Below are 57671 nucleotides of genomic sequence, written 5' to 3' on the forward strand. Positions count from 1 at the left end.
GAAGTATGAGCCATTGATTTGACTGATTTGTGTAGTTACTTACTAGCCTAAATCAAGCTCTGCTTCCCTCCTGATTTACGTTTCACCCCTAAGCAGTTTTGTCAGTCAACCAAGGAACATGGGTGATAGCATCAGGGAAGTTTAGATCGACTCTTAAACGCGGATAAACTCACGCGGACTGTATCCTAGTTCTAGGCAACGCTTGATTCAGAGCAATTCAATACTCAGCCAGCATCCGGGTTAATTGTCCAGTAGGCTGCAACTTACGCTAACTCTATTGCTACTTATGCTAAAAACTGTCGAAGGCATTTATCAGAATGGACAAATTAAACTGGTCGAACTGCCGCAGGATGTAAGCGATCGCACCCAAGTTCTGATCACCTTTCTCGATCCTGGCAAAATCGATCCCACCAAAGTGCGTCAATTAATCGAGCAGTTGGAAACGATTGCAGGCATTCAGCAAGGCTTTGAGGAACTAGAGCGCGGTCAAAATCGCCCTATTGGCGATTTCATGACTTGCCTTCAGTAGAGAGTAAACGTGACTCAGCAAACCTTTACAAATGTTGGGTTTCGTTGAATAGCATACGGTTTTTGGGTTAATTGTTTTCACTGAATTAGTTTCAGAATCGTTTGGGAAAAGATAGCGATCGCGCTCATATTCACGCATCAGCATTCTGAAGTCCAGGGACTTTTCGATAGATGGAAGCAATATCGCAGCGAATACCTATACTTGCGAAGTAAACTTCATCTCCTTGGCGGTAAACTTGAGAAACCCAATCGCCTGAATCGGAAAGGCGAAAACACTCGACGCTCATCTGAGATTGATTAATTAACACATATTCTCGTAAAGATGGCGACGTTTGATAGTCAGCAAATTTTTCCCCTCTGTCAAAAGCTGCTGTTGAGGGAGATAGCACTTCAACGACCAAAATGGGATAGAGGATGAAGTCATCTGTAGAGTTTGTATCCCGCTCATCGCAAGTTACTGCGACATCGGGATAGTAATAGCAGTCTGCTGACTCAAGCCGGACTTTGATATCTGAAGAAAGAACAATGCAGGGGCTATCTTCAAGGTGATTGTTGAACAAAGTGACTAAGTTGCCAGCAATAATGATATGAGGCTTCTTTGCCCCTACCATTGCATAAACTTGTCCTCGCCTATATTCATGTTTGATAGGGCTGACTCGCTCTCCTTCTAGGTAATCTTCTCTTGAGATGTAGAAGTTTTTGCTAATAGTCATTGGGTAGCTTTTCAGAATGAGTTGCTATTTTAATAAGCTGTAAATCTGATTGTGTATCGCATTGCGAAATTTGGTTTCGGATTCAGGCGAGATGAGAAAAGAGCGATCGCTCCAGCCATACATCGCAACAGATGGCATTTATCAGAACAGACCAATTGAACTGGTTGAACTGCCGCAGGATGCGATCGCTTGCATGGTTGCAGTGCGGGGATAGTGAATTTTATCGCTGAGAGCAACTTTCTCGGCATTCGTCAAAGGCTGTTTGCTCGTCTCGATAGTATGGCATCCTACACTCTCCCCAACTTGATAGCCTATGGTTATCAAAAAAAGTGGCAAGCGATCGCACTTTACAGTCTAATAAAGAGCAACCTAGCTGGAATGGAACAAACGCCGTCGCATTGCCTGCAAATAAGCAAAAACGGGGAATTGATAATACTCAACAACCACACTGACGACAAAAGCCAGATGAGACAAAAAGGTTAACCCCATCCAGAAAAGGGGAACCCAAGACAAGGAACTTCCTGGTATTGGCGGGAAAATATACGCAGACAGAGCAATCAACGATGTCGGCAATATTACTAATGCGATCGCTGCTAACCCAACACCCCAACCCAACTCAGCATCATTGCGCGTAGCGTTTTGCCAACGCCGACCATTCCAGCGCCAACTCAGAGGTTGGGAACTATCTGCCATTTTCAACGATTGTTGACGCGAGTCAACTGTGAAAATGTGGCGGCAAAAATTACAAGCCACCGCCTCCATCAACGGCATCTCTGAAATTTGACCCTGCCGACATACTGGACAGCTATAAACGCCGCCAGACTTGAAATCGTTCGCTAAATCTTTTGAATTCGACATAAACTTAACAACTAGCGGACGTATTCGGCACTGGTAGACGTGCCTTTCAAGCGCTCTGTCAAACAGTATAACTATCTCAGAAGACAGACAACCAAAATTGAGATATTGCCAGAGATAGATCAAAAGTCGGCTGCGCGTTATTCCTCCGGTTTGAGGAAGTTTCCGCCCTTAGAACGAGAGCTAAAAATTTAATTAAAGTTATTCTAATAAAAGAAGAAACACAGCACTGGATGGACGTTATACCGCAGTGGTCTAGAATCAAACATCGAAGGAGAGCGACCGTCAGATGTAAGAACAGTGCTAATAACTAACAGGTAGAGATGTTGTGGAGTTTTTGTCGCTTCCTCCACTTTGTTACTATCGATGAGAGGCGCAATCCTCTATCAGAGCGGTCTTAGATAGTAACCGTCAGATGCCATATAATAAACTACATTTAAAAGTACAGGTGGGAATCGGTTAATGATTCCCACCTGTACTTTAGAATTTGTACGCTTAAAAATTGATTTTGTAGGTAGGCATTGCTCACAAAACACAGTCTAAGTTTTACCTAAAATAAGGCAACACTATAGCGTTTTTTAGTTAGGTGGAGTATATCGCAATTCTGGCCTTCGGACGACCTGGGTAGAGACATGGCAATGCCATGTCTCTAAAGATGTATCGCACCCAACCCTTAAATTGCTATAGATAATCAACAGCCTACTAAAGTAGATTTAAACTTGCTTAGTCCATACCAAGTTTTTTCGCCTACGATTCCATCCGCTAGTAGTCCGCTGCGTCTTTGAAAAGATTTTACACCTGCTTCGGTAACTGGCCCGAATATACCGTTAGCTTCTTGCTGAAAGTTTCCTGTTAGCGCCAGGGCATTTTGTAGCGTGACAACTGCTTTCCCCTGCATTCCTCTTTTCAAAACTGGCATATTAACTGGTGCGCCAGTGTAAAGAGATTGCCAGGTTAATTGACCGACGATACCATCTTCTTTGAGAAAAACCCAATTTTGAAAAACAATTACAGCATACTCTACTTCTTCATTAAAAATACCATCAATGGCTCCATAGTAAGCATTGCGAGCTGTTAGAAGTTTTTGCAATTCTGTGACTGCTGTCCCTTTGCTACCTAATCTGAGTATGGGCTTATTGAGTTGAGCGGTGGCGGTTGATTGATTAGATTGTGTAGCTGGCATAGTTGGTTGTCCTTGAAATTTGTTTTCTACAATTCCAAAGTAATCTTTGCGATCGCTCTCCCACCTCGCACAACCAGGTCATATGATGGAGTATTTCAATATACCTCTAGCAGCTCACCCATTAGCAGGAAGTATAAAAATGGGGTGGGTTATAAAGCCACACCCCACAAAAAATACATTTGTCAACTCTTGACAAATGTCCACTCCAACAACTCAATCGGTGCAGTCTGAAGCGCTTCTGTGAGTTCCTCGCTTTTGTCAAATTTCACTTGGCTGAGGTAGGAAGCTTCCACATTGACAGTAAATTCTTCTTTCTCAAAAGGCCAAGGTTTCACGGTGACATTGCCATCGCTAAGCTTTATCACGTCGTAGCGCTTGCCATCTGGCCCCTTGCTGATTTCCAAGGCACGCACACCATCTGGTAACTTGCGGGTGCAGAGGATCAGCGAGAGGCGATCGCACCATTGAAAAAACGCATAAGCTTTTTCGGCTTCCTCTTTTTTAATCTTCAACTCCTGTCGCCATTTCTTTTGGTTTTCTAGTTGTTCGTCCAGAAAACTGTCCAATTCCGGTGATTCTCCCCGTTTGCCTTCATTCAAAAAGCTGACGTGCATAGAAATCAGCATTGCCACCCACCGTCCCCGGTATCGGGAATTATTCGTCAGTTCTCTCAGCTTTGGAAGAGAAGTTTTCTTATCAACGGTAAAGTCTAAGGGTGCGCCCGCTTCGGTGATGTTGTCGCCTTCCCATTCGCGTTCTAGATCGTCGTGATGGGAAATCGCCGCCACTGTCTCTATCAAGCGTTCTGGGCGATATTTTCTATGCCAGTTTCCCGCTATTTCAGCAGCCAGCAAAGCATGGGCGCGATGGTAAATTACTTCCCAACCTGTCTCTGTAAGGTTAGCAATCACGAAAATCTATCTCCGGTTAATAATTCCAGATATATATTTTCGTGGAACGGGCATTTTGCCTGCCACTACCAAAGGATACAGTAAACTGAGGTTGGGTTGATGCGAACCTTACGCAACCATCTGACGCATTTGTTGACTATAACAATCCTATTTAAGTTGTGAACGAGTATTCCCCCTGGTGTAGGGACACGTCACTGCCGTGTCCCTACAGGGTTTCAAGAATCATTTAGGATTGGTATATTCTTAAATTTATCTCGCCGCTAGCTGTCTTCTACCTCAAGTAGACCCACCGTGACAGCCCAAAAAGCAAAAGCCAAAACTATTGGCATTGGCGACTTCAAGAAATAACTTAAAATAACAGCTATTATTGTTGCGATCGCTGCCCCGATCGACCACCATTTTTCCTCCCCACTCAATCCTTTTTTAGCTTTGATCGAGCGCATGACTTTCGGAGGAATTGGCTCAGGCATCACGGCTCCCGGAGGGAAAGCCCAGTAGTTATAAGCCTCAAACACTACATCTGTCCAGCCGTTCTCTTCACACCATTCGTAAATCCATTCATCGCAATAATGCTTCATCTGATGACTTCCTCCCCCGTAAGATATATAAATTGTTTAAAAAGTGTATCTTAACCCAAAAAGACTTTTTACCTGGCCAGCCAATTGTTAAAACATATTAAAAGTTTTTGTCGGCGTTGACCGTCACTCAAACAAGGTATCTTTACTTGAAGAGGCTAACAAAACCCAGCTTCTTACAACAAAAAAAGATACTAAATTTTACTTGTGAGCTTTCCAATGTACCACACCCAACCACCTGAAGCAGCGTCAGTCCAGCCAAAGCCAGCTTACGCGATCGCTTTTCGCGCTAACACCAGAATTGGTAGCAGGTGACAAGATGCAAATTATTAACAAACTCATTGAAGTAGAAACCGACAAGGGCATTGGCATTTATAATATTACGCCTCAAATCGAGAAACTTCTTCATCTAACCTCAGTTAGAAATGGTCAAGTTCTAGTTTTTTCTCGCCACACGACGACAGCTCTAGCTATCAACGAAAATGAAGAAAGATTGCTGGAAGATGTCAAAATCCACTTGGAAAAGTTAGCGCCTCCTTCCGGAAGCTACCTACATAACGATCTACACTTACGAGATGTGCCTGATGATGAACCCATCAACGCTCACTCTCACCTGATGGCAATGATGCTCAGTACCAGTGAGGTGATTCCTATCGTAGATGGTAAATTGGCTCTAGGAACTTGGCAATCCATCTTATTTTTTGAGTTGGATGGTTCCCGGAAAAGGAGTGTATCTGTGCAAATCTCCGGGGAATAAACCGTTGTTGAAAACCAATAATGTAGGTTGGGCCCTTGGAACCTCACCCAACATTAACATAGGTTTGATGGGTAACGCTTAGTCAGTCTACCTATCCTACAAATAATTAGATCCATCTACTTATCTAAAATCCTTGCATCCAAAATTAAAAATGGTATTAGGGTGGCGAATCTTTATCGGAGTTGGCTTGTGCATTTACCTAATCTTAGGTAATTCAGCACCAGCTTTTGCTTCTATCCACACATATCCAGAATCTCCCACACAAGTAATGTACCGCTCCAAACAAAGTTTGCGGGATGTTAAAGATCAAGCATGGCAAGTTGTACTGTTTAAGCGACTCAAGATGGGTGAGGTGGACTGTGTGCATCTACGTTTAGTAGGATTTCCTGGGATTGCTGAACTGGCGCACCCCAAGCCGTTAACAATTACAGCTGGGACTGGGGAAGTTTGGACGGCTGCTGATGTGTTAAATGAATCATTGTTGCCTCCCAATGTAGGAGAATATGACCTATTAAAAGTGATGACTGATTTGGACTCTAACACCCCTCTGCGGTTGAATTTACCCCTCAAAGGTGGGCTTTCGGTAGACTTGCTCGTTCCTCCTTTTGGCGTGCGCGAGTGGCGGTTATTAATGGATACACAAATGGATACACAAGTAGAGTAGCTGTAGGGTGGAATAGTGTTGATTTAAGCCCTGAACTAAACTTCAGGCTAAAAGCTAAAACCCGTAAAACGGGTTTAAAGGCTTACTCAGTAAGCTTTAGCTTACTTTAGCTTCTCGCTGTGAAATTTATTTCCAGGCTCCTTGCGTCAGTTCCATTGAGCTGTAGGGTGCGCTACGCCGCAAGCGAAGCGAAATATACGCCCACAGGCTCAAGCCTCGATGCTCCGCAAACTAAGCGTTGACTTTAGTTGTCAGGCGTTTTTACTAAAAGTTGGAGCAAAAAAGCTCATAATGTATTATATGTAACCAAAACCCTACAACATTGGCTTCTCTGCTGAATGACAATAAGTAATAGTAGGCTAAGCCTGTTTTTGTCAAAAACAGCGGAGATGAGTTTATGTACATTTATCGCACCTATCTGTTCACCCAGAAGGCGCTGCGCTATGGTATTCAGGCTCAAGTAGATAGTTTATCTGTCGAACTTGAACCCCTGCGGAGTGATGAAGCGCAGGCACGTTTTGAGCGTGTGTACCCTTACTTGAAGCGGAGAGGGGAAAACAATTTACGCATAGTTGCCAGAATCCGACAGGTACAAGACTACCAAGTGCTATGCTTACTAGACATTTTTCTACGCGGCTCTAAGGAATACAAAAAATTCCTGCGAAACCCAGAGGAATACGGCGCTAAGCATCTGGATTCTCGATTGGATGAGGAAGAACTAACTAACTGGCTTTCCCAGAGGGAACTCAGTGCGATCGCTACCTCTGGATCGCGTTCATTGCTTCCAGAGAATTTGCTTCCCTGGTTGGAACCTCCAAGCTGGGAGATGGAAAACGACAGGAACTTTTGGACAATTATCTACGAAAGCGAGGAATGGATCGCCCGTTTCAAAAATCCTGAGATTAGAGAATACGAGGAAAATTTTTATCATCTTATCTCGGAGATTGAGGGAAATATCATTAATGCCGAAGGATTTTCTCAATGGCAAGGCGTATATTTGTACGGAAAAAATGATTTTTATGTGCTATTCAGCAAAATAGAAACTGCTGATACCCCACCTCGACAAGTATTATTTCTCTTGGCTATTTTCAGCCGCAGGCCATCTATAGAAGAAATAGCGCAAATAGGGAAATCCACAAACTTATTTTCTGGTTCTAAGAATGTTTTATCTAGTCAGTTAACGCTGGATGAACTAACTCCTTTTGCGCGGCGCTCTTACCCAAGCTACTTACTTACAGATAAACAAAGTTGGCTTACCATTCAGCAAGGAGCAGAGGTAAATTTAGCTCTTTCAGCAGAAGAGGAGGCAATCCTAAACTCTGTTTCAACTTCAGCAGCACAGAAGAATTGGTTGCCGCTTTTTCTAAATGGACGTGCAGGTAGCGGAAAATCTACCATGTTGCTGTACTTGTTTGCTGATTATTGTTATCGAAAATATTACCACGAACGGGGAATAGAATTGCCAGGAAATCCCCTGTTTCTTACTTACAATAAGCGCTTACTAGAAGTTGCCAAAGAATTTGTGCGCTGTCTGCACGCATTCCATCACCGATTTTTGTCACACAGAATGGCAGGCGGTGATTTGCCTGATGTGAGTGCTTTCTTTCAACAGTTTGGGACATTTCTTTTAAATTTACTGCCAAAAGAGGAGCGGGAACAGCCTTTTGGGAATACGCTGCGCGATCGCTTCGATTCTCAAAAGTACATTTCCTTCCATCGCTTTCGACAGCTTTACAGAGATTTAAAGCTACCACAAGCACAGATTTATTCCCCAGAACTTTGCTGGCACGCCATTAGAACCTTCATCAAAGGTCATAGCCTCAGATTTATGACACCTGAAGACTATCAGGAAGAAGTACCTGTTCAAGAACGCACCATTCCAGTTACTCAGTTTCAAGAAATTTACAAAACTATCTGGTTGCGTTGGTATAAGAGATTAACTACCGAGGAAGGCTACTGGGACGATCAAGATTTGATCAGAAAAGTTTTGGAACTCAAGTGTTACCGTCCTGAATATACTGCCATTTTCTGCGACGAAGCTCAAGATTTCACTAAGCTAGAGCTTCAGTTAATTATGCGCCTGTCTGTCTTCTCTCAATATGATTTGGGATACCAAACTCCCTGTTTACCTTTTGCCTTTGCTGGAGATCCTTTTCAAACTTTAAACCCGACAGGATTTCGTTGGGAAAGCGTCCAAGCAGCTTTTTACAACGAGGTAATTACAGCACTCGATCCGGCACATAGATTAAATCTGCGAATGAACTTTCCGGAGTTGAAATCTAATTATCGCTCTTGCGCTCGTGTGGTACAAGTTATTAACCTGATTCAGTTGTGTCGTCAGGTTCTATTTAAAATTCCGCAACTTCAACCGCAAACGGCATGGAAAAAAGACCATTTTCCAGAACCACAAAAATTTATTATTGGTCGAAATATTACAACAAAAGAACTCAAACGTTACCTAAGGGACACAATTATTATTGTGCCTTGCGAAGAAGGTGGTGAGCTTTCCTATGCTCAAAATGATGAAGTGCTTTCGCAGATTTTGGCAGAGGGAGTGGAATCAGAACCGCTGAAAAATGTATTGAGTGCCAGCGCCGTTAAAGGGCTGGAATTTAAACGAGTAATTCTCTACAAGTTTGGCGAAGAATGTTACCGAGATGTTTGGAAGTTAGCCAGCAGTCCGGAAGATGCTAAAAAGCTGCCATCGGAACGTTTGTATGAATTTGAATTTTTCTTTAATAAGCTCTACGTGGCGGCTTCTAGAGCAAAAGAGCTGCTGTTTATAGTCGATTCTCAAGTAGGAGATCAGCGACTTTGGAGGTTTATAGAAAACAATTTAGAGGCGCTTTTACAGCATTCGCAAATCCCAGTTTGGCGAGAAAATGTTCAACCTGTACACCTGGGAACTTGTGAAAGCGCACGGAATCTGGAGGAAGATGACTGGCGTTCTATTGCATTGGAGTTTGAGACAAGGGGGATAAATTCCGAAGATCCAGATTTTATGCGACGTGCCAGACAATGTTATAGCGATCGCGGCGAAACTAGGAAAGCAGAAATATGTGAAGCTAGGGCGCTAAAATTTGAACAGAGATTTGCCGAAGCTGGTCAAACTTTTCTCGATCTTGGGATGGCAAATGAGGCTTGGGAGTGCTTTTTAGAGGGGATGTGCTGGAAACAGTTGGTGCAGCAATTTGACAAACCCCCGAAGGGTAAAGAATTGGAGCGTCAACTTGCCATTTTTATGCTAAGACAGCCGAGTCTTGATACCCTAAAAAGCTTCACCCAATTTCTTCAAAACTGCATAAAAAATAAGCTGTTAGACGAGAGTACGCGCAACAGTCGCCAGTGGAGAACAGCGATAGAAGAGTATGCTAAGGCAATTGGAAGTTTAGTCAGCGGAGCTAACTTGCACCGACTCCAATGGCAACGGTTTGGCGAAGTTCTGGAAGCCTTGGGAGAAGACTCGCAAGAAATGCTTTATCGTGCTGGAACCTGCTTTTATCGCGCCAAGAATTATGAAGGTGCAGTGCAATGCTGGGAAGGCTGCTATGCTGTCCGCCAGCGTAAATATTATTTGGCGAAAGCAGAGGTGTTGGGTTTCCCGGCTGGGTTGGAATTTTTAGCAAGAGCCGGAGAACGCGATCGCATACTTAAAGAATGGCACAAAGTTGGCAGGCCTCACACTCATTTCTGGCTCAAATATGTCGCCCAATGATATAAAGCGCGAGGGTATATCCGAGTAAAAATACCTGGCGATTGGAAATCGCGGCTACACAAACGAAGCCTGCCTCCGCAGGCTGAATTGAGTCCGCGCAGGCGGACTTTTTTTGTGGAGCATCGAGACTTCCCGCCTGTGAGCGTGCTACCGCAATTACTAATTAAGATTGGGTAATACTAATGTGTCGAGGTTGCGATTTAACTCTTTCTATCCAACCATTTATAGCCGGAAATTTTGTCAAATCAAATCCGCCTTCATCAGCTACATGGGTATAAGCAAACAACCCAATATCAGCAATAGTGTAACGTTCTCCTACAAAAAAATCGTTGTTCGTTAAATGTTTTTCCATTACATCTAACGCTGCATAACCAGGTTCCCGTTTTTGATTTAGTGCATCTCGATATTCCTCTGCCTTGCCAAGAATAGAAATCCAAAATCTAGAGGTGGCGATAAAAGGCTCGTGGCTATACTGTTCAAAAAATAACCATTGCAACACTTTTGCCTTTTCAAAATTGTCCTTTGGTAAAAAATCAGTACCTTCACTCAGATAAAACAGAATAGCGTTAGATTCCGCAATAAATTGACCTGATTGGGTTTCTAAAACTGGAATCCGCCCATTGGGATTTTTGCTTAAAAATTCTGGAGTCCGAGTTTCACCTTTGAGAATATTCAGTTCTACGCTCTCAAAGGGAATTTCTAGTTGTGTCAATAAAAGACGAATTTTGTAACAATTACCAGAGGAAAAAAATTGATACAATTTGAGCATAATTATACCTATGCTTTGAGGCTAATTTTACGGAGGCGATATCCTGCTGGTTATTTCCAGAGACGAGGCGCGATCGCAGCTAAGAGCAACAAAAATATAATTTCCAGTAAATAACTTATAAAAACGCTGCGATTGAGCAAACCATCCCACAGATAACCGTGACGTTTTGGGGTAGGTGTACGCTTAAAGGCACGCGCCCAGCCGCCAAAAATCGCCGGGCTGCGGAGATGATAATCGTTGCTCAGGATAGTTTCAATCTCGATGACGCGAGGATAAAAGCCGCGTTGAAAGTGTTTCCATTGACTTTCAAGTATCCAAAAAAATAGGGGAATAGAGCAACCAATAATCGCGATCGCGCCTGATTTTTGCTGTAGCATCAAACTTATAACAGCCCCAGTACCAGTAATACCAAGAGCTTTAATCACCCAGATTTGCTTGTTATAGTCTTCGATAGTGTTTTGCAGAAAAAAGTATTCCTGTTTGAGTAGTTCTAGCTCTGATGTATTCGGTGGCTGGGGTTGAGAGTCGGCGGGTGGTGGGTTAGACATTGGGCAGGTCAGAGGATACTGAGATTAAGATAAATCAGGGCATTACGCCACGGGTAGCTGACACTAGGACTTTTCAATTTTGCCCTATGTTTGCCAAGAGTTTAAACCTGGGAATTGATTAAAGACGGATCGGGGCGATCGCATTCTCCTCAACTTAGCTATATTTTCACTCAGCATGATCGACTGGAAGCCATACCTAGAAGCCCTTTGCAATCAATACGCCCAATGGTGGAAAGTCTACACGCTGACGGATGTAGTCGGACGCCAGCGAGTTGAGGTGGAATCACCGCTACTGCTTGATTTTATGGTGGAGACGGTGCAACCTGCCAAGGAACAACCGGGCGAAGCACAGCAGAAAACTGAGCGTTTGGGGGTGCTGGAAGGGTTGCGGAAGTATGCCGCAGATCATGTGTTGTTGGTGGGGCGTCCTGGTTCCGGGAAATCGACGGCATTGGCGCGGTTGTTGTTGGAGGAAGCGCAAGCCAGCCGGGAAATTAATTTCCCGGCTGATAGCGAAAGTCGTCTAAAGACGACTCAATCCGCTGCACTTAGTCCGTTGAAACGGACTTCAGCTATGAGCCAGGGAATTGATTCCCTGGCGGATTCGCGCATCCCTGTGTTGGTAGAATTGCGCTACTACCAAACCTCCGTCCTAGACTTAATTCGGGACTTCTTGAAACAGCATGGATTGTTTCTCAACACTTCCGAGATTGAAAGGCTGCTGTTCGAGAAGCGATTTTTGCTGCTGGTGGATGGCATCAATGAATTGCCCTGGGAAGCTGCTAGGCGGGATTTGAAGGCTTTTCGCCAGACGAATGCTGCCACGCCGATGATTTTCACGACGCGGGATTTGGGGGTGGGGGGCGACTTAGATATTGCCAAGAAGCTGGAAATGCAACCCCTGAGTGAAGCGCAGATGCAGCAGTTTGTCCGCGCCTATCTGCCCCAGCAGGGAGAGCAGATGTTGAGGCAGTTGGGCAGTCGGTTGCGAGAGTTGGGAGAAACACCTCTGCTGTTGTGGATGCTGTGTTCCCTATTTAAGGCGAGAGGGAAGGTGCCGCCGAATCTGGCTTTGGTGTTTCGCCAGTTCGGATTAAGTTATGACCGCAAACTCAAACAGGATATCCTAATTTCTAAGGAGTCTCGCCGTTGGTGGCATCGGCTGTTGGAACAGTTAGCCTGGGTGATGACTTCTGGGAAAGAGAAGACAGAGTTGCAAGTTGCCATTCCCAGGCAGAAAGCCCAAGCGGTACTGACGGAATTTTTGGCAGGTAAGGTGGCTCATCCAGAGGATTGCGCCTTCTGTTGTCTGGAGGATTTACTCAACCATCACTTGATTCAACTGGGGGCAGGCAACCAAATTGAATTTCGGCACCAACTGATTCAGGAATATTACATGGCAGAAAGCTTGCTGAAGTTATTACCGAGTCTCAGCTATAAAAAATCTCAAAAACCGAAGTAACCTATGTATTTATTATTTGTATTGGAAATGCTTTTTATATTATGTTTATATATAAAGTTAGGGCATATAAAAATTGGAAAGTATTCACTTTTTAACTCTATAGTTTTATTTTTAACTATTATTGGGTGGTCAACAATAACTTATGTAGCCTTGTTTACCGATTATAAGGAGGAGACAAAAATACAAACAGTAGAAATCAATATACCAAATCAGGTAGAAATACCCCCATTAGCTTTCCCTGAGCCTGTACGCAAAGAGATCGAAAAGCAAACTTTTCCAGGTAAAGTTCTTTTCAATTTTCCCAAAAAAATGGAAATTGGAAAACCTCAAAGGATTGAAGTACGGATTGCTCCAGAAGCTAGCTCAAATATTAAATCAGAACTGAGAGGCAATGGAATTCCTGAAACAGAAAACATTAAAATAGGTTCATTTATGAATTTACAGCTAAGAAGTGATAAATTTAATATAGAATCAATAAGCAATCCAGAACAGCCAATAGCAGACTTAGACGTCCCCATAACAAATTTAAATTTTACTGAGTGGAATTGGTATGTAACTCCCAAAGAGTTTGGGAAAAATTTCCTTTTACTCAAAATTACAGTAGTAATAAAGGTTCCCGCTTATAAAGATGTAGAGATAAACTACCCTGTACGAGAAATTCCAATAATAGTTACATCTAATCCAATCTACTCAGCTAACAATTTTATAAAACAATACTGGCTATGGATTTTGAGTTTAATCGCTGTTTTAGTTTCATTTGTATGGATTGTAAAAACTATAAATAAGATTATTTTCATATATTCTAAACAAGATAGGCTTGATCCTTCCACTCCCTACTCTGAAACTCTTGAGAAAGCTAACCTTAGAGCTAGCCAACTTACTGAAGAGAAGTTCCAACCGATATACTCCAAGATGCACATTCTTCACCTCTCCGACCTCCACTTCGGCACCTCCGACCAAGCCAACCTTTGGTCTAACCAACTCGCAGCAGATTTATACAACGAACTCAACATCTCTCACCTAGACGCCCTCATCCTCTCCGGCGACATCGCCAACTACTCCACAGAGGAAGAATACAAAGCTGCTAAAGAATTCGTAGACGAGCTTACCAAAGAATTCCAGATAAAACGCCCCCAAATTATCATCGTTCCTGGCAACCATGATCTCAATCGGGAACTCGGTGACAAAGCTTACTCCTCTAACAACGACCAACCTAAACCCGATCTGACCCTACACCAAAGGCGATTTGACAATTTCAGAAACTTCTATCAAGCAATCAAAGGAGAATATTATCCTTTGGAGTACGAGCATCAAGGAATTTTGTACCACTTACCCAAGCAAAAACTGCTAATTTTGGGTCTGAATTCTGCTTGGAAACTTGATCGCTCCCAAAAAATCGATGCCGATATTAATCCCCAAGCTCTCACCAACGCTCTTAATAGAATTCGGGATAATGAAGACTTGTACCAAGACTGCCTGAAAATAGCTGTGTGGCACCATCCTCTCAATAGCGCTGGTGAAGATCGCATCAAAGATCGTGGCTTTATGGAGAGGTTAGCACAAGCAGGCTTCCGCCTCGCTCTTCATGGACATATCCACACAGCAACCAAGGATTTATACCGCTACGATCATGCTTCCAATTCTACTGGGCGTAAACTTGATATTGTTTGTGCTGGCACCTTTGGCGCACATACAAAAGATTTAGTTCCAGGCTATCCTTGGCAATACAATTTATTGCAGCTAGAAGGTAACAAACTAAAAGTTAATACCCGTCGTCGCGAAGAACCTAACGGAACCTGGAAACCTGATACTCGTTGGCTCCAAGGTGCCGGACAAAACTCCTTGCCTTACTACGAAATTGAGCTGTACGAGGAACCAACCGCAAACCCTTAGAGAGCCTACTGTCGTCTTCTGGCACAGCGTCAGTAGGCTCAAATAAAAACACATGGAGTTGCGATCACACCCTTACAGGACATACAGACGCAGTTAGGTCAGTTGCCATTAGTCCGGATAATCAGATTCTCGCCACCGGAAGTTTTGACACGATAATCAAGTTGTGGCGTTTGAATACAGGGAAGCTAATCGATACCCTTACTGGACACTCAGGCACAGTTACTTCTCTTGCCTTCAGCCCCGATGGGCAAACCCTTGCCAGTGCCAGCGCATATCCGGACAGCACTATCAAGCTATGGCATCCCAGCACCGGGAGATTAACTCGCACCCTCCAGCAGGGTTCAGTCATAACTTTGTCGGTTTGGTCTCTAGCCTTCAGCCCCGATGGGCAAACCCTCGCCAGTAGCCACAATGACAGCAGCATTAAGCTGTGGCAACCGCCTACTGGTGAACTATTGCACACTTTCAAAGGGCATTCTTGGGCGGCTTGGTCTGTAGCCTTCAGCCCCGATGGGCGCACCCTTGCCAGTGGTAGCTGGGACGGTACCATTAAGCTGTGGCATCTGCGTACTAGGGAACTGAAAAGCACCCTCAATGGGTCTTCAAATTGGTTAGGTGTGGTTCAATCCTTTTTCAGAGAGGGTCATGAGGTTCTCTGTGTGGCTATAAGTCCCGATGGAAAAATCCTCGCTAGCTGCGGTAGAGACAAGACAGTCAAGCTGTGGCGCATGAATACGGGAGAACTGAGAAGCACTCTCACGGGGCATTCCGATGAAATTTATTCAGTCGCCATCAGTCCCAATGGACAGATTCTCGCCAGCGGCAGCGCTGACAATACCATCAGGATTTGGAATTTACATACTGAAGAACTGTTGTACGTCCTTACGGGGCATTCAGACAAAGTTTATTCTGTTGCTTTTAGCTGTGATGGGCAAACTTTAGTCAGTGCCAGTGCGGATATGACAATCAAGATTTGGCGATGAGGTTGAGTGACTACATCAGCATGGATTTCAGAGAGTGCGATCGCACTCTTCACTTCCAGGCATAAAGAACACCGATCGCCTTATGACATCAACAAAAATGCGATCGCATTCCTTTATCAAAAATGCGATCGCATTCCTTAGTCAAAAATGCGATCGCATTCCTTAGTCAAAAATGCGATCGCACTCCTATCTTCCTAAGACCTATCTCGTAAGATTCTTCCTGGCACGTTCGGCACGCGCTTCGGCTGATTCCATCACCTCAGTCATATTTTCCATCATTTCGCCGGGGTGATTTTCTAACACTCTGGTAGACAAAGAAACGCGACCTTTTCCTTCATCCAGGTCAATAATTATTGCCTTAATTAACTGCCCCACTTGAAACACTTTTTCAAGAGATTCTACAAAAGTTTGGCTTACCTGTTTGATGTGCAGTAAACCTGTTACGCCCTCTAAATCAACAAACACACCAAAAGGCTTGATACCAGTAATTTTGCCTTCAATTAGTTGTCCTACTTCTAATAGGTTAAAGCTGGCAGAACGAGTGGCTTCCCGTTGAGAAAGTACAAGTTTGTTGGTGTCGGGAGAAACTTCTAAAAAGCTGGCAGTCAGTTTTTCACCAATTAGAGCATCTAGATTATCACGGTCAATCAGGTGCGATCGCGGAATAAATCCCCGCAACCCCTGCACATCTACCGTGATACCCCCTTTATTCACGCCACTAACTCGTACTTGCACTGTTTTGCCGCCTTCGAGCATTTCCGCAAGGTTATCCCACGCTTGCTTGATTTCCATCTGCCGCACTGAAAGTGTCATTTGACCATCCGCATCTTGCTCTCGGATAATCAGAAAATCTCTTTCTTCTTGCAACGGCAACACTACAGATAAGTCTGTTACCCGTCTCAATGAAGCCTCTTCCAAGGGGACAAAAGCTAGAGACTTGCCGCCAATATCAACATACGCGCCATTGCTTTCGTGGTTTTCCACCCTGCCGCGCACTACCTGTCCTCTTTGAAACTGGTAGTCGTGTTGTTCGAGGGCTTTGGCAAAATCATCCATTGAAAAAGACGGTTTTGCATCTTGAGAAGGGGTCGATTTGGAATTCATGACCGATAAAGTGTGAAGTGTAAAAGTATCAGCAATCGAGCAAAAGTTTTTTAACTCGATTGTTCCGATTTCAGTTGTTGCTCAAATAGCTGCTGCACCTGCTTCCAGGCATCTGCTGCTGTGGCGTTATTGTAACTGGCGCGATGGTCGCAGAAAAAGCCGTGATCTGCTCCATCGTAACGGAAGACGCGATGAGGAATTTTGTGTTTCTCTAGTTCTGCTTCAATTTGGTCTACCTGTTCGGCTGGGATGCTGGCATCTTCCATGCCAAAAAAGGCATAAATTGTCCCAAAAATGTCTTTTGTCCGCGTGACGGTAGGATCTCCGCCGCCGGGAGTGCGAGTGGTAATGCCAGCACCGTAGAAGGAAGCAGTAGTTTTGATATCGGGTAGGGTGGCGGCGAGGTAGGCAACGTGTCCGCCAAAGCAGAAGCCGATGCAGCCGAAGGCTGGTTTTACGTTGCTCCTGGTTTTGAGGTAATTAATTGTTGCTTGGATGTCGCCTAGTAGCTGCGATGCGGTAGTTTGCATCGCGTACTCTCTGCCGATTTCAATGTCTTGGGGGGTGTAACCTGTTTCAAAATCCGGGGCAAGGCGTTGGAAAAGTGCGATCGCGATCGCTACATACCCCTCTTTCGCTATCCTTTCTGTCACCTCCCGGATGTGGACATTTACCCCAAAGATTTCTTGCAGCACCACGACTCCGGGAAAAGTCCCTTCCACTGGCATCGCCAGGTAAGCCGCAATTTCTACATCTCCATTGTGAATCTTGACCGTATCTGTCCGAATCTCTCTGTCTGCCATCAGAATTTCTTCCTTTATTCTGCCATTTTTCTAGCAGATGGTGCTAATATCTTATCTACCAGTACATTGCCCATTATTTTTAGCTTTTTAAGCACTTTGAAATATTTTTAAACTTTTTTCTAACCTTATAGATATTCTTAGAATAACTTTATTTTATTAATTATTTGATTAAAAATTTAAAATAGATTAAAACTTAATATTCTCTTAATTATTATGAGAGATAGATGAGATTCTCTTGTTGAAGACACGAGCTTTTCACGAATAATTTATAGTTGTAGTTTGTAATAAATAGTTAGGTGAAAGTAAGAAACGTGTGATGGAATGAGTTCGGCATTGGTAGACTCAAAAGACAGATTTTTTCCCAGCTACAACGAGCTATACTGACTCAGACAGCTACCCGGAGGGATAAGAAGGGTAGCAATTGTGCTATTACAGATATGCTCCCTCTAACCTCTTTATCGGAGTCTTTGGAGGCTCTGGAATGGTACAATTTCATATTCAACCAGACAGTGAAATACCAGCATCAAAACAGCTGTTTGACCAAATGCAGTTTGCGATCGCATCCCGGCAGTTTCCTCCCGGTCATCGGTTGCCCAGCACACGACAGCTAGCAATGCAGACGGGGTTGCACCGCAACACCATCAGCAAAGTATACCGACAGCTAGAAGAAACCGGACTGGTGGAATCTCAAGCTGGATCGGGCATTTATGTCCGCGCCCAAGGTCACGAGGGCGGGACAAACTTGCGATCGCCCATCCTTGCACAATACCCTCAAGCCTACAAACTGGTGCAGCAAAGCCTCGACGAGTTGCTTAACCAGGGTTGTTCGCTCAACCAAGCTAGAGAACTGTTCCTCTCAGAAATTGACTGGCGCTTGCGTTCCGGTGCGCGGGTGCTGGTGACAGTTCCTTCACGAGACATGGGTGCTGGCGAGTTGATGGTTCAGGAACTGGAAAAATCTTTAGGGATACCAGTGCAACTGGTGCCGATGGAAGAACTTTCCCAAGCTCTGGATCAAACCCACTCCGGTACAGTAGTCACAAGTCGCTATTTTATCGGAGATGCGGAAGCGATCGCTGCCCCCCGGTCAGTGCGCGTTATCCCCGTTGATATCTACGACTACGCCCAAGAACTCCAGCTGATTCAAAAACTCCCCAAAGACAGCTGTCTTGGTGTAGTTAGCCTCAGCTCCGGTATCCTGGGAGTCGTAGAAATTATTATCCACAGCCTGCGTGGAGATGATTTGCTGGTAATGACAGCTCAGGAAAAAGATGCCTACAAAATTAACGCCATCGTCCGCAGCGCCCAAATAGTTATGGCTGATCAGGCAAGTTTCGCTACAGTGAAAGCGGCAGTTGCAACTGCTAGGGAAGATATTATCCGCCCACCCCAGCTATTTTGCAGCGAAAACTACATCGGCACCAAGTCGATTAACTTGCTTAAACGCGAACTAGGTTTAGGGTAAGCAATTTTGAATTAATCATTCTCAAATCGCCCAATCTAAAATTGACAAAAAACAACAGGAGAAAAAATGACAATTGACATGAAACCCTCCACAGGTTTAAAAGATGCCATTGAGCAGCGTCGTGGAGCCAGAGCTTTCCGACCCGACCCGATTCCAGAAGTGATTCTGGAAGAAATTTTGCGTTTAGGAGTACGCGCCCCATCCGGCTACAATTTGCAGCCTTGGCGGTTTATTGTTGTCCAACAGCAAGAAAATAAAGAAAAGCTGAAAGCGTGCGCCTTTAACCAGCGTCAAGTTGGCGAAGCGCCAGTAGTATTGATTTGTTGTGGCGATCGCCGCGTCGCTAAACTAGAAAACATCGAATCCGTCATCGAACTGGGTAGCAAAGCCGGGGCCATGACTGATGATTACGCAAATTATATGCGATCGCAAATTCCCCCCTTCTTTGAAAATCACCCCTCCTTTGGCAGCATGGAAACTTGGACAAACCGCCACACCATGTTAGCCGTAGCGCATATTCTGATTGTTGCCAAGAGCTTTGGTATTGATAGCTGTCCAATGGAAGGGTTTATGGCAGATCAGGTAAAAGAAGCTTTCAATATCCCCCCAGAGGTAGATGTTTGCTGTATAGTACCCTTGGGCTATGCCTCAGAACCTTTTAAAGGGTATGGTGGGCGCTTTGATATCGAGCAGGTTTACTACGGCGAAAGCTACGGCGAATCCCTGCATCTATCTTGAAAATAGCAATCACAAAGCGCCAGAACCAAAAATTTTCCTCATCTTTAGAAAATCTAAAATAAACTCCTTAGGTGATTGGCACAAGAGCAAATAAGCGCTATCATCTCAGCTCAAGTACAAACAATAACTATCCTTTGCCTCAAAGGTCGCGCCAGAAAAGCTAGCTGCAACCAAGATTTTCTAGAACGGTAGAACAAATTACCTTTACCCTAAGTGTTTGAGCGTTGAATTTCTCTCAAAAACAAGCTGTACCAAAAGGTAGATTTACACTATTTGATGAGGATTGGGGCAAAATTTAAAGCGTTGAAATTGCCGACAGGTAAGGTTTTTACAATCAAAAATCACAAATGAGATTACCCTTTGTTCTTCTTTTCACTGATGGCTAATGACTGATGACTGATGACTAAATAACTATGATATTTAATGCCTGACGCTATGACTGCTGTGCCTCTTCCCCGCCAGCCATCTCCCTCAACCGACAGCACCAGTAGTGGTGCCGCTAACGACACAACACCAGTTTTTGCCCTCAAAGAACTGGTGGCACGTTTGCATAAAGAACAGCGCAAGATTCAAGACTTGCTCTCGTCTTTAGGTTTTGCCCTGCGTAGCTTCAACAACTTAAATCAGTTTTTGGAGCTAATTCCAATGATGGCAACACGGGTGACAGATGCCGATGGCGGCATTCTGATCAGATTTCTGCCTAACGGTCAAGTGCGCCTGGAGCGCCTACACTGCCAGGAGGGGCAAGCGTGTCAGGATATTCGCAAGACCCTACAGCTGGCAACTCGTCAGATCAGTAACTCGCTGGCAAAAGCAGCGATGTCCCAAAGTGAGGACACAGGCAAGTTTGCTGCTGTGCCGATATCTGTAGACGAACAACTGAGCCGTTACCTGGGGCCAGACATTAAACTGTTTGGCACGCCCATTTTGGTAAAGAATGCCGAACGGGGACGTTTGTATGTGTTCAGCCGCGATCCGAAATACATTTGGACAGACACGCGACAGAAGTTAGTCCGGTTAGTAGCCGATCAAACCGGAGTAGCGATCGCTAACGATGAACTCACCGTCGAGTTACGCCAAAAAGAACGCTTAGATCGAGAATTAGAAATTGGTGCCGATATTCAACGACACCTGCTACCGCGTCAATGTCCTAATATCCAAGGTGTCGAATTAGCGGCAAAGTGCCAAACGGCTAGCCGAGTCGGTGGAGATTACTACGACTTCATCCCCGCCAACTACGACCAACTGCGACCGAAAAAGAACACCGACTCCGAGATAGATACCGTCCAAGGGCTTTGTGTGCCGTGGAGCGTCGTAATTGGCGATGTCATGGGCAAAGGAGTCCCAGCGGGCTTGATCATGACCATGACGCGGGGGATGCTGCGAACTGAGGTGCTAAACAGGCACACACCAGCCAAGATTCTGCAACACTTAAATCGGGTCATGTACGCCGATCTGGAAAATTCCCATCGGTTTGTCACCCTATTTTATTCCGAGTATGACCCGCAAACCCGCATCCTGTCTTACAGCAACGCCGCGCATAATCCTCCCCTGTTGTGGCAGGCATCAACCCGTACCATCAAACGCCTAGATACCTGGGGAATGCTGATCGGACTGGATGCCGATTCTCAGTACGAGGATGCCCAAGTACATCTGTGTCCTGGGGACACGATTATTTATTACACAGATGGGTTTACGGATGCGGCGAATCAAAATGGCGATCGCTTCGACGAAGAAAACCTCAGTCGCGCCTTCCAGTGGGCTTGTCAGCATTGCAATAGTCCCCAAGCAATTCTAGACTACCTGTTTGAGCGAGTCCAGCAGTTTATCGGTGCATCCAACCGTAACGGCGATGATATGACTCTGGTAGTGATGCAGATCAAAACTCAGTTGTCAAGTTGAAACCTTAAAACGTTGAAACGTGGGAACGTTCCCACGCCTTCGGACTAGCCAAGTCATCCGCTTTATGTTAATAAAATCCTGAACAGATATTTAACGACACCAGCCAACATTCATTGGTTGTGAGGAAATCAGCGTGATGGAACTCTACGGAATGCAAGAAATAATTAATTGGCTGCCCAACTTGACCAACGGACACGATGCTGTATCATTGTGGCTTTCGCACTCACCACTAAATTCGCCCTTCTTGGCTCAGAACATAAGAGATCCAGATGTTTTGGGTCAAATACAACGTGCCTTTAACTACTTTATTAAGTCAGGGCAAGTGTGGGCGCTGTTGATTGGGCTGTTTTTAGGCTACGTGATTCGAGGAATTACAGCTTAGTCATTCGCGGCGTGAAGGTTTAAAGAGGCAAGAAAGGGCGCTGATACCGCTCTAGATCAGGATGAAAAAGTAATCTTTCATACTTCATCTTTCATGCTTCATCCTTCATACTTTTTGGCAACCTGCTTCTACGGGTTGTTCTAGGGAGTGAGGAGTGAGGAGTTAAGAGTGAGGAGTTATTAATTCAAAACTCAAAAGTCAAGACGCGATACATCGTGTCTAGAACAACTCCTCACTCCTCGCCTCCTAACTTTCTTGTCTACTTTCCAAGGTAAACAACAAGCTCGTGACTCAACAAAAAACCTGGAGCCAGCGTTTTGAATCAGCGTTGCATCCCGCGATCGCTCGCTTTAACGCCAGTATCGGCTTTGACATTGAACTTATCGAATATGACATTACAGGTTCTATCGCTCACGCTAAAATGCTTGCCAAAACTGGCATCATCTCCAAACAAGAAGGAGAGCAACTGGTCGCTGGCTTAGAACAGATCCGCCAAGAGTACAGGCTAGGAGAGTTTAACCCAGGCATTGATGCCGAGGATATCCACTTCGCTGTAGAACACCGCCTGACCCAATTGGTAGGTGATGCTGGCAAAAAGCTGCATACAGCGCGATCGCGTAATGACCAAGTAGGCACCGATACGCGCCTCTACCTGCGCGACCAAATTACCCAAATTCGCAGCCAGTTGCGGGAATTTCAGGGAGTCCTCTTCAACCTGGCCGCAGACAATGTAGAAACTCTGATTCCCGGTTATACGCACCTACAACGCGCCCAACCAGTAAGTTTAGCCCATCACCTCTTAGCTTATTTTCAGATGGTACAGCGGGACTGGGAGCGGCTAGGAGAAATCTATAAGCGAGTCAATATTTCACCCCTGGGGAGTGGCGCTTTAGCGGGTACTACTTTCCCCATTGACAGGCACTATACAGCCGAACTGCTGAATTTTGATGGTGTCTATGCAAATAGCATGGATGGAGTGAGCGATCGCGACTTTGCCATTGAATTTTTGTCTGCCTCCAGCATAATCATGGTTCACCTCAGCCGACTCGCTGAGGAAATCATCCTTTGGTCATCTCAGGAATTTGGCTTTGTCACCCTACTAGACACCTGCGCCACGGGCAGCAGCATCATGCCCCAAAAGAAAAACCCCGACGTACCAGAACTGGTGCGGGGTAAAACAGGTCGTGTTTTTGGGCATCTTCAAGGAATGCTGGTGCTGATGAAGGGGCTACCCTTGGCTTACAACAAAGATTTGCAAGACGACAAAGAAGCCCTTTTTGACAGCGTGAAGACAGTTAAAGGCTGCTTGGAAGCAATGACCATTCTGTTGAGCGAGGGGCTAGAGTTTCGCACCTCGCGCCTTGCCCAAGCTGTCGCTGAGGATTTCTCCAACGCCACAGACGTTGCCGACTACTTAGCGGCGCGGGGTGTCCCGTTCCGGGAAGCTTACAACCTTGTCGGCAAAGTTGTAAAAACTTCCCTCGCCGCTGGGAAATTGCTCAAAGATTTGAGCTTAGAAGAGTGGAAAGAATTGCACCCAGCTTTTGAGTCAGACATCTATGATGCGATCGCACCTTCACAAGTCGTTGCTGCCCGCAATAGTTACGGCGGTACTGGCTTCGACCAAGTGCGACAAGCACTTCAAGCTGCCCAATCTCAGCTCAGTGGTGACTAAACAATACCCCACAGCGCCTTAGCTTCGATGCTAGACAACCAAAGACCGCACAGGCGGTCTTTGTTTTAGTCTAGGTAGGCAGGCTTAATCTGCATAGCCCTTGACTTTAGTCGTCAGGCTCTACGCAGCGAAGCTAGGACATTGCGCCCATTCCGCCGCCCATAGCGCCCATTCCGCTCATAGCGCCCATTTTGTCGCTATCCTCTTCTTCATTGTTTCTCTCTCCAGGCGCTCTTTGACGCCGGAATTTAGAGAAACGACCCGTAGTTTGACGCTTACGAAACTTGCGGGCGTATGCTTGATTACGCTGCGCCTTTTCTTTCTTGGGGTTACGGCGCTTCGCCATGTTCACCTCTTTGATAAACTACTAAAACAGTGCCTTAAACGCCTATTTAAGGCAATTCATTATGTCATGCAGCTTTGGTTGCGTTGCCGCTTGCTAAATAAAAACCTTGCCGCACTTACAACGAACAACCAACGAACAACCTATGATAACCTTACAACCTGCCGCGATCGCGTATGGGTCGAGAATTTTCCTTCGGTTTGGCTTTATTCCCTCGCATCAGACGCCCCATCCCTTCGAGATAGCCGCATCTTCTTGAGGAACTTCCACCATTTCCACGAAAGCAAAGCCCCGTATTTTCCCTGTCTCCCGGTCAGTAGGTACGATCAAACTTTTGACCGCATACGCAAAGACTTGTTTAAGGTCTTCTTGAGTGACCTGGTAAGAGTTCCCGACGCAAATAGTCATCCAACAAAATCCATCCGAACAGTTGACTTACAGGATTCAGCTAGAGATGCTTAAGAAACAAAAGCTTCTAAAAACATCTCATAACGTACAAAGGCAACGCGAATTAAGACAGCTTATTCCCCAACACCATTTTTTTAGTCTTGGAAGTCTCGGCATTCAAACCTGTGGAATAAATACCAAAACAGGCTAGCCAAAAGGCGGCAGGTTGCTGATTGACGTTACCGAACTTACATCCTTATCCTCTATCATAACAGTCTGCACGCAGCCAACTAAACAACCTTAATGACACTCAAACCTGGTGATATTGCTCCTGACTTTCAGTTGTTGGATAGCATGGGCAACCTGATACATCTTTCAGACTTCCGAGGGCGGCGAGTCGTGCTATATTTTTATCCCCGCGATAATACTCCCGGCTGCACTAAAGAAGCTTGCGGCTTTCGAGACGCTTACTCAGACTACCAGGCACGCGATATCGTAGTTCTGGGCATCAGTACAGACGATGCTAAATCTCATACCAAATTTGCCACCAAGCTGAAGCTACCTTTTTTGTTGCTATGCGACCCAGAAGGGAAAGTTGCTACCGTTTACGGGTGCTACAAGCTAAAAAAATTCATGGGCAAAGAATTTATGGGAATTGAGCGCAGCACCTTTGTAATTAGTCCAGATGGTACGATTGAGAAGACTTATCTCAAAGTCAAACCGGAATCTCACGCAGCGGAAATTCTGGCCCAGCTATAGCATCAAAAATTACCACTTAGGGGCAACTCATTTGATTAACCGGATCTATGTACTTTGAAACTTTTCAAGCTTTTTGCTTGTCCCTAACTCAATAAACAAAGCTAAGAACTTAACCAATGCGTCGGTCATGGCGATTTGTTCAAACAGTGCTGGGGATCATCTTCCGCCATCCCATCATCGGCACCACCATCATCCCGATTTTACCGGATGGTCGGATTGTGTTCATTCGGCGGCGAGACACGGGACAATGGGGTTTACCTGGGGGTATTGTCGATTGGGGTGAAGACATTGCCACAGCCGCAGGGCGAGAGTTGACTGAAGAAACGGGACTGGAGTTAGTGAAAATCCGCCGCTTAGTTGGGGTATATTCAGCACCAGACCGCGATCCCAGACTTCATTCGATTTGTGTAGCAGTTGAAGCAGAAGTTCAGGGATCGATGCAGGTTCAGGATACGCTGGAAGTTAGTGAAGTACAAGCTTTCTCTAAGGAGACTCTGCCACAAGGCAAACTCTCTCATGACCACGATAAGCAGTTACAGGACTACTTGAACGGCTTAACAACGCTCGCTTAACAGAATTTTAGATTTGGGATTTGGGATTTCGGATTTTAAATCTATCCCAAATCTAATATCTAAAATCTAAAATCTAAAATTTAGGATGATACCGTTACGCAATTCTCGAATTAAACTGTCTCAAGGACAAATTTTCTGGCATGAAGTCGGTCAAGGGACAGCAATTGTGTTTTTACATGGCTCCGCTGACGATAGCAGTCAATGGCTATCGGTTATCGAGCATTTGAGTGAAGATTACCACTGCTTCGCGCCAGATTTATTGGGTTTTGGTGAGTCAGAACGCCCTAACGTCCACTACTCGATTGATTTAGAGGTTGAATGTCTGGCTGATTTATTGGAGGCGTTGAGACAGCGGGAGGTTTATTTAGTTGGTCACTCGCTGGGCGGATGGATTGCGGCAAGCTTTGCGCTGAAATATTTAGAGCAGGTTCGCGGCTTGGTACTGGTAGCGCCTTTTGGGGTGGAAGCTGAGAAATATAAGATAACTCCGCCGTTGTTAATGAAGGTGTCGAGGGCGGCATCTTGGTGTATGCGATCGCTTTCTCGTCTCACAAGTCGGCTGGGTTGGCACAAGAAAACCGGCAAAAAGACCCAAAGACAGCAACAGCCGTTACAGTCTCCCACTGCTGCTAAGTTGTTGTATCAACGTCGCCGCGCTGAAATTCAAGCAGAATTATTAAAGGAACGATTGGAGTGGCTGAAAATTCCAGTTTTGATTTTGCAAGGCGGACAAGATTCACGCGATCGCATCGCCCAAAGTCAAGCCTACGCTGATTTATCCCCACAAGCTCAACTGGAAATCATCAGCAATGCTGGACATGATTTACCGCAAGCATTGCCAGATGTGGTAGCTCAGTATATTCGAGCTTTTGTTAGTAGTCAGTAGCTACTGACTACTGACCGCATTCCTAAAAAAATTATATTGGAGTCAGTGATTACATGATTCCCTATTTCTGGAAATTGGGTTTGGAGATAGGAGAGGAGAATTGCGCGATCGCCTCCAGTTAAAATAATCTTACTTTCTGGGAAATCCTGCCACCAAGCCTCGATAAAGTCTTTTATCCCAGCCAAAACGGTGTAAATCACACCACTCTGAATCGCCTGGGGTGTATTCCGAGCAAAACGTGGCGGCATCCTATCAGGTAATTCAATTTTTGGCAAGGCAGCAGTTTTTTGAGCCAGAGAATTTAGCTGCAACCTCAAACCTGGCAAAATTGCCCCACCTACCAGCCGACCATTAGCATCCGCACCCGTGAAAGTTAACGCAGTTCCAGCATCAATAACCAACACTGGCAAACCCCAAACCTCACCAGCACCCAACACAGCCAAAGCTCTATCAATTCCCAATGTGGGATAAACTCCCTCTAGGGGCAATTGATCCAACGTAATCACGCGAACATCGGTGTAAGCTTGCAAAAGTGCTGTTTGCTCTGGAACCACCGAAGCCAGATAAATTGATTGGGAATTGGGAATTGGGAATTGAGAATTGGGAATTGTCGATAGATGGTCAGTATCCCAAGCTTTCTCAAGCGTCTCTCCCACAAACTGCGCCCAGTGCAGCCGTGAATTCCCAATCATCAAACCTAGCCAATTCTTATCTTTGCGTCTTTGCGGTTCCACGTATTGATATTTCTTAGCTCACTCATAGGTTTTTTAATAAAACGTTACAACGCGGCTCGTGTCAGAATGAAAGAAGAAAAAATACCTATGGGTTATTTATAAGGAGGTCAGAGAATGGTATTACTCACAGACCGAACCCAAAAGCGGTTAACCATACAGACAGAAGAAATCACAGCCGATACGACAACGATCCGATCGCTTGACTGGGATCGCGATCGCTTCGACATAGAATTTGGACTGCAAAACGGCACCACCTACAATTCATTCATAATTCGGGGCGAGAAAACAGCCTTAGTTGACACCTCCCACGAAAAATTCCGGCAACTGTATCTCGACACCCTGACAGGTATCATCGATCCCAAAGAAATTGATTACCTAATTATCAGCCACACCGAGCCAGATCATAGCGGATTAGTCAAAGATGTGTTGGCATTGGCACCCCAAGCAACCGTCGTCGGTTCAAAAGTCGCAATTCAATTTTTAGAAGATTTCGTCCATCAGCCATTTGAACGGCGCATCGTGAAAAATGGAGACAAGCTAGACTTAGGCAACGGACACGAATTAGAATTCGTCATCGCGCCCAACTTGCACTGGCCTGACACCATATTCACATTCGACCACAAAACCCAAACCCTATATACCTGCGATGCGTTTGGGATGCACTATTGTTCAGATAGCATCTTTGACGAAGACTTAGCAGCCATTGAAGCGGATTATCAGTTTTACTACGAGTGTTTAATGGCTCCTAATGCCCGTTCTGTGGTATCAGCCCTAAAGCGGATGGGAGAACTGCCCCAAATTAGCACCATTGCCACCGGACACGGCCCATTATTACACCATAATGTTGTAGAACTGACCGGACGTTATCGCCAGTGGAGTCAAGCCCAAACCAAAGGCGAAACCACCGTAGCTGTATTTTACGTATCCGATTATGGATATAGCGATCGCCTCTCCCAATCTCTTGCCAAAGGCATCACCAAAACTGGTGTTGCAGTCGAGATGGTAGATTTAAAATCAGCCGATCCGCAGGAAGTGCAAGAACTGGTGGGACGTTCCTCTGGCTTAGTTATTGCTACACCCCCAGCCGCATCCGCCACCGCCCAAACCGCTATCGGTACAGTTTTAGCAGCCGCCAAAGACAAACAAACTGTCGGGATTTTCGAGTCTTACGGCGGAGATGATGAACCAGTCGATCCGTTAGTGAGTAAATTTAGAGAATTGGGCTTAAGGGTAGCCTTTCCCGCGATTCGGATTAAAGACACACCCAACGAACTCACCTACCAACTGTGCGAAGAAGCGGGTACAGACTTAGGACAATTACTGACACGCGATCGCAACATCAAGCAGAAAAAATCCCTCGATAACGACCTCGAAAAAGCACTGGGACGCATTAGCGGTGGATTATACATCATCACCGCCAAAAAAAGTGAAGTCACAGGGGCGATGCTTGCATCCTGGGTATCGCAAGCCAGCTTCCAACCACTCGGCTTTACAATTGCCGTAGCCAAAGATCGTGCTATTGAGTCATTGATGCAAGTAGGCGATCGCTTCGTTCTCAACGTCTTAGAAGAAGGCAACTACCAGGGACTAATGAAACACTTTCTCAAGCGTTTCCCGCCCGGTGCAGATCGCTTTGCGGGGATAAAAACCCAACCAGCCGAGAACGGTTCCCCAATTCTCACGGACGCATTAGCCTACATGGAATGCGAAGTTGCAAGCCGCATGGATTGTAGCGATCACTGGATAGTGTACAGCACCGTGCAATCTGGTCGCGTTTCCAAACCCGACGCACTCACAGCAGTTCACCATCGCAAAGTCGGAAATTATTATTAACGCTCTCGGTACGCAAAGGTTTACGCAGAGGTACGCAAAGAGATCCTCTGCGAACCTTTGCGTTTAAAAAGCTTACCAAGAATGACTGAAAACGAGTAATCAAGGGACATTGGGTAGGCGATGAAAGTGCATACCAAGTTAGGGACAGGACTACTAGAATCAGCTTACCTAGCGTGTCTAAATTACGAATTAAATAAAGCTGGATTAATAGTATAACCCAGAAAACCCTTGGCTTTAGTTTAGGAAGAACTACGTTTAAAATGCGCTTATCAAATAGATTTGTTAGTAGAAAAAAAGTAATCGTAGAACTGCAAGCAGTAGAGTCCATTCATCCAATCCATCAAACCCAACTATTAACTTAGCTTAGATTAGCAAACTGTAAACTAGGTCTTCTAATCAACTTCAACGTACTCCACCTAAAAGACGGAATCAAAAGAGTAGTCAACAATCTTTAACCCTCTGCGTACCTTTGCGTTAACCTTTGCGTTTAAATCATCACCCATGACAACCACCAAACCCCGCGATGTTCAAGTTCTCCCCATTGGTGCAGATACAACCGTGTTGCGATCGCGCACTTGGGAAAGACTCAAGTTTGAAGTAGAATATGCCTTACAACGAGGCACAACAGCTAATTCCTATTTAATTCAAGCGGATAAAACAGCGCTTTTTGACCCGCCGGGAGAATCGTTCACAGAAATTTTTCTCTCGGCTTTGCAACAGCGAATTGATGTTAAAAAGCTGGATTATGTAATTTTGGGACACGTTAATCCCAACCGCTTATTCACCCTCAATGCTTTACTAAAACTAGCTCCTCAGATTACCTTTGTTTGTTCAAATCCAGGGGCGAAACTTTTACGAGAATTGTTCAAAAACACCTTCAATGACACCTTGCAAGAACACGGTTTAAAAATTGCCGTGATGCGAGGGGAAGAAACCCTAGATTTAGGTAATGGTCATCACTTACAATTTATCCCCACGCCTAGTCCCCGTTGGCCTGATGAACTTTGTACCCACGACCCGCAAACGGAAATTCTGTACACAGATAAGCTATTCGGGGCGCACATTTGCGGCGATCAAGTATTTGACGAAGGGTGGACGGTGTTTGGTGAGGATCGACGCTACTATTTCGATTCTCTCATGGCTCCCCACGCTCGTCAGGTGGAGACAGCACTGGATAAACTAAGAGATTTTCCCGCCAGACTCTATGCTACTGGTCATGGCCCTTTGGTACGCTACAGTTTGATACCTCTAACTCAGGCTTATCGACAATGGAGCGAGAAGCAAAGAGCTACTGAAACGAGCGTGGCCCTAATCTATGCTTCAGCTTATGGGAATACGGCGACAGTAGCGCAAGCGATCGCTACTGGTATCACTAAAGCTGGTGTTGCTGTCGAATCTATCAACTGCGAATTTGCCGAACCCGCTGAAATTCAAGAAGCTGTGGAAAAATCCGCCGGGTTTATCATGGGTTCTCCCACCCTCGGCGGTCATGCTCCCACCCCGATTCAAACTGCACTGGGAATTGTCCTATCCACCGCCACCAAAACTCAACTCGCTGGTGTTTTTGGTTCCTTTGGTTGGAGCGGCGAAGCAATTGATTTAATTGAAGGCAAATTAAAAGATGCTGGTTATCAATTTGGCTTTGACCCCATCCGCGTCAAATTTAAGCCCACAGATGTAACGCTCAAATACTGCGAAGAAGTTGGTACAGACTTTGCTCAAGCTTTGAAAAAAGCTAAAAAAGCAAGAGTACCCAAACAGCAAACCAGTGACTCGCAAACGGCTCGAATTGAACAAGCAGTAGGGCGTTTAGTTGGTTCTGTTTGTGTCGTCACCACTAAACAAGGCGAACTCAGTGGAGCAATGTTAGCTTCTTGGGTTTCCCAAGCAACCTTCAACCCACCTGGTTTAACTGTTGCTGTCGCCAAAGACCGAGCTATAGAATCGCTAATGCACTCCGGCGGAAACTTTGTGTTAAATATCTTGCCAGAAGGCAAACATCTGGGTTTAATGAAGCATTTTCTTAAACCTTTTGGCCCCGGTGAAGACAGATTTGCTGGTGTCGCCACGCAAGAATCGGAAAATGGTTGTCCTATTCTCAGCGATGCTCTCGCCTATCTGGAATGTTCCGTCAGAAACCGGATGGAATGTGGCGACCACTGGTTAATCTACTCCGTAGTAGAAAATGGCAAGCTGCTACAGCAAGAAGGTGTTACAGCAGTGCATCACCGCAAATCTGGAAGCCATTATTAAACTCGTTCTCCAGGACTAAGCCTGGAGAACGCCAACCAAATCAAACCCGGTTAATGGTCTTAATCAAAGCAGGTATTTAATGTCACTGTTCTTGTCTATGGTGCATCTGCTGGTGTTGGTTTGTTTTAAACTTAACCAGCGCCACCTGGGTGCAGGGCTTGAAATTAGTCAAAAACCGTATCTTAATTTGGGCTAGGTAATGCCCACCAAATGCTAGTCAAAAGGCTGGAAAGCAAAGAAAGTGGGCGTTTCCGTCAAAAGGTGTAGCGAAAATTCGTACAATTAATACTTACGCCAGATAACTTCATTAATTCATAGTTAGGAGATTGCCAATGCCACAGGCAGTTGGATCGATAGAAACCAAAGGTTTTCCTGCTGTGCTAGCAGCGGCAGATGCAATGGTTAAAGCTGGACGAGTCACCCTAGTTGGCTATATAAGAGTCGGTAGCGCTCGCTTTACAGTCAACATTCGCGGGGATGTTTCTGAGGTTAAAACCTCTATGGAGGCTGGTATTGCGGCAATAGAGAAGGTTTATGGTGGGGCGCTGGAATCCTGGGTGATCATTCCTCGTCCCCATGAAAACGTCGAATGCGTTTTGCCCATCGCCTACACCGAAGAAGTTCAACAGTACCGAGACGCTGTTGAACAGCCGATAATCCGCAGGTAGAAAAATTGTAGGTTAGGTTTTTCCTCGTTTTTCCTCGTTCCCAGTCTCTGGCTGGGAATGCTTGTTTTTGTTAGCGAAGGGGCGCGTCAGCGCAGTGTCTCAATGTGAGAGTTTTCTTATTCATGGAGGCAAAAGAAGCTCCCAATAAGCATCCCAGTCAGAGACTGGGGACGAGAAAGTGAAAGCTACACGACGAAAAAGTGAGAGTGCAGTTTCTTTTTCGTAGTCACCCGCCGACTGAGGAGTGGATTCGTCGTCTGGTAGAATTGGCTCAACAAAGACGGTAAGCGAATGCGATCGCAGCTGTATAACTTTGAATGGATGCCCACTGCATTAACGTTTTGACCCCCCAACCCCAAGGGTAAATTGGGGGACAAGTCTCAGTAAAATTATTCTTTCCGGCTAGGTAATGTCTCGCGTCTCGATTATTATTCCTACTCTGAATGAGGCGAAGTGTCTGGAACGCACTTTGCGCCAGTTGAGTGTACTGGAACCGACTGCAAAGGAAGTGCTGATAGTCGATGGCGGGAGTGAAGATGAGACAGTTGCGATCGCGCATCGCTTCAGTTCATCTACAATACGTGTCATCTCATCCGACACACGCGGGCGTTCGGTGCAGATGAACCAAGGCGCAGCAGCAGCAACGGGGGATATTCTTTGCTTTCTACACGCAGATACCTCTGTACCAGATGATCTGGTAGCAGTAATTGAACAAACTTTAGCAGACAAAACTGTTGCTGGCGGTGGGTTTATTTCCCTGATGACAGGCGAACAAACAACACGTTGGGGAGTTTCCCTGCACAATTACCTTAAAACTTACTACGCGCCGCTAATTTTTCGACCGCATTTGTTTTTTAAAGGGTTGCGATTATTATTTGGCGATCAGGTGATGTTTTGTCGTCACGCTGATTTTTTAGAATCTGGTGGGTTTGATCCTGCCATACCCATTTTAGAAGAAGCTGACTTGTGCCTGAAGCTGGTGCAACGCGGCAAAATTCGTCAAGTAAACCGAGTTGTGCAAAGTAGCGATCGCCGCGTAGCAAAATGGGGATCGCTCAAGGCTACAGCTATATATCTTTATATCGGCTTTCTCTGGGGATTGGGTGTTTCTGGAACATACCTCAAGAAGTTCTATGAGGATATTCGGTAATTTAAGGGGGCTGGGGACTAGAGACTGGGTACTAGGGAGTAGGGACTGGGTAAGAGTCCTCCCAATCCCCAATCCCCAATCCCCAATCCCTAATCCCCAATTCCCAATCCCCAATCCCCAATCCCTTCAATTTGGCGTACAACATTGAACGATGGGTTCTTTAGCGATCGCATTTAAACCAATAGCCTTAAATAGATTTTCCCAATCAGTGGTGAGTTTGGCATCTTGGGGATTAGCACTGCGGAGTTGGGCGAGTGTATCTAGCGCATCATGCCAAATGCCATTAGCAGCATAAAGCGCCGCGCGATCGCGTGGCGTACTTTGCTGTAACTGAGTTGCCAGAGTCTCAGGAGGTGCAATCCTTTGAATAAACCCGTCAACATAGACAGATTCCTCCGCATCACTAGAAATTGCGAAGAACCAATGGTACATTTTGCCAATTTCTAAAGGTGCTGCATTCGCCGGAAGACGGAATTGTACCAAACCGGGTTGGGCTTGGGAGACGCTGAAAGTCGTTTTGTAAATTTCTTTACCCTGATGCTCTTTACCCTGATATTCCTGTAACACAAACGTTATCGGGCGATCGCCACTTAAGGCAAAAGGAACGTAAAACCACAAAGCGGGATACTCAGCAACTGTTAATGCTAAAACAGATTTCTCGTTTGAAAGTCTAGCTTGGTTTCCGGCTATTCGAGCCGCCAAAGTTTCCTCTGTAACAGGCACCAAGGCAGTCAGAGATAGTCTGTCGCCGCCACGAGTTCCCCCACCTCGCGGTCGTCCTTTGGGTGCATCTCGCTGTCCTTCTGGTGGTACTGTGGGCGGGACGAAGCGCACTGCTGAAATTAATGAGCTTACCGGAGGTTGCGCTGGTGAGTGCGTAATGTAGAAGGTATTACTGACGAGAAAAAGAGCAAATGCGCTCGTCAGTATTAATTTTTGGCGGGGTAATTGTAAGCGATTCATGACTAAAATTTAGATGTATTTTGCTGTTGTCGAGTTTTAGATGTTGTGTATGCCACACTTGCACTCGTTGCAACCAAGGCTAAGGCTGGGGGAACGAGTGGCAACCAACAAGTGGTTTCTACCAACAAAGCAAAGCATAATCCGCATAAACACGCGATCGCGATTGCGATCGCGATCGCCAAATTTAGTCCCAACCTTATACGCCAAGCCAGCACTCCACCAATTGCAGACCAACCCCAGATCCACAAAACTTCACCCCACTGGGGCAAAACCCATAATAAACTTCGCTTATCTAGAACAGCGCTGAGGATTTGACTCACCATCTGCGCGTGAACCAGCACTCCCGGCATTTTCCCCTCATACCACTGACCCGTACTATAGGGTGTTGCCCATTCATCAGGAAAACTTTGGGCGGTAGTACCGATTAGCACGATTCGATCTTTGACTGAATTGGGATCTATCTGACCCTTAAGGACATCTGTAAGCGTGACTTGTTTGGCAATATCTTGGGGGGAGCGGTGCGAGCGATAATTAAGTAGCACTTGATGCCCCCAAGCATCTACTTGTTGGTAGCCGCCAGTATGGGGTTCTAAGGGCTTGAAAACAACATCGCCGATCTGTAAGTTTCCTTTTGGGGTGAATTTAGGCGAGATGCCTTCTGCGTCCAGGTAACGGAATGCTAATTGTACGCTTAAAGCGTAGGGTGTAGTACACGGCGATGCCGGGTCTGGACTCATAATTAGTAGATGGCGACGGACAACGCCATCATCGTCAACTATAAAGTCACTAAAACCTAAGCGTTCTTGGGGAATTTCCGGCGGGGGTTTAATTCCAAAGTTAGCAACTTCTGGCGCACTAACTTTGCAAATTGCCATCAAGCGCTCGTTTTTCTCCAAACGAGTTGCTAAATCTTTCTGAGTTGAATCTACAGGGAAATCGCGATAAATATCTAAGCCAATTGCTCGTGGTTGATACTCGGATAGCTTTTGCAAAAGTTTATTGAGTGCGACATCTGATAGAGAAGAACCGCGTCTTTTTGCTGGATCTTGAGCTTGAATATCTGCTTCCGTAACTGTGACTACTAACAGGCGCGGATCTGATTTTTCGTGTGGTTGCAGCCGCAGTATTTGGTCATAAGCTTTTAGTTCTAATTTCTGAAATATTCCCAAATACCTAATTCCCATTATGGATAAGGTTACTAGGATGCTGGTAAGAAACGCTGTACGGAGGTTTATTAAGACCTGGGAATTCGATTTAACAGATTTGTTGTAACCGCACAGTTCTTCCCAAGTAGGAGGCACAAAAGCGGGATTTTGACAAATTAGTGGCAACCAGGTAGCGCAAGGAAATTTTGCCTCTAATCCTTGCAATCTTTCCCGTGCTTCCCGCACTGCTAAATAGAATGATTCGCCACGGGCAAAGGCTTCTATAAAAGATTTCAAAAATTCTTGTGCTACTACGTCTGGTACTGGTTCCCGCATTACAATAATTTGCGGAATTTGTAATGATGCCAGATTTCGTGCTAATCCTAATCCATCACAAGAATTGAATATAGCAATTTTTAAGCCACTACAAGCAGCTTTTTTTAAAGCATATTTTAGTTGGTCAATTGTCAAACTATCAGTTTGATTAATATACATTCGACCTGTTTCCCCATCGCCTTGACTGCAACTATGTCCGGCGAAAAAGAGAATGTCCCAGCCTTGTTTCCAAAGCTGTTCAGTTAGTTCTTCGGGTTGCGGTTCTACAAGAAAGGTAATTTGAACGTTAGGTATATGTTCTAATAATCTGCGATCTGCCTGGGTATTAATTCCAGCACTATTACCGATAATTGCTAAGATTCTGACTCCGTTTTTGGGTGGCGATTGGTGTTCTACACGTTCGTAGGCGGGCGCACTTAAGGCAATTTCTGCTTTGGGATAGCGATCGCATAAATCCCAGAGATGCCACGGTAATCTCCGCAAGCATAAGTCTTCAGTTTGAACGATAACCCTTACTTTGTCAGAGGGCATCAATTGTTCTAACAGTTTCTCTCTAATTTCGCGAAATGACTCGGAATTCAGCCAAAAATTCAAGCGGAGGCGCAACACATTTGCCGCCAGAGTGCAGTCCTCAATCTTGGAAACATTGGTCAGTTGTCCGGGTTTGGCTTCTAACCTATAATTAGCTCCCAAGCGACGATAAGCTAATCTCCAGATGTTGTAATGTTGGGGAATTTCTGGTGCTGGAGGTAACTTGCCGATGATTTCGGTAAATGGGCGAGATCCATCGTCTCCAATCTGCAATGTGACTGGAAATCCATTATCAAAGCTACCATCCCCTAACTTAAGGACAACTAACTTGCTCATTGCTAATTGTTCATTGTTCATTGCTAATGGCTAATGAAGAATTAGCCATTAAGCTAAATAACAAAATTTTCCTCTTGCGTCGCATCACCCAGAGCTACCTTAATGCTAAACCTTTCGCCCGGTTCTCCGCTAAACTCTAATTGGATGTAATTATCGGCACTTCTAGCTTCTGCTTCTAAGAAAATTGCTTTAGATTCATCGAGTATCAGCAGTTGCACTGATGGGGGTAGATAACTTGAGGAGCCAGCAGGATGCAACTGGACGAGGATATTATATCTTTGTTCGGATTCTGGACTGAGTTCTACAACTAGCGCGATCGCATTCCCCGCTAACTGCATCCCCAAGTCAATCATCTTAGCTCGTCTAATGCCAGTATCTAAATCGTCTTGGGTCGTTACTGCAATTTCGCTGCTTCTAAAACTAAAGGCTAAACTTGATTGTTCCGGGTGTAAGACAGATTCCACCGTTTCCCAACCTGCATCAATAACATTCTGAAGCCACTGGCTCAATTTCACCATCTTGCCAGAAACAGGTGCGGCGGAGGGTTGCGCGAGTTGACTCAAGCGATCAATTAAATCTTCTACTGGTCGGAGTTGGCTGACAGGTAACTCCTCTACATCTGCGGTTTCGGTAAATCCCAGCACAGATGCTGAGTGCAATGATTCATCTATTTGAACTACTACATAGCCAATTCGGTCTGACCAAACTTCGGGGGGAATATCGCAAGTCAGCGATCGCATTGATAGAGGACGACATTCCAAGCGACCTACCCCTGTCACGTCTAAATCTGCCACATCAGCGCACATTCGGACAACTGGGTTCCAACTATCGCTGGCTGTTGGATCGCAAGAAATCCCCATCATCTGTAAGTAGTCATTCACCACACACACAGCCAGCGTGTTCAAACGAACTTGCTTTGCTTTATCAGGTGTTGGCATAGAATTAGCAAACTGCTGCGCTGTTCTACGTGCTGCTTGGGTTATAGGCAGAGGTAGAGCAAATTCTCTCTCATTAGTGGTGTAACTCATAATATTATTTTCTGATGTAACTCATATTTGTAACCCTCCTTCATATATATCCCTCCGATTCGCCAAATTTACGCAACCGAGGAATGCACTGGCGTTGGTAAAAACTACTCAATGTCGAAACTGGTAGACCAAATTCTGCTGAAAGCTTTTTCCAGCTTGCTTCTGGGGGCAAACGCCGCAATATTAAGATTTGGGCAGTAATTTTAGGATAACCTTCTATGGAAATGCGGCGCAGTTCGCCTGTGGAATCTGCTTCGGCCCATGTTCTTACATCGTCCAGCATGGGAGGAACATCTGGATCGGCTTCCAAGATGTCTACTGGGTCAATAATATCGTTAATTTCGCCGGATCTTGCTGATTTTATCTGGCCTGGAGCTGTTCTGGCTTGTTGCTTTTGAGTATCTATGTAAAAATCTTGCAGTCGCCGCTTTAGATAGGTATTTAGCCAAGTGACGACACTGCCCTTGGTGGGGTCATACACTTGCCCTGTAGTTGCTTCGCAGATATTGTGGCAAAAATATACCCATGTTTGTTGCAGAGCATCTTCATAGTAAGGTGTATGTTCTTTCCAAAGCTTTTTTGTAGCTAGGCGAATGACTTTCGTTAAGTTTTTCTGGCGTTCTGGGCTACCTGGAGGATGTTCACAGGCTTGTTTGACCAAAGTTCGCAGCTGTTCGTCTAGTCCATCCATAGAGCGATCGCTCCTGCGGTTGATACATCACCGATTTTGTTGGGAAACTCATTAATTTTAGACAATGGGTGTTGCGTTTCTTTTTGTTTATTAAAAAGTTGACAGCTTAAAACTTGTGTTACACTTCTGCCACAATCCTTTCAAATCCTCTGAAAAATATATCTTTATAGAGATGCCAAAAGTTTTTTAAGTAGTGAAAGTGGTGAAAGGCGGAGAGGGGATCTACCAAAGGGAAGAGAAAACAATACTTGGATGTAATATTGGCGCGATCGCGCCAGTACATCAAAAACAAAACCCATGAGTGAAATAGCGCCACCCCAGACCAAAGCTGCCTCAACACCACTTCCCCCTGCTAGGGAGGTGCAGCCTGAGTTGATGCGATCGCGCCCGTTTGCAGAGGAAACCACACAGACGACAGCATCATCGGGTGTCGCCACAGCACTAGCCACGCCCGACCCGCCACCACCACCAGACTTATCCCAACTGGAGACAGAAAGACGCTGCGGTTTTGACTTCAGCCGGGTGAAGGTATCCGGCGCACCGCCCGTTGTGCAGCCGAAACTCGTCATTGGCAAACCGGGGGATAAATACGAGCAGGAAGCTGACTCTATGGCAGCGCAAGTGATGGCAATGCCAGAACCTGCTGTCCCACAGGTACAAAGCAAGCTTTTCGGGAAGGTTAGCGATCGCAACATTCAGCGTTCCTCCCAGACACAAGCCGCATTTCCTGAACCAAACGCCTTAATTAAAAGAATCACCGCTCCCGATAAACGCCAGCAGCAGCAACAACCGATTCAAACCAACTCCTTACTGCAACGGTCAATAGCTGCCAGCAATGACGCGAGCCGCCACTTAGAGAGCCGTCTGTCCAGTAGTAAAGGTGGAGGTAGCCCGTTATCGGAGGAAGTGCGATCGTTCATGGAGCCGCGCTTTGGAGCTGATTTGAGTTCTGTGCGGACGCATACCGATAGCAATGCTATCCAGATGAATAAGGAGTTAGGGGCGCAGGCGTTTGCTCACGGTAGCAATATTTACTTTGCCGAAGGGAAATCTCCTGGTAAGGATGAGTTGACAGCGCATGAGTTGACTCACACTATTCAGCAAGGTGGTGGGCTTCCGGTTAAGACTTTCAGCAACCAGCCGCACAAGGGAAACAAACTGCAAGCCAAAGTAGACTTCAGCCAACCATCGATACATCTGAAGGAGAATCGGCAAGAACAACCAGTAAAAGAAGCCGAACTAGCACCGCAGGCTGCCCCTTCCTCACCTACGGCTGATGTAACACCAGCAGGGCAACAGGCTAAGAGCATTGCAACACCAGCTAAGACTATCGAGAAACCAGCAGGTGGCGGTGCTGGTGCGCCATCGATACCAGCCGGAAGTAGTGAGGGCGGCGCTGCTGTGACCTCGCCAGAGGGTATCAAGCAAGCAGTTTCAGACGGTGCAGCGATCGCGAGTTCGGGCATAAATGGGGTAAGTGCTGCCACTTCCAGTGAGGGCGGCGCTGCTGTGGCCTCGCCAGAGGGTATCAAGCAAGCAGTTTCAGACGGTGCAGCGATCGCGAGTTCGGGTATGGATGGGGGGAGTGGCAGCACTTTCAGTGAGGGCGGTGGTGCTGTGGCCTCGCCAGAGGGTATCAAGCAAGCAGTTTCAGACGGTGCGGGGATTACGGGTTCGGGCATGGATGGGGGGAGTGGCAGCACTTCCAGTGAGGACGGTGGTGCTATTGCCTCGCCAGAGGGTATCAAGCAAGCAGTTTCAGACGGTGCGGGGATTACGGGTTCGGGCATGGATGGGGAGAGTTCTGCCACTTCCCCCGAAAACGACCCTGGCTTTAAGGCGGTCGCCAATCGCACCAAGAGTGTCGCACAACAGCAAAAACAGCATCAGCCAGCCGGGGCTAAATCAGCAGAGGCGCAAGCTGCTGCCGTACCTCCAGGTAACGAAGTAGAAAGCCAAGCACAGGACAAGCAGGTTCAGGAGATGAACCAGCAGCAGCCAGGTCAATTTAACGCTGCTACATTCAAAGCAGCGCTAATGGAAAAAATTGCTGCTGTTACTCCCCAAACTCTTGAAGAAGCCGACAACTTCAAAAACAACAATAAAATCGACTCTGTAAAAGGTGAATTGTCGTCGAAGGTGACAGAGGAGAAGAAGCAAGCTTCTGGCCCCATCGAAGAGAAAGCCAAGGAACAGCCCGACACTAGCGGTATCGCACCCAAACCCGTCACGCCACTAACACCCGAAAAGGCGGGTAGCCCACCGTCTGATATTGGCGCAGAAAAGGCTGCACCCAAGCCTAAGCCTGCATCTGAGGTGTCTTTGCAAGAGGGTAGTCAATCGCTCGACCAGCAGATGATTGAGGCGAATGTCACCGAAGAACAACTGGCTTCGTCAAATGAGCCACAATTCCAGGGAGCATTAAAAGCCAAGAAGGATGCCCAAACTAACGCCGTTACAGCGCCCCAAGAATATCGCCAGCAGGAGCAGGGAATACTGAAGCAGGCGCAAGCTGAGGCACAGACGACAGCGCAAACGCAGCTGCAAGCAATGCACGGCAGCAAAGAGCAGGTTTTGGCTCAGGTGCTTGGCTCTCAAGGTGAAACCAAAACAAAGGACGAGCAGGAACGGGCTAACGTTGCCACCAAGATTAATGGTTTCTACGAAACCACTAAGTCAGAAGTCGAAACCATTCTCAACAATTTAGACAATGAGGTCATCGGTAAATTCGATGCGGGTGCAGCTGCTGCTAAGCAAAAGTTTGAGACTTTCGTGGCTCCCTACATGGAAGACTACAAGGAACGGTACGACGGCTTGTTAGGGGCTGGACGTTGGTTAATAGATAAATTGCTTGACGTGCCGCCGGAGGTGACTGCGTTCTTCAAAGAAGGGCGGGAATTGTATCTCGCAGAGATGGACAAAACCATCAACGACATTGCCAACCATGTTGCAACGCAGTTAAACCAGGCTAAACAGAAAATTACTGAGGGTAAACAACAAATCCATGATTACGTCGTCAAGCTGCCGGAAAATCTCAGGCAAGTGGGGCAGGAAGCGGCGCAGGACATTGGGAGTAAGTTTGATGAGCTAGAGCAGAGTGTCGATAACAAGCAGAATGAGTTGGTTGACTCCTTGGCACAGAAGTACAACGAGAATCTCCAGCAACTCGATGCCCAACTAGAAGAGATGAAGGCATCCAATCGCACTTGGATGGACAAAGCCCTGGATGCTGTGGCTGCGGCGATTAAGACCATCGCGGAACTGAAGAACCTGCTGATGGGCGTGTTGGCTAAAGCGGCGGGTGCGATTGAGAAGATTATCCTTGACCCGATTGGTTTCTTGGGGAATCTAGTTTCTGGGCTGAAGCAAGGTTTTGAGAACTTCATGGGTAATATCCTGGAGCATCTCAAGAAGGGTATGCTGGGCTGGCTAACTGGCGCTATGGCAGGGGCGGGCATTTCTATGCCAGAAACCTTAGACATGAAGGGCATCTTTAGCCTGGTGACGCAGGTTCTGGGGACGGTCTATGAGAATATACGCCCACGAGCTGTGAAGAGAATGGGAGAGAATGCCGTCAACTTCCTCGAATCAAACTTCGAGATGTTCGTAATCTTGAAAAACGAAGGAATTGCGGGGCTGTGGCAGTCTATTCAGGATCAGGTTGGCGATCTGAAGGTGATGGTGATTGATAACATCCAGAACTTTGTTGTGGATGGGATTATCAAGGGTGGGGTGATGTGGGTTCTGAGTTTGTTGAACCCGGCTAGTGCGTTTGTTAAGGCGTGTAAGGCGATTTATGACATCATCATGTTCTTCATTGAGCGCGGTAGCCAGATTGCCGAGTTGGTGAATGCGGTGATGGAGTCGGTGACGGCGATCGCTAGTGGTGCTGTGGGTGGTGCGGCGAAGTTAGTGGAGAATGCTCTGTCTAAGGCGCTGCCTGTAGTAATCAGCTTTATGGCAAGTCTGTTGAACTTGGGCGGTATTAGCGAGAAGATTCAGGCGATCGTTCAGAAGGTTCGCCAGCCGATTGAGAAGGCGATCGACTGGGTGATTTCTCAGGCTGTGACGTTTGCTAAGAAGATTGGCGGTAAGCTTGGGTTTGGGAAGGATAAGAAGGGTAAGGATAATAAAGATAACAAGGATGGCAAACTTGAGGATAGTGAAGTTGGTAAAACAATCAATTTCAATGCCGAAAGTGAGAGCCATCGTCTGTGGATTACTACTCAAGGAACTTCAGTCACAGTGATGGTTGCCAGTTCACCTGGTTCTGTAGAGGCGAAGCTGAACGAGTGGGAAGGGAAGTTAGACACCCTAGCAGAAGACAAACGTCCACAGGCTAAGACGTTGTTGGCAACAGCTCGTCAACACCTGGGCAATACTGAGAAAGAAGCTCAGGAAGCAGCTAAAGAAATCCAAGAAGCTAAACAAAAACCCAACGATCAGGCAGTAAGCGAGGCTGAACAAGCAGATAATCAAGCTGAGGCCGCAGAGCAAGTATTAGCTCAGACGATGCAACAACTATTCCATTACTTTGGCGATCAAAATAGTAAATTAGCTGAGTTTTTTGGCGTAAAAGAACCATTTAATGCAGGTAATGGCGAATCTCACTCCATCTACTACGAAGATCGGGGTGGGCAACCAACACTTATCGTTGCCAGTACACCAAGATCTATCTATGATTTCCTGGATTTCTATACAAACGAATATGATGTTAAGCCTCAATCACCTAAAGGAAAGTTGATTGTAGAGATCCGCAGCTACTTGAAGCAAGCCATCGAACCGGTGGTTATAGAAGTAAATGCAGCGGAGAAGAAAAAGGACACTGCAACACAGAACAGCAAGCAAAGGAAACTACTAGAGAAAAATACGGTACTTGCACAAAAGCTGCGGGAACTCCTGGCTGGAGATCGAGATGTCGGTAAGATAATAGATAGTTATCTATTAGAAGGATTGACTGGAACATACTCTGGTATACCTAACCCCCATGGCGACCAACTCACACCCGACCACCAACCCCAGGCAGCTATTCTTGAATGGGCTGCACAACAGGACTTCTTTGATGCAAGCGGAAATATGGTGCGTCGAGCGGCAGGTAGAGCTCGTCCAGGGTATGCAATTAACTTGTATGAAAACCGTCATAAGGAAGGTAGAACCTATGGTCCCAAGGGCGGTCAGACTAAAGATGCTTTTATCAATAAAGCTAGTAACAAATTAGTGGGTGTTAAGGCAAAGCAGAAAAAACGTGACATCGTGGTCGATTTAATGAAAGTTGAACTCGCTGCTGATGTTGACGCAATGAAAGGCGTTGTAGGGCGTGCTAACACTAATTCTGTATGGGATGACATCAATGCCTTAAATATTACCCAGAAAGAAAAGAATGACTTAATCAATAAGATCCGAACCAATGTCTTAAGTGGAGAAAATCAAATTGCCAGTCAAGATATGGAAAGTCTAAAGAATTAAGGGGATTACTATGAGCAACCAACCTTTAGAACAAATGGAAGATTTACAACGTTTTTTGGAATTTTGTAGAACAGTAGAACAACCATTTTGTGATTTTGAGGACGTAGAAAATGGGAATAAAGTTTTGACTTCTTTGTTGAAATCAGAAGCTGAACCTTACTTCACAGTTATTGGTATACAGAAAAGCCACTCATTAATGTGTTTTTGGAAATATAATGACAGCGTCTCCTTACAAGAGCAACCGATCGTATGGTTGGATAGTGAAGGCACTCCCAATGCAGTAGTTGCATCTAATTTTCGAGACTTTCTATCTCTTCTTCCCTACGATACGGGAGCCATTTACGATTGGATTGCTTCTTGGGAGCGGTATTTAGATAATCCTAGCTCGCAACAGACCCCTATTGAGCGTTTCACTAATGAACGAATAGAAATGTACATAGAAATGAGCCAGGAGGATAATCCATTCCGTGAGCAATTCATCAACTGGTTGCGAGAAGAGATGAATATTGAGCCTGCTACGCAACCAGTAGCCCTAGTCGGTGAAGCGATTCAGAGTTTTCCTCGATTAAGTCAATGGTTGGCTGATAGACAATTAAACTGAATTTGGTTAAGGTACGAAACCCAACATCTGAAAAAATTATGCGCTTGCTCATTTGGCTCGAATGGTGGAGTGCGATCTCTGGGGTAAGTGGCAAGGGAGCGATCGCGCAAATTCAAGGTCAGCCAAAGGAATTTATTTGTGAGTAAGAGTGGTGCGATCAGCTTGGCTGGCGAGCTTTCGCGCAATCACTATATTGGCGCATACCCTGCAATAATGCGATAGCCTCACCTGTGCTTAACATCAAACAAATGCTCTACTTTTGGGTATAACTTGATTGGGTGGGAAGCAATCACTCTCGCGAGTAGAGCTTTCAGCAGCTTGCACAAAAATTTTGGTTTATTGGACAAAGGGGCGAACCGATGAAATTTTAAGGTGAGGGAAAACTCTACATGAACGCAAAGACTGAAAATTATCAACTGGACAGCGAGTTAACCCTACGCGATCGCGCTCAATCCCCCCTAACTGTCCGCGCGATCGCCCTATCCCTAACCAAACAAGACGACCAACTCATAGAGTGTCGTCTCACCTTAATAGTCAACCCAGAACTCTACAACCACATCGACACCGATGCCTTATTCAATCTTAAGCCGGAAGTGCGCGGCTCTTTCTGTGCTGGGAAATTCCAACCAGAACTAGATATCAAAATTGAAATTAGTTTAAAACCCGATTCGCTACCGCACCTAGTAGAACGCGCCGCAGATGTTAACGAAGCGGCAAATTATATCCTAAATCTTAGCCAAGAACAGCCAGACCACCCGCTACTATATACCGAGAACTGGTTGGGGTTGTCCGTCAAGCAGCAACAGGAATCAGGCGAAACTGGCTACAGTACATTCTGGGCTTATATTAATCCATCTGCTCTGGCAAATGGTGAAACTTCCAGCGAAGAAATTGGGGATGCGATCGCCAACTTCTTCAAAGAGTGGACAGAAGCCAATCTGTCGGAAATGACTCAAAATGCCACCAATGACATCCTAGAGGGAATTGTCGATTTCTTCCAAGAAATGGCGGATGTTACTATAGATGCGATCGCCGGGGTTGCAACTTCTAGCGGACAAATCTTTGAGGAAATGGTCAATTTCTTCAAAGAGGATGAATGGCCTTTTTACCAGATTAAAGGACAGCCAGTTTTACAGATGGCTTTCCAAGGGGAAAATGGCAAATGGACTTGCTACGCCAAGGTAAGAGAGAAACAAGAGCAATTTGTCTTTTACTCAGTTTGCCCAGTCAACGCCCCAGAAAACAAGCGAATGGCGATCGCAGAGTTCATCACTAGAGCAAATTCTGGCACCATCGTTGGCAACTTTGAGTTAGACTTTGCTGATGGGGAAATTCGCTACAAAACAAGTATAGATGTTGAAGGCGATCGCCTCAGTTCAGCACTCATCAAACAGATGGTTTATGCCAACGTGACGATGATGGATGAATACCTGCCTGGTATTATGTCTGTTATCTATAGCGATGTGTCGCCAGCGGATGCGATCGCGCAAATAGAAGAGTAAAGACTTATACCATTTCCGATTTTGGATTTTGAAAGACTTGCCTATAGGCAGTTTCAACAATTCAAATGTTGCGCCGATAAACCCAACTGGTATTCATACCTATCAGCGTTGCATCAGCTGTCAGCTGGATAATTGCTAAAGTGGTTAAAGTCAGCTTTAACTATCTAGGGAAGTATCACCTTGGCTCGTAAACAATCCCTAAATCGGTCGCCTAAGACGCATCCCTTCAAGCGTCTATTTGAATATGGACACAACTATCGCGATGCTATTAGGCAAGCGACTGTTTGTTCAATTCTCAATAAACTCTTTGACTTAGCACCACCCGCATTAATCGGTTTAGCAGTCGATGTGGTAGTTCAAAAAGATACTTCTCTGATTGCTAAATTCGGGATAAAAGATGTCTTTGGGCAACTTGTAGTAATTACCTTTCTCAGCTTCATTATTTGGGGTCTTGAATCTATTTTTGAGTATGCTTATGCTCTGCTTTGGCGCAATTTGGCTCAGAATATTCAGCATGACTTGCGCCTTGATGCTTACAGCCATATTCAGGAATTGGAATTAGCCTATTTTGAAGAACGTAGCACAGGCGGTTTGATGTCTATCCTCAGCGATGATATCAATCAATTAGAGCGTTTTTTGGATGCTGGAGCTAACGATCTGATCCAGGTTGCGACAACAGTTGTAATTATTGGCGGTGCCTTCTTTATTTTGGCTCCTAGTGTGGCTTGGATGGCAATGTTGCCAATACCATTTATTCTCTGGGGTTCGATTGCTTTTCAGCATCGCCTTGCTCCTCGCTATGCTGATGTTCGGGAAAAGGTAAGTTTGCTCAACAGTCGCTTATCGAATAATTTGAGCGGGATAACAACGATTAAAAGTTTTGTCACAGAGAAGTATGAAACTAACAGGATAGCAGAAGAAAGTGAGGCTTATCGGCAAAGTAACAGGAAAGCGATCGCTCTCAGTTCTGCCTTTGTTCCTTTGATTCGCATTATTATCTTAATCGGCTTTACGGCAACGTTGCTAATCGGCGGTATGGATGCCGCAAATGGCAGACTTTCTGTAGGTACTTACAGTGTATTAGTATTCCTAACACAACGGTTACTTTGGCCTTTAACAAGATTGGGTGAAACTCTCGATCAGTATCAACGGGCAATGGCTTCCACAAATCGAGTCATGAATCTGCTTGATACACCGATTGCGATTCATTCGGGACACGTTTCCTTACCCGTTGCTTCAGTGCGCGGCGAAGTGGAATTACAGAATGTCACTTTTGCTTATAACGGGCGAAATCCAGTTATTAAAAATCTCTCTTTACACATTCCGGCGGGGAAGACAATTGCCATAGTGGGTTCTACTGGTTCGGGTAAGAGTACCCTGGTAAAACTGTTACTGAGATTGTACGAAATTCAATCGGGAACTATTACCTTAGATGGGATTGAATTGCGTGATTTAAACTTTAGAGATTTGCGCTCTTGCATCGGGTTAGTGAGCCAAGATGTCTTCTTATTTCATGGTACAGTAGCAGAAAATATCGCCTACGGTAGTCCCGATGCTACTGAAGCTGAAGTAATAGAAGCTGCTAAAATTGCCGAGGCGCACGATTTTATCATGCAGCTTCCCGAAAGCTACGACACAATTGTAGGTGAGCGAGGTCAGAAATTATCTGGCGGACAAAGACAGCGGATTGCGATCGCGCGTGCAGTGTTGAAAAATCCACCGATTCTGATTCTCGATGAGGCTACCTCCGCCGTAGACAATGAGACAGAAGCAGCGATTCAGCGATCGCTAGAACGAATTACCGCCAATCGCACCACGATCGCGATCGCGCATCGTCTCTCCACTGTCCGCAATGCTGATTGTATTTATGTGATGGAATACGGCAAATTAGTAGAAGAAGGACGACACGAACAACTATTAGCTGAACGGGGAATTTATGCCAGTCTTTGGAAAGTACAGACAGGTATTAAAAGCGAAATAACTTAAAAATAAATTACAGAATTAGCTTTTAGTATCGTAAATTTATTACTCACCAATCGAGGTAGATGATGGTCAATGTAAGCAAGGGAACCAAACTCACATTACAGGAATTTTTGGCTTTACCAGAAGGAGATGTAATATATGAGTTTGTAGATGGTCAAGCAGTCCCTAAAGTGTCTCCAAAATATTTCCATTCGACTTTACAATCAGCTTTATGGGTTCTCATCGGAGCGTGGTGTAGAGGACGCGGACGAATCGTTCTAGAATGGGCAGTGCTGTTGCAGCATAATGGTCAGGATTGGGCACCTGTACCCGATTTAACGTACATTTCCTATGAACGCTTACCCGCAAGTTGGAAGCGTAATGAAGCTTGTCCTGCCATTCCTGAATGGGTAATAGAGATTATTTCACCAGATCAAACTCTCAAACAATTTGAAGATAAAGCTAAAGATTATTTTGCGGCTGGTATTTCCAGAGTGTGGGTTGTAGATCCTGAACCTATGGATATTTGGGTATTTTTACCTAATGGGACAATTCAAGCCTACACAGATACTATGCCGATTGTGGATACACTGTTTCCAGGGTTGGAACTAACAACAAGACAGATTTTTGAACAAGCAGAGTTGATTTGAAGCTAAGGCGACAATAAACGCGATCGCGTACTTTCAGTTAAGAATAATTATAGTTTCGCGGAGTGACTAAACGTTAAGACACCAATATTTATATCGGGTTTAGTTTCCTTCCTTATCATCACTTTAATCGTTGAAACTAGCAGCGCGAATTTTTAAATCTCTGCGCTGTTCGTTGGTTAACCCAATCCCTGTGCCAAAGTTGCACCCCTCTACTAAAGCATTTGTCCATATAGTTTCATTCAGAGTTGCACCCCTCAAATCTCCATCTCTCAAGTCGGCGCCAGTAAAATTGGCAAATAACAAATCGGCTTCTAATAAACGACTTCCCCTTAAATTTGCTCCTGACAAATCTCCCCGGATAAAGTTAACACCGTCCAAATTTAAGCCAGATAAATCTGCTCTCATAAGATTAGGAAATTTGACCCGACTTGTATCTTTGAAAAAACGCATTACACAAGCTACATTTGCCTCAGTTAATGGCATTTGGGTTAAGAAATCGGCGTAACGCGCTATACCAAGCTCTTTGAGTATCAGCAACCGTTTTTCAGAACTTTGTTCAAGAAATTCGGTGCAGGTGAGGTAGAGGTTTTCAGTTGTAAAATTTAGCATTATATAAAACTGTGGTGAAGCTGGGTTTCAGAGGGTGTGATTTTGATTTTTTCTTGTTTTCTCAGAAGCTTTTCAAATAGTTTTGCGGCTGCATCATTATTTTCATTAGCATCTAGAAATCGAAAAGCAGAAGCAGCTAAATAAGACGGATTTTGTTCAAAGGCAATCCAACGACGTTGCACAGTTTCAGCAGCAAATCCAGTAGTATTAGATCCGGCAAAAATATCTAAAACTGTATCTCCTAGTTCTGTTAAAAAGTTGATAAAAAATAGCGGTAGTTTTTGAGGGAAGCGCGCCGGATGTGCAGGAATTCCCACCGCCTTACATAGCTGAATGTATCGAGAATTACTCTCAGTATTGGGAATTTGCAACAAATTGGAAGGTATAGCACCACCATTATTAGTAGCAAAGCTTGTTCCAATATCGTGACCTGATGGACGTTCTTTTGGTTTGTAATATTTTTCAGGATTTTCGTGCAGCTTTTTCATTCGTTCGGAGTAAGGAACCAGAACCTTACTCACATTAGCTTTAGGATTGTCAGTTTTAGACAACCACCAAACAGTATTAACAGCATCTTTAGCTCGAATTTTACGTTTATTAACCCATTCAATCGGCGAAGGTAACTTGGAAGGATTGTACCAAAAAAACTCTTCAGCTAGACGAAAATCCAGCTCGTCGCATAGTTTAATTAAGATACGATAGTTATATAGCGATCGCACTGGACGTTTACTTTGGTATGCTCCGCCAAGATCGAGTACAAAACTTCCCTGCGGTGCTAGAATGCGATACACCTTTTTACAGAAAGCAAACAGCCAATCTATATAAGCTTCTTGATCAACATTGCCATAACTCTTTTCGCGTAGCAGCGCAAATGGGGGAGAAGTAATTACTAAGTCAATTGAATCAGGTTCAATGCAATCTAGTAATTCCAGCGAGTCGCCAATATAAGCAGCGCCATAGTTTGTAGTATATAAAGGACTTTCTAAAATCATAGCTATCATTTTTTACTAATACTTACAGTACAAATTGTATAATACAATCAATGCTCAGCAGCTTTCAGCCAGTTGTAGCGTTAGCACAGAAGAAAAAAAGGAGCCATAAAATGAGTACGGATAATACTGCAAATCATGAGGAGAAAAATATTGCCAGTGATGGCAAAGACAAACAAACTCCTAAAACAATTGACATAGATGGGAAGCGTCCAGTTGCTTCTGATGATATGCAGGTTAAAAACACCATCGACATAGATGGACACCGCCCAATTGCTTCTAGTAGTATTCAGGATCAAAACACTATTGACATAGATGGACACCGTCCGGTTGATCCTAGTAATCTTCAGGTTCTTGAAACAGTCGATATGGATGGGAAGCGTCCAATTGTTGCCGATGATATTCAGGTTCAAGGCACTATTGATGTAGATGGACACCGCCCAATCGCCTCTACTAATCTTCACGTTGATGAGACGATTTCTATAGCTGGAGAGCGCCCAATCGCTTCAAACAACCCTGACGAACTTGATATTACAAGCGATTATATCGATTAGCAAAAATGCGTTCAGTGCGCTCAGGCTATTTGGCGCTTTTGCCGTCTAAGCCTGGCTCAGCAGGCTTTATATCTAATTTTTATAGATATTATCAAAGCCAAACAAACTCCGTGAATGCTGGGTAGGAGCGCGGAAAAACAACTCGCTCCTACGCCGTCGGGGATTTTCCTATGCTGCATTAAACGCCATCTGCCAAAAATCTTTTTCCAATCTTGCTACTTTTAGAAATGCTTCTTCTGCTTGATGTTGAATGCTTTCTGATGCAGTTTGTAGCCCCTGATCAGCTTGTTGTTCCAAAAGTTTTACATAGTTTGTAAAACCAGGATTTCCCCATCTGTCTGCAAATTCAGTGTAGGGTTCTGGCATCACCCCAGGCAACTGCCAACCTTGATTATATGCTAATTCAATTGCCCAAAAAGCAGTCGCTTGAACTGGGTATGGCATTGCAGCAAGGCTGTTCATGTAGTCACAGTATTCTGAGCAAGTTAGTTGTTTTTGGGTATCTAAATCTAGCTTTTGCAGAGCAGCTTTTTCCTTAAACCAGTTAAGTTCATCTTTCAGTGCTACTAATCCGCCCAAAATTACATCAAAATGTTGTGAAGGCGCGTTAGCTAATATTCTCCCTACCATTCGGGTGAAATCCACAACAAAGAGATAATCTTGCACCAACCATGTATTGAATTGGTTCTGCTGAATAGTTCCTAATTTGCATTGCACAAGGAAGGGATGCACCGTAGCTTCTTGCCACTCTTGAGTATGTTTTTGCAGAAGTTGTTGACAAGTCAAAGTCATATCAATTTTATTTTTTGATTTAGAATTAAGTGAGCATTAGAGAAAGCCGACTTCTACTAAAACTTTATCTTGATTTAACTGCTAACGCAACAGTAAAGTTTGAACTAATAGGAAGCATATTTTATAAAAAGCCTCCTGTGAAGAAGGCTTTTTTAGAGTTACGGCACCAGCTAATCTATATCTTCTTTGAGAAAAGTTTTTAAGTTCCTCAAATCATCGCCGATTATTTTGAGTTAACCGATTTACAAAACCTAGAATGGCTGCAAAGATAGCTGAGCCAATAATTGACCAGATAATGGGGAAGGGCTTACCTCCGATATTGAGAGCAAATATCACAGGAAAATCAAACTCATTGGCAACCCAGAGTCCTATGTATGCACCGATAATTCCAACTACTATCGAAAGTAGGCAACCTCCTGCCGAGTAACCAACCAACGCTTGCCCAGTGCTGCCGCAAATCGCGGCAATCACCACTAACACAAGAATCTCTACTGGTGTCATTGTTCCTCCAGTGTGCGAGTAATATAACTGCTAATAGATTCTCACAATGCGTGCTGTTTCAGGAAGGTGATGAATATTAGCGCACTTTTCCCGAATAGTTCGTAAAACGGCTCGTTAGTTAATTCTAAATCCGGTGTAGGTTTAGCGTTACGTTCATATTTCTCTCCTATTCTGTTAAGCCTCAACCTCAGCTAATTCCATCCAACGTTCAGTCGCAGCGTCAATTTGTTGAGTTAAAGATTCCACCTTTTCATACAGTTCCCGAACCAGGATGATTTTGCCAGGAGGAGCATTATAAAGCTCTTTCTCTACTTCAGATTTTTGGGATTCCAGTTGGGCAATCTTACCTTCAAGCATCTCAAACTCGCGCTTCTCTTTTGATGAAAGCTTGCGCGGCTTGCCGTTATCTGGTGCTTGCCTCTGGGACTTCCAATCTTTGGATTGAATATCTTTCTGCTTGTCCTTATTATTAGCAGTAGCTTGAGCCTTTTCAAGTTCTTCTTCTGCTTGCTTGAACTCCAGATATATAGAGTAATTGCCCGGATATAAACGTAGATTTCCCCCCGGTTCAAAAGAAAAAATAGTCTCTACAGTACGGTCGAGAAAATAGCGATCGTGGGATACTGCAATTACGCATCCGTTGAAATCTTCTAGATAGTCTTCCAGCACTGCGAGGGTTTGCACATCTAAGTCATTTGTCGGTTCGTCCAAAATTAAGACATTGGGAGCGCTCATCAAAACGCGCAACAGAAATAAGCGACGTTTCTCACCACCGGAAAGCTTATTAATTGGGGCATATTGTTGATTACCAGGAAATAAGAAACGCTCCAACATTTGCGAGGCTGTAATCTGAGTTCCGTCGGCAATTTTGACGTATTCCCCGACTTCTTTTATGTAGTCGATTACTCGCTGATTTTCGTTCAAAGCTTCGAGTAATTCTTCAGAGTGCTGGTCAAAGTAACCGATGTGAATTGTTGTGCCTATTTCAACGCTGCCTGAATCCGGTTGAATGCGTGCGGTGATAATATCCATTAAAGTAGATTTACCTGCGCCATTGCCGCCAATAATGCCGATGCGGTCTTCCGGACTGAATTCGTAGGTAAAATCTTTAATTAGAGTGCGTCCATCGTAGCCTTTGGAAACATTTTTTACCTGAATAACTTTTTTGCCAATCCGACGACCAGGAGTAGCAATATCAACTTTTCCTTGAACTTGTTTAAACTCCAGGTTTTGCATCTCGTGGACGCGATCTATCCGGGCTTTCTGTTTGGTACTACGCGCTTTTGGCCCTCTTTTCAGCCATTCTAATTCGCGGCGAAGTACGCCCTGATGTTTGCGTTGACTGCTGATGGCAGATTCTTCACTGAGAGCTTTTTTTTCCAGATAATAAGAATAGTTTCCGGCGTATGTGTAGAGTTCTCCTCTATCGATTTCGAGGATACGATTGGTGACGCGATCGAGAAAATAACGATCGTGAGTAATTAACAGAATTGCACCTCGATAGCGATTTAAGTAACTCTGCAACCACTCAACAGATAAAGCATCCAAATGGTTTGTCGGTTCATCCATCAACAACACATCGGGTTCTGATAGCAAGGCGGCTGCTAAGGCAATGCGTTTGCGATATCCGCCAGATAAACTACCAACTTGAGCGTTAAAATCTTCTATTCCTAGTTTTGTGAGGATGATTTTCGCATTCGTTTCTAGTTCCCAAGCGCCAGTAGCATCCATGCGTTGCATGACAGCAGAGAAGCGGGACATTAGCTGCTGGCTATCCTCTGGATTGTGAGCCAGTTTATCTGACAGTTCCTCATATTCCCGCACGAGGGACATTTGTTCGCCACTATCAGCAAAAACCTGCTCTAAAACTGTATTATCTTCGTTTAAATCTGGTTGTTGCGGTAAGTAAACAATTCGCACTCCAGAGTTAACTAAAAGTTGACCGTCATCAATCGGTTCTAAACCAGCTATTATCTTCAACAGCGTAGATTTTCCAGAGCCGTTGGTGCCAATTAATCCAACTTTATCTGTGGGATCGAGGCTAAAACTGGCATCTTTTAGGATTTCTTTGATGCCAAAGTCTTTTTTAACAGATTGTAGTGTGAAGATGCTCATAATTTCAGTTTAATTGTTCAGCATTTTTCAGAGTGGATAATTCCCACCCTACAAATTTTCTTAGCCCCCTTTAAAAGAGGGTTGGGGGGAGCAAAACGTTAAGCGAATAGGCTCTAGCTCCCCTCGTCCCCCTTTAAAAGGAGGGATCTGAATCTAAAAAGTCAAACATTGTGTAAATCTTTTAACACTATCTACTGAGGGGCGGATGTATCCTGAAGATTACCCAGGTTAAAAAGGAATGGAATACTGCTATTAGAGTTACCACCCGTTACCAAAACTTTTGGCATTTGGGAACCTCCCTGTCTCCAAGCTTCAATTGCTTCTTTCTGAAGAACTAATGCACCTCCTTGTGCCTTAAGTGTCTCAGCGAGGAGTCTTTGAGCTTCCGCTTTACCTTGGGCGCGATTGATTTCTGCTTGGGCTTCTTGTTCAGCTTCCTGCGCTACGTAGACGGCTCGTTGCGCCCGCTGTTCAGCGATTTGTTTCTCTTCGACTGCTCTAGAGAATTCTGGGGAGAAAGCTAGGTCAACTACGCTGGTATCTAGCACAATAATTCCGTACTTATCTAACCGTTCCCCTAAGGCAGTATCAAAGTCTTCCTTCAGTTCATTTCTTTTGGTAATTGCTTCTTCAACTGTTCTCCGGGCGGCGGCAATTTTGAAGGATTCCTGAGTCTGGGGCGCAATAATTTTCGAGACGATATTCTCTAAGGTTCCTTGTTTCCTTCTTACCTCAACTACCTTTATCGGGTCGAGGCGGAAGTTGATGGCGAATCTAGCGGATAAATCCTGAAGATCCTTGGTGGAACTTTGCGCCGGAACTTCAAATTTTTGCACTGTCAGATCGTACACGTCTACTACTGAAATCAGTGGTGGTTTGATGTGGATTCCCTCTAACAAACCTCCATCTTGGGCTTTACCGAGGATGCTGATTACTCCGGCTTGGCCTGGGGTGATGATAATAAAAGAATTGAGACCAATGAGAAGCACTAATGCTGCAAGAATCCCTGCTACGAGTGTTTGCCAATTCTGCGAATACTGATTTTTCAAGGTTTGATCTCCATTTCTTCTAGGGTGACTTTTCGATCGCCCTTCTCCACGGTAAACTAAAATTCATGTTTACCAGTTCTCTACCATCCGCGATCGCGCAACTCTCTGAATCTACCTCGATTGCGCTGGCTCAAAGCATTGAGTGTCACGCGATCGCTACTCCTCTTGGGCAACAAGCGATCGCTACTACCTACGTCCACCAGGGTAGCGGTGGCACGCCGATCTTGCTACTTCACGGCTTCGATAGCTCCGTATTCGAGTTTCGTCGCCTCTTACCGCTGCTGGCGGCTCAAAATGAGACGTGGGCGCTGGATTTATTGGGTTTCGGGTTTACGGAACGCTTGACCAAATTACCCTTTAGCCCACCTGCTATTAAAACCCATCTCTACTATTTTTGGAAAACGCTGATAAAAGAGCCAATAATTTTGGTGGGTGCTTCTATGGGAGGCGCGGCGGCGATAGATTTTACTCTTACCTACCCGGAAGCTGTGCAAAAGTTGGTGCTGATTGATAGCGCTGGTTTTGCCAGTGCGCCCAATATTGGCAGGTTCTTAGTTCCGCCCATCGCCTATCTAGCTACTTCATTTTTGCGGAATCCGAAAGTACGCGATCGCATTTCACGCAATGCTTACCACAATCAAACTCTTGCCTCCCTCGATGCCCAACTGTGTGCCGCTTTGCACCTAGATTCTGCTGGTTGGCACGATGCTTTAATTGCCTTTACCAAGAGTGGCGGTTACAACTTTTTGGGCGATAAAATTGCCAAAATTGACAAGCAAACGCTGATTTTGTGGGGCGACTCTGACAGGATTTTGGGGACGGGAGATGCAGAGAAGTTTAGGAACGCGATCGCGCAATCTCAACTAATCTGGCTCCAAAATTGCGGTCACGTTCCCCACCTCGAACAACCCCAAATTACCGCCCAGCAAATTCTAGAGTTTAGTAAAAATGCCTGACGACTAAAGTCGCGGTTATACAGACAGGCTTTGCTTGTATAGCGCCACCCTGAAGGGTGTGGGCGTATATTAGCAGCTTCATAATTTCTCTTTTTTCATTTTTTTCGCCCTCGATTCAATCGTAAACTCAGGAATATCTTCAAGTTCCTTCTCAGACAAACTATACTGTTCGCAAACCAAACTCAGGCGAAACCCTGGACTTGTAACTTGATTAACTGAGTGAGTTAAATCGCCCTGAAAATCTACTAAAGTATTAACTTGGGGGCGGATTTGTCCTACATTTCGCTTTGAAGAGCGTAGCACTAACTCCCCTCCAACAAGATCCGGTGGCACCTGGATATAAAGTACACTTACTCTATCTGGCGGTTCGACAGTCTTGCAATAAGAACGCAGGCTGCGGTCGATATGCGGATCTACACGAGAACCCTCTTTAAGCATCAAAGGATTGAGATAAAAGGCGTTGCACGTCGAATGCAAAGCCACGCTTAAATAAGGTTTAAAAAAGGGAAAAAGTCTCTCGACTTCCGCAACACCTGATCGCTGAAATACAATCGAAAATCCTTTAGTCCCCACAAAGTCGCGGTTTAAGTTGTTAACCGCAAAATAGGGACAAGCTAGAATCTGCCCCTGCAATTTGCTGAGATATTCAGGCGCAAAAATATTTTTCTGTAGGCAATAGTAACTCAAGGCAAGGTAATTGGTAGTTAGTAACTATAAATTTAATAGAGGAACAAAACCCTACACGCTCAAAGCAACGTAATTGGAAAATTCTTAAAACAGGGACTTAATAGCTATTAATTCAAAGCTCCTATAGCCATTCTAACTCATTGGTAAACTTCTCCCTTCTCTTCCTCTGGGCCTCGGCAGTTCATTTACAAAAGGTAGAGACGTTGCATACAACGTCTCTAGAAATCAAATAGAATTGCGATAACTCATAACTCTTCTAAATTCTATTACTTCGCAAGCACAGCTCGATAACGCACCTTGTTATCGCGCACCTTTTGCATGGCCTCATTAGCTTGCTCAAAAGGAAACACTTCAACCAGCGGTTGAATCCCATATTTCTCCGCCACAGAAAGCATTTCCAGCATCATTGCCCGCCCTCCAATTGGAGATGCCATAATCCGGCGACGCTTATTTAGCATTGCCCCGATAGGCACATTTAGCGGTTCAGAGGGAACGCCCACCAAAACTAAAGTTCCATCAGAATCAAGGTGTTCCAGATAAGCTGCCCAATCAACAGAAGCAGGAACCGTACTCAGCAGAATGTTCAGCTTCTGGGTGGGTGCTGGTGGCGTTCCACCAGGGACAACAACTGTGTGACGCGCCCCTAGCTGATGGGCAAATTCAGCTTTGTCGTCTGAGGTAGTAAAGACGGTGACGCTGTTACCTAAACGGCTGGCAAACTGCACCGCCAAATGACCCAAACCACCAACGCCAATCACGCCAATTTCTTGCCCGGAGGTCATTCCCGCACTGCGTAAAGCGGCGTAGACTGTGATTCCGGCGCACAATAAGGGCCCTGCTAATTTTGTCTCAATGCCTGCTGGAATCGGGAAGGCAAAGCGAGAATCCACCATCAGATAGTCAGCAAAGCCACCAGGCCCGGTGACAATTAATCCTTGATTTTCGTCGCACAGATTTTCATTTCCTCTGAGACAATCGCGGCATTGCAGACAGGAGGA

At 45.2% G+C, this 57671-nt stretch carries 52 protein-coding genes and 2 pseudogenes (1 of these 54 running past the window's edge); 29 read left to right on the forward strand and 25 right to left on the reverse strand.

Annotated elements, in window-relative coordinates; translation table 11 throughout:
- Positions 1 to 286 precede the first annotated feature (286 nt).
- Positions 287 to 529, forward strand: a complete 243-nt coding sequence (locus H6F66_RS23725) for a hypothetical protein (RefSeq protein ID WP_190426453.1) — start codon at positions 287 to 289, stop codon at positions 527 to 529.
- A 130-nt stretch (positions 530 to 659) separates the two neighbouring features.
- On the opposite strand, the gene H6F66_RS23730 is transcribed toward H6F66_RS23725, so the two are convergent.
- Positions 660 to 1241, reverse strand: coding sequence for a Uma2 family endonuclease (locus tag H6F66_RS23730; protein ID WP_190426455.1), 582 nt, complete (start codon positions 1239 to 1241; stop codon positions 660 to 662).
- Between the two features lie 70 nt (positions 1242 to 1311).
- Here H6F66_RS23730 and H6F66_RS23735 point away from each other — a divergent pair, with 70 nt between their 5' ends.
- Positions 1312 to 1455, forward strand: coding sequence for a hypothetical protein (locus H6F66_RS23735; RefSeq protein ID WP_190426456.1), 144 nt, complete (start codon positions 1312 to 1314; stop codon positions 1453 to 1455).
- Between the two features lie 155 nt (positions 1456 to 1610).
- On the opposite strand, the gene H6F66_RS23740 is transcribed toward H6F66_RS23735, so the two are convergent.
- The 4 genes from H6F66_RS23740 to H6F66_RS23755 all read right to left on the reverse strand — a co-directional run bounded on the left by H6F66_RS23740 (position 1611) and on the right by H6F66_RS23755 (position 4768).
- Positions 1611 to 2099 (reverse strand): hypothetical protein, encoded by a 489-nt coding sequence (locus tag H6F66_RS23740; RefSeq protein WP_190426458.1) that lies wholly within the window; start codon positions 2097 to 2099, stop codon positions 1611 to 1613.
- A gap of 688 nt (positions 2100 to 2787) precedes the next feature.
- On the reverse strand, positions 2788 to 3279 hold the full coding sequence (locus H6F66_RS23745) for a peptidoglycan-binding protein (protein WP_190426462.1): 492 nt from the start codon (positions 3277 to 3279) through the stop codon (positions 2788 to 2790).
- Between the two features lie 182 nt (positions 3280 to 3461).
- On the reverse strand, positions 3462 to 4190 hold the full coding sequence (locus H6F66_RS23750; protein WP_190426465.1) for a DUF3891 family protein: 729 nt from the start codon (positions 4188 to 4190) through the stop codon (positions 3462 to 3464).
- 260 nt (positions 4191 to 4450) lie between these two features.
- Complete coding sequence (locus tag H6F66_RS23755; RefSeq protein WP_190426468.1) at positions 4451 to 4768, reverse strand: hypothetical protein; 318 nt, start codon at positions 4766 to 4768, stop codon at positions 4451 to 4453.
- 316 nt (positions 4769 to 5084) lie between these two features.
- Here H6F66_RS23755 and H6F66_RS23760 point away from each other — a divergent pair, with 316 nt between their 5' ends.
- The 3 genes from H6F66_RS23760 to H6F66_RS23770 all read left to right on the forward strand — a co-directional run bounded on the left by H6F66_RS23760 (position 5085) and on the right by H6F66_RS23770 (position 9901).
- Positions 5085 to 5522 carry a secondary thiamine-phosphate synthase enzyme YjbQ gene (locus H6F66_RS23760; RefSeq protein ID WP_190426471.1) on the forward strand — a complete coding sequence of 146 codons (438 nt, stop codon included), beginning with the start codon at positions 5085 to 5087 and terminating at the stop codon, positions 5520 to 5522.
- A gap of 151 nt (positions 5523 to 5673) precedes the next feature.
- Positions 5674 to 6186, forward strand: a complete 513-nt coding sequence (locus H6F66_RS23765; protein ID WP_190426474.1) for a DUF3122 domain-containing protein — start codon at positions 5674 to 5676, stop codon at positions 6184 to 6186.
- A 397-nt stretch (positions 6187 to 6583) separates the two neighbouring features.
- Positions 6584 to 9901, forward strand: coding sequence for a hypothetical protein (locus H6F66_RS23770; protein ID WP_190426476.1), 3318 nt, complete (start codon positions 6584 to 6586; stop codon positions 9899 to 9901).
- A 163-nt stretch (positions 9902 to 10064) separates the two neighbouring features.
- On the opposite strand, the gene H6F66_RS23775 is transcribed toward H6F66_RS23770, so the two are convergent.
- Positions 10065 to 10670 carry a glutathione S-transferase family protein gene (locus H6F66_RS23775; RefSeq protein ID WP_190426479.1) on the reverse strand — a complete coding sequence of 202 codons (606 nt, stop codon included), beginning with the start codon at positions 10668 to 10670 and terminating at the stop codon, positions 10065 to 10067.
- Between the two features lie 50 nt (positions 10671 to 10720).
- A complete protein-coding gene (locus H6F66_RS23780) occupies positions 10721 to 11218 on the reverse strand; it encodes a hypothetical protein (RefSeq protein WP_190426482.1) in 498 nt (165 codons plus the stop codon).
- Positions 11219 to 11393: 175 nt separating this feature from the next.
- On the opposite strand from H6F66_RS23780, the gene H6F66_RS23785 reads away from it, so the two are divergent.
- The 4 genes from H6F66_RS23785 (at position 11394) to H6F66_RS29095 (ending at position 15697) form a co-directional block, all read left to right on the forward strand.
- Positions 11394 to 12680 (forward strand): NB-ARC domain-containing protein, encoded by a 1287-nt coding sequence (locus tag H6F66_RS23785; RefSeq protein WP_190426483.1) that lies wholly within the window; start codon positions 11394 to 11396, stop codon positions 12678 to 12680.
- Between the two features lie 912 nt (positions 12681 to 13592).
- Complete coding sequence (locus H6F66_RS27865; protein ID WP_199295441.1) at positions 13593 to 14573, forward strand: metallophosphoesterase; 981 nt, start codon at positions 13593 to 13595, stop codon at positions 14571 to 14573.
- Between the two features lie 8 nt (positions 14574 to 14581).
- Entirely contained in the window at positions 14582 to 15556 is a 975-nt protein-coding gene (locus H6F66_RS23795; RefSeq protein ID WP_190426576.1) for a WD40 repeat domain-containing protein, read from the forward strand.
- A gap of 6 nt (positions 15557 to 15562) precedes the next feature.
- Positions 15563 to 15697, forward strand: coding sequence for a hypothetical protein (locus H6F66_RS29095; protein WP_277873959.1), 135 nt, complete (start codon positions 15563 to 15565; stop codon positions 15695 to 15697).
- Between the two features lie 60 nt (positions 15698 to 15757).
- On the opposite strand, the gene H6F66_RS23800 is transcribed toward H6F66_RS29095, so the two are convergent.
- Both H6F66_RS23800 and H6F66_RS23805 read right to left on the reverse strand, forming a co-directional pair.
- Complete coding sequence (locus H6F66_RS23800) at positions 15758 to 16660, reverse strand: S1 RNA-binding domain-containing protein (RefSeq protein WP_190426489.1); 903 nt, start codon at positions 16658 to 16660, stop codon at positions 15758 to 15760.
- Positions 16661 to 16710: 50 nt separating this feature from the next.
- Positions 16711 to 17463 (reverse strand): dienelactone hydrolase family protein, encoded by a 753-nt coding sequence (locus H6F66_RS23805; protein ID WP_190426491.1) that lies wholly within the window; start codon positions 17461 to 17463, stop codon positions 16711 to 16713.
- A gap of 481 nt (positions 17464 to 17944) precedes the next feature.
- On the opposite strand from H6F66_RS23805, the gene H6F66_RS23810 reads away from it, so the two are divergent.
- The 5 genes from H6F66_RS23810 to argH all read left to right on the forward strand — a co-directional run bounded on the left by H6F66_RS23810 (position 17945) and on the right by argH (position 23625).
- Positions 17945 to 18928: a GntR family transcriptional regulator gene (locus tag H6F66_RS23810; protein WP_190426494.1), complete on the forward strand. Its 984-nt coding sequence runs from the start codon at positions 17945 to 17947 to the stop codon at positions 18926 to 18928.
- Positions 18929 to 18994: 66 nt separating this feature from the next.
- On the forward strand, positions 18995 to 19666 hold the full coding sequence (locus H6F66_RS23815; protein WP_190426497.1) for a nitroreductase family protein: 672 nt from the start codon (positions 18995 to 18997) through the stop codon (positions 19664 to 19666).
- Positions 19667 to 20101: 435 nt separating this feature from the next.
- Complete coding sequence (locus H6F66_RS23820) at positions 20102 to 21568, forward strand: PP2C family protein-serine/threonine phosphatase (protein WP_190426500.1); 1467 nt, start codon at positions 20102 to 20104, stop codon at positions 21566 to 21568.
- Between the two features lie 136 nt (positions 21569 to 21704).
- Positions 21705 to 21950, forward strand: coding sequence for a hypothetical protein (locus tag H6F66_RS23825; protein WP_347269423.1), 246 nt, complete (start codon positions 21705 to 21707; stop codon positions 21948 to 21950).
- A gap of 286 nt (positions 21951 to 22236) precedes the next feature.
- Complete coding sequence (gene argH, locus H6F66_RS23830) at positions 22237 to 23625, forward strand: argininosuccinate lyase (RefSeq protein WP_190426503.1); 1389 nt, start codon at positions 22237 to 22239, stop codon at positions 23623 to 23625.
- Between the two features lie 133 nt (positions 23626 to 23758).
- Here argH and H6F66_RS23835 read toward each other — a convergent pair whose 3' ends face one another.
- Positions 23759 to 23971 carry a hypothetical protein gene (locus tag H6F66_RS23835; protein ID WP_190426596.1) on the reverse strand — a complete coding sequence of 71 codons (213 nt, stop codon included), beginning with the start codon at positions 23969 to 23971 and terminating at the stop codon, positions 23759 to 23761.
- A gap of 151 nt (positions 23972 to 24122) precedes the next feature.
- Positions 24123 to 24376: pseudogene (locus H6F66_RS23840) on the reverse strand (RNA-binding protein).
- Between the two features lie 282 nt (positions 24377 to 24658).
- Between H6F66_RS23840 and bcp the strand changes: the two are divergent.
- The 3 genes from bcp (at position 24659) to H6F66_RS23855 (ending at position 26572) form a co-directional block, all read left to right on the forward strand.
- Entirely contained in the window at positions 24659 to 25114 is a 456-nt protein-coding gene (gene bcp / locus H6F66_RS23845; protein ID WP_190426506.1) for a thioredoxin-dependent thiol peroxidase, read from the forward strand.
- A gap of 116 nt (positions 25115 to 25230) precedes the next feature.
- The gene (locus tag H6F66_RS23850; RefSeq protein WP_190426509.1) at positions 25231 to 25686 is read left to right on the forward strand and encodes an NUDIX hydrolase; all 456 of its coding nucleotides are present in this window, start codon (positions 25231 to 25233) and stop codon (positions 25684 to 25686) included.
- A gap of 85 nt (positions 25687 to 25771) precedes the next feature.
- Positions 25772 to 26572: an alpha/beta hydrolase gene (locus tag H6F66_RS23855; protein WP_190426512.1), complete on the forward strand. Its 801-nt coding sequence runs from the start codon at positions 25772 to 25774 to the stop codon at positions 26570 to 26572.
- On the opposite strand, the gene H6F66_RS23860 is transcribed toward H6F66_RS23855, so the two are convergent.
- Positions 26566 to 27306 carry a pantothenate kinase gene (locus H6F66_RS23860; protein ID WP_190426515.1) on the reverse strand — a complete coding sequence of 247 codons (741 nt, stop codon included), beginning with the start codon at positions 27304 to 27306 and terminating at the stop codon, positions 26566 to 26568. The genes H6F66_RS23855 and H6F66_RS23860 overlap by 7 nt on opposite strands.
- Positions 27307 to 27420: 114 nt before the next feature.
- On the opposite strand from H6F66_RS23860, the gene H6F66_RS23865 reads away from it, so the two are divergent.
- The 4 genes and pseudogenes from H6F66_RS23865 to H6F66_RS23880 all read left to right on the forward strand — a co-directional run bounded on the left by H6F66_RS23865 (position 27421) and on the right by H6F66_RS23880 (position 32060).
- The gene (locus tag H6F66_RS23865) at positions 27421 to 29139 is read left to right on the forward strand and encodes a diflavin flavoprotein (protein ID WP_190426517.1); all 1719 of its coding nucleotides are present in this window, start codon (positions 27421 to 27423) and stop codon (positions 29137 to 29139) included.
- A gap of 120 nt (positions 29140 to 29259) precedes the next feature.
- A pseudogene (locus H6F66_RS29560) lies at positions 29260 to 29594 on the forward strand (GxxExxY protein).
- A 46-nt stretch (positions 29595 to 29640) separates the two neighbouring features.
- The gene (locus H6F66_RS23875) at positions 29641 to 31392 is read left to right on the forward strand and encodes a diflavin flavoprotein (protein ID WP_190426519.1); all 1752 of its coding nucleotides are present in this window, start codon (positions 29641 to 29643) and stop codon (positions 31390 to 31392) included.
- A 332-nt stretch (positions 31393 to 31724) separates the two neighbouring features.
- The gene (locus H6F66_RS23880; protein ID WP_190426522.1) at positions 31725 to 32060 is read left to right on the forward strand and encodes a BMC domain-containing protein; all 336 of its coding nucleotides are present in this window, start codon (positions 31725 to 31727) and stop codon (positions 32058 to 32060) included.
- A 185-nt stretch (positions 32061 to 32245) separates the two neighbouring features.
- Here the strand turns inward: H6F66_RS23880 and H6F66_RS23885 are convergent, their stop codons facing one another.
- Complete coding sequence (locus H6F66_RS23885; protein WP_190426523.1) at positions 32246 to 32437, reverse strand: hypothetical protein; 192 nt, start codon at positions 32435 to 32437, stop codon at positions 32246 to 32248.
- A gap of 32 nt (positions 32438 to 32469) precedes the next feature.
- On the opposite strand from H6F66_RS23885, the gene H6F66_RS23890 reads away from it, so the two are divergent.
- Complete coding sequence (locus H6F66_RS23890; protein ID WP_190426526.1) at positions 32470 to 33210, forward strand: TIGR04283 family arsenosugar biosynthesis glycosyltransferase; 741 nt, start codon at positions 32470 to 32472, stop codon at positions 33208 to 33210.
- Positions 33211 to 33336: 126 nt separating this feature from the next.
- Here H6F66_RS23890 and H6F66_RS23895 read toward each other — a convergent pair whose 3' ends face one another.
- Genes H6F66_RS23895 through H6F66_RS23910 form a run of 4 tightly spaced genes read right to left on the reverse strand, consistent with a single transcriptional unit; the run spans position 33337 to position 38240 of the window.
- Entirely contained in the window at positions 33337 to 34173 is an 837-nt protein-coding gene (locus tag H6F66_RS23895) for a DUF928 domain-containing protein (protein WP_190426528.1), read from the reverse strand.
- 2 nt (positions 34174 to 34175) lie between these two features.
- The gene (locus H6F66_RS23900) at positions 34176 to 36542 is read right to left on the reverse strand and encodes a CHASE2 domain-containing protein (protein ID WP_242019308.1); all 2367 of its coding nucleotides are present in this window, start codon (positions 36540 to 36542) and stop codon (positions 34176 to 34178) included.
- Between the two features lie 32 nt (positions 36543 to 36574).
- On the reverse strand, positions 36575 to 37549 hold the full coding sequence (locus tag H6F66_RS23905; protein ID WP_190426531.1) for a DUF1822 family protein: 975 nt from the start codon (positions 37547 to 37549) through the stop codon (positions 36575 to 36577).
- A 40-nt stretch (positions 37550 to 37589) separates the two neighbouring features.
- The gene (locus H6F66_RS23910; protein ID WP_190426534.1) at positions 37590 to 38240 is read right to left on the reverse strand and encodes a sigma-70 family RNA polymerase sigma factor; all 651 of its coding nucleotides are present in this window, start codon (positions 38238 to 38240) and stop codon (positions 37590 to 37592) included.
- A gap of 297 nt (positions 38241 to 38537) precedes the next feature.
- Between H6F66_RS23910 and H6F66_RS23915 the strand changes: the two genes are divergently transcribed.
- From H6F66_RS23915 to H6F66_RS23935, 5 genes are all read left to right on the forward strand, one after another.
- Positions 38538 to 43706, forward strand: a complete 5169-nt coding sequence (locus H6F66_RS23915; RefSeq protein WP_199295443.1) for a DUF4157 domain-containing protein — start codon at positions 38538 to 38540, stop codon at positions 43704 to 43706.
- Positions 43707 to 43716: 10 nt separating this feature from the next.
- Complete coding sequence (locus tag H6F66_RS23920; protein WP_190426537.1) at positions 43717 to 44307, forward strand: hypothetical protein; 591 nt, start codon at positions 43717 to 43719, stop codon at positions 44305 to 44307.
- A gap of 389 nt (positions 44308 to 44696) precedes the next feature.
- Entirely contained in the window at positions 44697 to 45809 is a 1113-nt protein-coding gene (locus H6F66_RS23925) for a YbjN domain-containing protein (protein ID WP_190426540.1), read from the forward strand.
- Positions 45810 to 45989: 180 nt separating this feature from the next.
- Positions 45990 to 47795, forward strand: coding sequence for an ABC transporter ATP-binding protein (locus H6F66_RS23930; protein ID WP_199295444.1), 1806 nt, complete (start codon positions 45990 to 45992; stop codon positions 47793 to 47795).
- A 62-nt stretch (positions 47796 to 47857) separates the two neighbouring features.
- Positions 47858 to 48421, forward strand: coding sequence for a Uma2 family endonuclease (locus H6F66_RS23935; RefSeq protein WP_190426592.1), 564 nt, complete (start codon positions 47858 to 47860; stop codon positions 48419 to 48421).
- Between the two features lie 123 nt (positions 48422 to 48544).
- Here H6F66_RS23935 and H6F66_RS23940 read toward each other — a convergent pair whose 3' ends face one another.
- Both H6F66_RS23940 and H6F66_RS23945 read right to left on the reverse strand, forming a co-directional pair.
- Positions 48545 to 49030, reverse strand: a complete 486-nt coding sequence (locus tag H6F66_RS23940) for a pentapeptide repeat-containing protein (RefSeq protein ID WP_190426543.1) — start codon at positions 49028 to 49030, stop codon at positions 48545 to 48547.
- Complete coding sequence (locus tag H6F66_RS23945; RefSeq protein ID WP_190426594.1) at positions 49030 to 50022, reverse strand: site-specific DNA-methyltransferase; 993 nt, start codon at positions 50020 to 50022, stop codon at positions 49030 to 49032. Before H6F66_RS23945 ends, H6F66_RS23940 begins: the two co-directional genes overlap by 1 nt.
- Positions 50023 to 50132: 110 nt before the next feature.
- On the opposite strand from H6F66_RS23945, the gene H6F66_RS23950 reads away from it, so the two are divergent.
- Complete coding sequence (locus H6F66_RS23950) at positions 50133 to 50573, forward strand: hypothetical protein (RefSeq protein ID WP_190426546.1); 441 nt, start codon at positions 50133 to 50135, stop codon at positions 50571 to 50573.
- Between the two features lie 168 nt (positions 50574 to 50741).
- Here H6F66_RS23950 and H6F66_RS23955 read toward each other — a convergent pair whose 3' ends face one another.
- The 4 genes from H6F66_RS23955 to H6F66_RS23970 form a co-directional block, all read right to left on the reverse strand.
- Positions 50742 to 51365 carry a TenA family transcriptional regulator gene (locus H6F66_RS23955; RefSeq protein ID WP_190426548.1) on the reverse strand — a complete coding sequence of 208 codons (624 nt, stop codon included), beginning with the start codon at positions 51363 to 51365 and terminating at the stop codon, positions 50742 to 50744.
- 213 nt (positions 51366 to 51578) lie between these two features.
- Entirely contained in the window at positions 51579 to 51866 is a 288-nt protein-coding gene (locus H6F66_RS23960; protein ID WP_190426550.1) for a hypothetical protein, read from the reverse strand.
- A 174-nt stretch (positions 51867 to 52040) separates the two neighbouring features.
- Positions 52041 to 53981 carry an ATP-binding cassette domain-containing protein gene (locus H6F66_RS23965; protein ID WP_190426552.1) on the reverse strand — a complete coding sequence of 647 codons (1941 nt, stop codon included), beginning with the start codon at positions 53979 to 53981 and terminating at the stop codon, positions 52041 to 52043.
- 191 nt (positions 53982 to 54172) lie between these two features.
- Positions 54173 to 55030 carry a prohibitin family protein gene (locus H6F66_RS23970; protein WP_190426554.1) on the reverse strand — a complete coding sequence of 286 codons (858 nt, stop codon included), beginning with the start codon at positions 55028 to 55030 and terminating at the stop codon, positions 54173 to 54175.
- A gap of 65 nt (positions 55031 to 55095) precedes the next feature.
- On the opposite strand from H6F66_RS23970, the gene H6F66_RS23975 reads away from it, so the two are divergent.
- Positions 55096 to 55986 (forward strand): alpha/beta hydrolase, encoded by an 891-nt coding sequence (locus H6F66_RS23975; protein ID WP_190426556.1) that lies wholly within the window; start codon positions 55096 to 55098, stop codon positions 55984 to 55986.
- Between the two features lie 78 nt (positions 55987 to 56064).
- On the opposite strand, the gene H6F66_RS23980 is transcribed toward H6F66_RS23975, so the two are convergent.
- On the reverse strand, positions 56065 to 56673 hold the full coding sequence (locus H6F66_RS23980) for a 2OG-Fe(II) oxygenase (protein ID WP_190426559.1): 609 nt from the start codon (positions 56671 to 56673) through the stop codon (positions 56065 to 56067).
- 266 nt (positions 56674 to 56939) lie between these two features.
- Positions 56940 to 57671, reverse strand: the 3' portion of a protein-coding gene (locus H6F66_RS23985; protein ID WP_190426562.1) for an NAD(P)-dependent alcohol dehydrogenase. The gene runs 270 nt beyond the window's last position; the window shows 732 of its 1002 coding nt (coding positions 271-1002); its start codon lies off the right edge, out of view; its stop codon occupies positions 56940 to 56942.

This window comes from Trichocoleus sp. FACHB-6, assembly GCF_014695815.1.
Classification (GTDB): domain Bacteria; phylum Cyanobacteriota; class Cyanobacteriia; order Cyanobacteriales; family FACHB-T130; genus Funiculus; species Funiculus sociatus.

Coding starts and splice junctions, on each gene's coding strand:
- H6F66_RS23755 (WP_190426468.1), bottom strand. CDS start 4,768: ATGAAGCATTATTGCGATGAATGGATTTACGAATGGTGTGAAGAGAAC.
- H6F66_RS23835 (WP_190426596.1), bottom strand. CDS start 23,971: ATGGCGAAGCGCCGTAACCCCAAGAAAGAAAAGGCGCAGCGTAATCAA.
- H6F66_RS23725 (WP_190426453.1), top strand. CDS start 287: ATGCTAAAAACTGTCGAAGGCATTTATCAGAATGGACAAATTAAACTG.
- H6F66_RS23975 (WP_190426556.1), top strand. CDS start 55,096: ATGTTTACCAGTTCTCTACCATCCGCGATCGCGCAACTCTCTGAATCT.
- H6F66_RS23850 (WP_190426509.1), top strand. CDS start 25,231: ATGCGTCGGTCATGGCGATTTGTTCAAACAGTGCTGGGGATCATCTTC.
- H6F66_RS23740 (WP_190426458.1), bottom strand. CDS start 2,099: ATGTCGAATTCAAAAGATTTAGCGAACGATTTCAAGTCTGGCGGCGTT.
- H6F66_RS23890 (WP_190426526.1), top strand. CDS start 32,470: ATGTCTCGCGTCTCGATTATTATTCCTACTCTGAATGAGGCGAAGTGT.
- H6F66_RS23940 (WP_190426543.1), bottom strand. CDS start 49,030: ATGCTAAATTTTACAACTGAAAACCTCTACCTCACCTGCACCGAATTT.
- H6F66_RS23770 (WP_190426476.1), top strand. CDS start 6,584: ATGTACATTTATCGCACCTATCTGTTCACCCAGAAGGCGCTGCGCTAT.
- H6F66_RS23810 (WP_190426494.1), top strand. CDS start 17,945: ATGGTACAATTTCATATTCAACCAGACAGTGAAATACCAGCATCAAAA.
- H6F66_RS23905 (WP_190426531.1), bottom strand. CDS start 37,549: ATGAGTTACACCACTAATGAGAGAGAATTTGCTCTACCTCTGCCTATA.
- H6F66_RS27865 (WP_199295441.1), top strand. CDS start 13,593: ATGCACATTCTTCACCTCTCCGACCTCCACTTCGGCACCTCCGACCAA.
- H6F66_RS23880 (WP_190426522.1), top strand. CDS start 31,725: ATGCCACAGGCAGTTGGATCGATAGAAACCAAAGGTTTTCCTGCTGTG.
- H6F66_RS23765 (WP_190426474.1), top strand. CDS start 5,674: ATGGTATTAGGGTGGCGAATCTTTATCGGAGTTGGCTTGTGCATTTAC.
- H6F66_RS23900 (WP_242019308.1), bottom strand. CDS start 36,542: ATGAACAATGAACAATTAGCAATGAGCAAGTTAGTTGTCCTTAAGTTA.
- H6F66_RS23935 (WP_190426592.1), top strand. CDS start 47,858: ATGGTCAATGTAAGCAAGGGAACCAAACTCACATTACAGGAATTTTTG.
- H6F66_RS23730 (WP_190426455.1), bottom strand. CDS start 1,241: ATGACTATTAGCAAAAACTTCTACATCTCAAGAGAAGATTACCTAGAA.
- H6F66_RS23775 (WP_190426479.1), bottom strand. CDS start 10,670: ATGCTCAAATTGTATCAATTTTTTTCCTCTGGTAATTGTTACAAAATT.
- H6F66_RS23825 (WP_347269423.1), top strand. CDS start 21,705: ATGGAACTCTACGGAATGCAAGAAATAATTAATTGGCTGCCCAACTTG.
- H6F66_RS23950 (WP_190426546.1), top strand. CDS start 50,133: ATGAGTACGGATAATACTGCAAATCATGAGGAGAAAAATATTGCCAGT.
- H6F66_RS23945 (WP_190426594.1), bottom strand. CDS start 50,022: ATGATTTTAGAAAGTCCTTTATATACTACAAACTATGGCGCTGCTTAT.
- H6F66_RS23780 (WP_190426482.1), bottom strand. CDS start 11,218: ATGTCTAACCCACCACCCGCCGACTCTCAACCCCAGCCACCGAATACA.
- H6F66_RS23855 (WP_190426512.1), top strand. CDS start 25,772: ATGATACCGTTACGCAATTCTCGAATTAAACTGTCTCAAGGACAAATT.
- H6F66_RS23955 (WP_190426548.1), bottom strand. CDS start 51,365: ATGACTTTGACTTGTCAACAACTTCTGCAAAAACATACTCAAGAGTGG.
- H6F66_RS23805 (WP_190426491.1), bottom strand. CDS start 17,463: ATGGCAGACAGAGAGATTCGGACAGATACGGTCAAGATTCACAATGGA.
- H6F66_RS23925 (WP_190426540.1), top strand. CDS start 44,697: ATGAACGCAAAGACTGAAAATTATCAACTGGACAGCGAGTTAACCCTA.
- H6F66_RS23920 (WP_190426537.1), top strand. CDS start 43,717: ATGAGCAACCAACCTTTAGAACAAATGGAAGATTTACAACGTTTTTTG.
- H6F66_RS23745 (WP_190426462.1), bottom strand. CDS start 3,279: ATGCCAGCTACACAATCTAATCAATCAACCGCCACCGCTCAACTCAAT.
- H6F66_RS23915 (WP_199295443.1), top strand. CDS start 38,538: ATGAGTGAAATAGCGCCACCCCAGACCAAAGCTGCCTCAACACCACTT.
- H6F66_RS23820 (WP_190426500.1), top strand. CDS start 20,102: ATGACTGCTGTGCCTCTTCCCCGCCAGCCATCTCCCTCAACCGACAGC.
- H6F66_RS23965 (WP_190426552.1), bottom strand. CDS start 53,981: ATGAGCATCTTCACACTACAATCTGTTAAAAAAGACTTTGGCATCAAA.
- H6F66_RS23960 (WP_190426550.1), bottom strand. CDS start 51,866: ATGACACCAGTAGAGATTCTTGTGTTAGTGGTGATTGCCGCGATTTGC.
- H6F66_RS23785 (WP_190426483.1), top strand. CDS start 11,394: ATGATCGACTGGAAGCCATACCTAGAAGCCCTTTGCAATCAATACGCC.
- H6F66_RS23910 (WP_190426534.1), bottom strand. CDS start 38,240: ATGGATGGACTAGACGAACAGCTGCGAACTTTGGTCAAACAAGCCTGT.
- H6F66_RS23875 (WP_190426519.1), top strand. CDS start 29,641: ATGACAACCACCAAACCCCGCGATGTTCAAGTTCTCCCCATTGGTGCA.
- H6F66_RS23895 (WP_190426528.1), bottom strand. CDS start 34,173: ATGAATCGCTTACAATTACCCCGCCAAAAATTAATACTGACGAGCGCA.
- H6F66_RS23865 (WP_190426517.1), top strand. CDS start 27,421: ATGGTATTACTCACAGACCGAACCCAAAAGCGGTTAACCATACAGACA.
- bcp (WP_190426506.1), top strand. CDS start 24,659: ATGACACTCAAACCTGGTGATATTGCTCCTGACTTTCAGTTGTTGGAT.
- H6F66_RS23800 (WP_190426489.1), bottom strand. CDS start 16,660: ATGAATTCCAAATCGACCCCTTCTCAAGATGCAAAACCGTCTTTTTCA.
- H6F66_RS23815 (WP_190426497.1), top strand. CDS start 18,995: ATGACAATTGACATGAAACCCTCCACAGGTTTAAAAGATGCCATTGAG.
- H6F66_RS23760 (WP_190426471.1), top strand. CDS start 5,085: ATGCAAATTATTAACAAACTCATTGAAGTAGAAACCGACAAGGGCATT.